General features: G+C 71.9%; 50 protein-coding genes, 2 tRNA genes, 1 pseudogene and 1 riboswitch (1 of these 54 running past the window's edge). Of the genes and pseudogenes, 28 read left to right on the top strand and 25 right to left on the bottom strand.

Features of this window, described 5'->3' with window-relative positions; all coding sequences use genetic code 11:
• Window positions 1-983 carry the 5' portion of an FAD-dependent monooxygenase gene (locus tag DN069_RS07445; protein ID WP_111500050.1) on the bottom strand. It extends 241 nt beyond the left edge of the window, so the window shows 983 of its 1,224 coding nt (coding positions 1-983); it begins with the start codon at window positions 981-983; its stop codon lies beyond the left edge, outside the window.
• A 112-nt stretch (window positions 984-1,095) separates the two neighbouring features.
• Window positions 1,096-2,697 carry a Na+/H+ antiporter gene (locus DN069_RS07440; RefSeq protein ID WP_111500079.1) on the bottom strand — a complete coding sequence of 534 codons (1,602 nt, stop codon included), beginning with the start codon at window positions 2,695-2,697 and terminating at the stop codon, window positions 1,096-1,098.
• Window positions 2,698-2,752: 55 nt separating this feature from the next.
• On the opposite strand from DN069_RS07440, the gene DN069_RS07435 reads away from it, so the two are divergent.
• The 4 genes from DN069_RS07435 (at window position 2,753) to DN069_RS07420 (ending at window position 5,273) form a co-directional block, all read left to right on the top strand.
• The gene (locus DN069_RS07435; RefSeq protein ID WP_111500049.1) at window positions 2,753-3,022 is read left to right on the top strand and encodes a UBP-type zinc finger domain-containing protein; all 270 of its coding nucleotides are present in this window, start codon (window positions 2,753-2,755) and stop codon (window positions 3,020-3,022) included.
• A 30-nt stretch (window positions 3,023-3,052) separates the two neighbouring features.
• Window positions 3,053-3,523, top strand: coding sequence for a GNAT family N-acetyltransferase (locus DN069_RS07430; RefSeq protein ID WP_111500048.1), 471 nt, complete (start codon window positions 3,053-3,055; stop codon window positions 3,521-3,523).
• A 234-nt stretch (window positions 3,524-3,757) separates the two neighbouring features.
• On the top strand, window positions 3,758-4,171 hold the full coding sequence (locus DN069_RS07425) for an ATP-binding protein (RefSeq protein ID WP_111500047.1): 414 nt from the start codon (window positions 3,758-3,760) through the stop codon (window positions 4,169-4,171).
• A gap of 28 nt (window positions 4,172-4,199) precedes the next feature.
• The gene (locus DN069_RS07420) at window positions 4,200-5,273 is read left to right on the top strand and encodes an RNA polymerase sigma factor SigF (protein ID WP_424556261.1); all 1,074 of its coding nucleotides are present in this window, start codon (window positions 4,200-4,202) and stop codon (window positions 5,271-5,273) included.
• Window positions 5,274-5,298: 25 nt separating this feature from the next.
• Here the strand turns inward: DN069_RS07420 and DN069_RS07415 are convergent, their stop codons facing one another.
• Complete coding sequence (locus tag DN069_RS07415) at window positions 5,299-5,724, bottom strand: hypothetical protein (RefSeq protein WP_111500045.1); 426 nt, start codon at window positions 5,722-5,724, stop codon at window positions 5,299-5,301.
• A gap of 108 nt (window positions 5,725-5,832) precedes the next feature.
• Between DN069_RS07415 and DN069_RS07410 the strand changes: the two genes are divergently transcribed.
• Window positions 5,833-6,789 (top strand): diacylglycerol/lipid kinase family protein, encoded by a 957-nt coding sequence (locus tag DN069_RS07410; RefSeq protein WP_111500044.1) that lies wholly within the window; start codon window positions 5,833-5,835, stop codon window positions 6,787-6,789.
• Between the two features lie 335 nt (window positions 6,790-7,124).
• Complete coding sequence (locus DN069_RS07405) at window positions 7,125-7,376, top strand: WhiB family transcriptional regulator (RefSeq protein ID WP_030257455.1); 252 nt, start codon at window positions 7,125-7,127, stop codon at window positions 7,374-7,376.
• A 353-nt stretch (window positions 7,377-7,729) separates the two neighbouring features.
• Here DN069_RS07405 and DN069_RS07400 read toward each other — a convergent pair whose 3' ends face one another.
• The 3 genes from DN069_RS07400 to DN069_RS07390 form a co-directional block, all read right to left on the bottom strand.
• Entirely contained in the window at window positions 7,730-11,620 is a 3,891-nt protein-coding gene (locus DN069_RS07400) for a Pls/PosA family non-ribosomal peptide synthetase (protein WP_111500078.1), read from the bottom strand.
• Between the two features lie 187 nt (window positions 11,621-11,807).
• Window positions 11,808-13,268, bottom strand: a complete 1,461-nt coding sequence (locus DN069_RS07395; RefSeq protein ID WP_111500043.1) for a sensor histidine kinase — start codon at window positions 13,266-13,268, stop codon at window positions 11,808-11,810.
• 349 nt (window positions 13,269-13,617) lie between these two features.
• Window positions 13,618-14,904 (bottom strand): extracellular solute-binding protein, encoded by a 1,287-nt coding sequence (locus tag DN069_RS07390; protein WP_111500042.1) that lies wholly within the window; start codon window positions 14,902-14,904, stop codon window positions 13,618-13,620.
• A gap of 435 nt (window positions 14,905-15,339) precedes the next feature.
• Between DN069_RS07390 and DN069_RS07385 the strand changes: the two genes are divergently transcribed.
• From DN069_RS07385 to DN069_RS07350, 8 genes are all read left to right on the top strand, one after another.
• Window positions 15,340-16,665, top strand: a complete 1,326-nt coding sequence (locus DN069_RS07385; RefSeq protein WP_111500041.1) for an extracellular solute-binding protein — start codon at window positions 15,340-15,342, stop codon at window positions 16,663-16,665.
• 128 nt (window positions 16,666-16,793) lie between these two features.
• Window positions 16,794-17,777 carry a carbohydrate ABC transporter permease gene (locus tag DN069_RS07380; RefSeq protein WP_207892076.1) on the top strand — a complete coding sequence of 328 codons (984 nt, stop codon included), beginning with the start codon at window positions 16,794-16,796 and terminating at the stop codon, window positions 17,775-17,777.
• Entirely contained in the window at window positions 17,777-18,667 is an 891-nt protein-coding gene (locus DN069_RS07375; protein ID WP_111500040.1) for a carbohydrate ABC transporter permease, read from the top strand. The genes DN069_RS07380 and DN069_RS07375 overlap by 1 nt, the downstream gene beginning before the upstream one ends.
• Before the next feature lie 86 nt (window positions 18,668-18,753).
• Entirely contained in the window at window positions 18,754-20,331 is a 1,578-nt protein-coding gene (locus tag DN069_RS07370) for a glycoside hydrolase family 3 protein (RefSeq protein WP_111500039.1), read from the top strand.
• Window positions 20,332-20,471: 140 nt separating this feature from the next.
• Window positions 20,472-21,242, top strand: a complete 771-nt coding sequence (locus DN069_RS07365; protein ID WP_111500038.1) for a GntR family transcriptional regulator — start codon at window positions 20,472-20,474, stop codon at window positions 21,240-21,242.
• A 102-nt stretch (window positions 21,243-21,344) separates the two neighbouring features.
• Window positions 21,345-21,617 carry a DUF3311 domain-containing protein gene (locus DN069_RS07360; protein ID WP_111500076.1) on the top strand — a complete coding sequence of 91 codons (273 nt, stop codon included), beginning with the start codon at window positions 21,345-21,347 and terminating at the stop codon, window positions 21,615-21,617.
• The gene (mctP, locus tag DN069_RS07355; RefSeq protein WP_111500037.1) at window positions 21,614-23,254 is read left to right on the top strand and encodes a monocarboxylate uptake permease MctP; all 1,641 of its coding nucleotides are present in this window, start codon (window positions 21,614-21,616) and stop codon (window positions 23,252-23,254) included. The genes DN069_RS07360 and mctP overlap by 4 nt, the downstream gene beginning before the upstream one ends.
• A 93-nt stretch (window positions 23,255-23,347) precedes the next feature.
• The gene (locus DN069_RS07350) at window positions 23,348-24,133 is read left to right on the top strand and encodes a histidine phosphatase family protein (RefSeq protein ID WP_111500036.1); all 786 of its coding nucleotides are present in this window, start codon (window positions 23,348-23,350) and stop codon (window positions 24,131-24,133) included.
• A 24-nt stretch (window positions 24,134-24,157) separates the two neighbouring features.
• On the opposite strand, the gene DN069_RS07345 is transcribed toward DN069_RS07350, so the two are convergent.
• Together DN069_RS07345 and DN069_RS07340 are read right to left on the bottom strand one after the other, a co-directional pair.
• A complete protein-coding gene (locus DN069_RS07345) occupies window positions 24,158-25,585 on the bottom strand; it encodes an alkaline phosphatase family protein (RefSeq protein ID WP_111500035.1) in 1,428 nt (475 codons plus the stop codon).
• Window positions 25,586-25,646: 61 nt separating this feature from the next.
• Entirely contained in the window at window positions 25,647-26,243 is a 597-nt protein-coding gene (locus tag DN069_RS07340) for a hypothetical protein (RefSeq protein WP_133259841.1), read from the bottom strand.
• Window positions 26,244-26,394: 151 nt separating this feature from the next.
• Between DN069_RS07340 and DN069_RS07335 the strand changes: the two genes are divergently transcribed.
• From DN069_RS07335 to DN069_RS07325, 3 genes are all read left to right on the top strand, one after another.
• On the top strand, window positions 26,395-26,910 hold the full coding sequence (locus DN069_RS07335; RefSeq protein WP_111500075.1) for a GNAT family N-acetyltransferase: 516 nt from the start codon (window positions 26,395-26,397) through the stop codon (window positions 26,908-26,910).
• A gap of 96 nt (window positions 26,911-27,006) precedes the next feature.
• Window positions 27,007-27,142: riboswitch (cobalamin riboswitch) on the top strand.
• 143 nt (window positions 27,143-27,285) lie between these two features.
• Complete coding sequence (locus DN069_RS07330) at window positions 27,286-29,661, top strand: ribonucleoside-diphosphate reductase subunit alpha (RefSeq protein WP_111500033.1); 2,376 nt, start codon at window positions 27,286-27,288, stop codon at window positions 29,659-29,661.
• Complete coding sequence (locus DN069_RS07325; protein ID WP_111500032.1) at window positions 29,661-30,689, top strand: ribonucleotide-diphosphate reductase subunit beta; 1,029 nt, start codon at window positions 29,661-29,663, stop codon at window positions 30,687-30,689. Before DN069_RS07330 ends, DN069_RS07325 begins: the two co-directional genes overlap by 1 nt.
• Window positions 30,690-30,743: 54 nt before the next feature.
• Here DN069_RS07325 and def read toward each other — a convergent pair whose 3' ends face one another.
• The 7 genes from def to DN069_RS07290 form a co-directional block, all read right to left on the bottom strand.
• Entirely contained in the window at window positions 30,744-31,343 is a 600-nt protein-coding gene (gene def, locus DN069_RS07320; protein WP_111500031.1) for a peptide deformylase, read from the bottom strand.
• Between the two features lie 63 nt (window positions 31,344-31,406).
• On the bottom strand, window positions 31,407-32,369 hold the full coding sequence (locus tag DN069_RS07315) for a tetratricopeptide repeat protein (RefSeq protein WP_111500030.1): 963 nt from the start codon (window positions 32,367-32,369) through the stop codon (window positions 31,407-31,409).
• Window positions 32,370-32,517: 148 nt separating this feature from the next.
• Window positions 32,518-33,690, bottom strand: coding sequence for an HD-GYP domain-containing protein (locus DN069_RS07310; protein ID WP_341538451.1), 1,173 nt, complete (start codon window positions 33,688-33,690; stop codon window positions 32,518-32,520).
• 335 nt (window positions 33,691-34,025) lie between these two features.
• A complete protein-coding gene (locus DN069_RS07305) occupies window positions 34,026-35,381 on the bottom strand; it encodes an HD-GYP domain-containing protein (RefSeq protein ID WP_111500074.1) in 1,356 nt (451 codons plus the stop codon).
• 321 nt (window positions 35,382-35,702) lie between these two features.
• Complete coding sequence (gene rsrA, locus DN069_RS07300; RefSeq protein WP_111500028.1) at window positions 35,703-36,014, bottom strand: mycothiol system anti-sigma-R factor; 312 nt, start codon at window positions 36,012-36,014, stop codon at window positions 35,703-35,705.
• A complete protein-coding gene (locus DN069_RS07295) occupies window positions 36,011-36,784 on the bottom strand; it encodes a sigma-70 family RNA polymerase sigma factor (RefSeq protein ID WP_111500027.1) in 774 nt (257 codons plus the stop codon). The genes rsrA and DN069_RS07295 overlap by 4 nt, the downstream gene beginning before the upstream one ends.
• A 75-nt stretch (window positions 36,785-36,859) precedes the next feature.
• Window positions 36,860-37,624, bottom strand: coding sequence for an SOS response-associated peptidase (locus DN069_RS07290; RefSeq protein ID WP_111500026.1), 765 nt, complete (start codon window positions 37,622-37,624; stop codon window positions 36,860-36,862).
• A 172-nt stretch (window positions 37,625-37,796) separates the two neighbouring features.
• Here DN069_RS07290 and DN069_RS07285 point away from each other — a divergent pair, with 172 nt between their 5' ends.
• The 4 genes from DN069_RS07285 (at window position 37,797) to DN069_RS07270 (ending at window position 41,524) form a co-directional block, all read left to right on the top strand.
• Window positions 37,797-38,507, top strand: coding sequence for a M50 family metallopeptidase (locus DN069_RS07285; protein ID WP_111500025.1), 711 nt, complete (start codon window positions 37,797-37,799; stop codon window positions 38,505-38,507).
• Between the two features lie 152 nt (window positions 38,508-38,659).
• Complete coding sequence (gene aroA / locus DN069_RS07280; RefSeq protein WP_111500024.1) at window positions 38,660-40,039, top strand: 3-phosphoshikimate 1-carboxyvinyltransferase; 1,380 nt, start codon at window positions 38,660-38,662, stop codon at window positions 40,037-40,039.
• A gap of 10 nt (window positions 40,040-40,049) precedes the next feature.
• Window positions 40,050-41,081 carry a ribosome small subunit-dependent GTPase A gene (gene rsgA, locus DN069_RS07275; RefSeq protein ID WP_111500023.1) on the top strand — a complete coding sequence of 344 codons (1,032 nt, stop codon included), beginning with the start codon at window positions 40,050-40,052 and terminating at the stop codon, window positions 41,079-41,081.
• A gap of 119 nt (window positions 41,082-41,200) precedes the next feature.
• Window positions 41,201-41,524 (top strand): DMT family transporter, encoded by a 324-nt coding sequence (locus tag DN069_RS07270; protein WP_111500022.1) that lies wholly within the window; start codon window positions 41,201-41,203, stop codon window positions 41,522-41,524.
• Between the two features lie 36 nt (window positions 41,525-41,560).
• Here DN069_RS07270 and DN069_RS07265 read toward each other — a convergent pair whose 3' ends face one another.
• On the bottom strand, window positions 41,561-43,168 hold the full coding sequence (locus tag DN069_RS07265; protein WP_133259840.1) for a right-handed parallel beta-helix repeat-containing protein: 1,608 nt from the start codon (window positions 43,166-43,168) through the stop codon (window positions 41,561-41,563).
• A gap of 167 nt (window positions 43,169-43,335) precedes the next feature.
• Between DN069_RS07265 and hisN the strand changes: the two genes are divergently transcribed.
• The 3 genes from hisN (at window position 43,336) to DN069_RS07250 (ending at window position 45,385) form a co-directional block, all read left to right on the top strand.
• The gene (hisN, locus tag DN069_RS07260) at window positions 43,336-44,130 is read left to right on the top strand and encodes a histidinol-phosphatase (RefSeq protein WP_111500020.1); all 795 of its coding nucleotides are present in this window, start codon (window positions 43,336-43,338) and stop codon (window positions 44,128-44,130) included.
• Between the two features lie 136 nt (window positions 44,131-44,266).
• Entirely contained in the window at window positions 44,267-44,953 is a 687-nt protein-coding gene (locus tag DN069_RS07255; RefSeq protein WP_111500019.1) for a DedA family protein, read from the top strand.
• Window positions 44,954-44,968: 15 nt separating this feature from the next.
• Window positions 44,969-45,385, top strand: coding sequence for a Fur family transcriptional regulator (locus DN069_RS07250; RefSeq protein ID WP_111500018.1), 417 nt, complete (start codon window positions 44,969-44,971; stop codon window positions 45,383-45,385).
• Between the two features lie 2 nt (window positions 45,386-45,387).
• Here DN069_RS07250 and DN069_RS07245 read toward each other — a convergent pair whose 3' ends face one another.
• The 4 genes from DN069_RS07245 to DN069_RS07230 all read right to left on the bottom strand — a co-directional run bounded on the left by DN069_RS07245 (window position 45,388) and on the right by DN069_RS07230 (window position 49,004).
• Window positions 45,388-47,460 carry a tetratricopeptide repeat protein gene (locus tag DN069_RS07245; protein ID WP_111500017.1) on the bottom strand — a complete coding sequence of 691 codons (2,073 nt, stop codon included), beginning with the start codon at window positions 47,458-47,460 and terminating at the stop codon, window positions 45,388-45,390.
• Between the two features lie 384 nt (window positions 47,461-47,844).
• Window positions 47,845-47,918, bottom strand: a tRNA-Met gene (locus DN069_RS07240).
• 108 nt (window positions 47,919-48,026) lie between these two features.
• Window positions 48,027-48,100 (bottom strand) — tRNA-Met (locus DN069_RS07235).
• A gap of 40 nt (window positions 48,101-48,140) precedes the next feature.
• Window positions 48,141-49,004 (bottom strand): UPF0182 family protein, encoded by an 864-nt coding sequence (locus DN069_RS07230; protein ID WP_133259839.1) that lies wholly within the window; start codon window positions 49,002-49,004, stop codon window positions 48,141-48,143.
• A gap of 124 nt (window positions 49,005-49,128) precedes the next feature.
• Between DN069_RS07230 and DN069_RS07225 the strand changes: the two genes are divergently transcribed.
• A complete protein-coding gene (locus DN069_RS07225) occupies window positions 49,129-49,668 on the top strand; it encodes a PPA1309 family protein (RefSeq protein ID WP_111500015.1) in 540 nt (179 codons plus the stop codon).
• Window positions 49,669-49,784: 116 nt separating this feature from the next.
• Here DN069_RS07225 and DN069_RS07220 read toward each other — a convergent pair whose 3' ends face one another.
• The 4 genes from DN069_RS07220 to DN069_RS07205 all read right to left on the bottom strand — a co-directional run bounded on the left by DN069_RS07220 (window position 49,785) and on the right by DN069_RS07205 (window position 52,840).
• The gene (locus tag DN069_RS07220) at window positions 49,785-50,876 is read right to left on the bottom strand and encodes a YlbL family protein (protein ID WP_111500014.1); all 1,092 of its coding nucleotides are present in this window, start codon (window positions 50,874-50,876) and stop codon (window positions 49,785-49,787) included.
• A 42-nt stretch (window positions 50,877-50,918) separates the two neighbouring features.
• Window positions 50,919-51,104 (bottom strand): hypothetical protein, encoded by a 186-nt coding sequence (locus DN069_RS07215; RefSeq protein WP_111500013.1) that lies wholly within the window; start codon window positions 51,102-51,104, stop codon window positions 50,919-50,921.
• 142 nt (window positions 51,105-51,246) lie between these two features.
• Window positions 51,247-51,690 (bottom strand): molybdenum cofactor biosynthesis protein MoaE, encoded by a 444-nt coding sequence (locus DN069_RS07210; protein WP_243638975.1) that lies wholly within the window; start codon window positions 51,688-51,690, stop codon window positions 51,247-51,249.
• A gap of 70 nt (window positions 51,691-51,760) precedes the next feature.
• Window positions 51,761-52,840 (bottom strand): NAD-dependent epimerase/dehydratase family protein, encoded by a 1,080-nt coding sequence (locus tag DN069_RS07205; protein WP_279387880.1) that lies wholly within the window; start codon window positions 52,838-52,840, stop codon window positions 51,761-51,763.
• 212 nt (window positions 52,841-53,052) lie between these two features.
• Here DN069_RS07205 and DN069_RS07200 point away from each other — a divergent pair, with 212 nt between their 5' ends.
• A complete protein-coding gene (locus tag DN069_RS07200; RefSeq protein WP_111500010.1) occupies window positions 53,053-54,684 on the top strand; it encodes a zinc-dependent metalloprotease in 1,632 nt (543 codons plus the stop codon).
• Window positions 54,685-54,707: 23 nt separating this feature from the next.
• A complete protein-coding gene (locus DN069_RS07195; protein WP_111500073.1) occupies window positions 54,708-55,265 on the top strand; it encodes an NUDIX hydrolase in 558 nt (185 codons plus the stop codon).
• A 24-nt stretch (window positions 55,266-55,289) separates the two neighbouring features.
• Here the strand turns inward: DN069_RS07195 and DN069_RS07190 are convergent, their stop codons facing one another.
• Window positions 55,290-55,877, bottom strand: coding sequence for a M48 metallopeptidase family protein (locus tag DN069_RS07190; protein ID WP_111500009.1), 588 nt, complete (start codon window positions 55,875-55,877; stop codon window positions 55,290-55,292).
• A 249-nt stretch (window positions 55,878-56,126) separates the two neighbouring features.
• Here DN069_RS07190 and DN069_RS07185 point away from each other — a divergent pair.
• A pseudogene (locus DN069_RS07185) lies at window positions 56,127-56,564 on the top strand (ThiF family adenylyltransferase); the annotation flags it as partial.

The raw sequence follows: 56,564 nt of genomic DNA, 5'->3' as shown, positions 1-56,564 counted from the left end.
TCCTCGTAGCGGGCGAACGCGGTCGCGTGGTCCGGGGCCGTCGCCAGCTCCCCCGCCAGAACGTAGGCGCCGACGACCGCCAGCCCGTTGCCCATCCCGCCCGGCGCGGGCGCCCAGGCCGCGTCGCCCAGCAGCACCACCCGGCCACGGGACCAGCGGTCCATGACGATCTGGCTGATCGAGTCGAAGTAGAAGTCCGACGCGGTCGCCGCCGAGGGCAGCACCGAGGGCACCTCCCAGCCGGCGTCCGCGTAGTGCTCGCGGACGATCGCCCGCTGACGGGCCGTGTCGCGGTGGTCGAACTCCAGGCCCGGCGCGTGGAAGACCAGCATCGCGCCGTCCTCGCCCAGCAGGTTGGACAGCCCGACCATCCGGCCCGGGTCGTTCCACATCACCCCGCTGTTGCGCAGCCCCAGGTGGGCCGGCGCGGTGGTGGAGAACGTCGCCACGCACCAGCCGGTGTCCCGGCGGAACCGCTCCTCCGGCCCGAAGGCCAGCCTCCGGGTCGTGGAGTGGATCCCGTCCGCGCCGACGACCAGGTCGAACTCCTGGGTCGGGCCGTGCTCGAACTCGACGACGACACCGTCGGCGTGCTCGGTCAGCGTCCGGACCGAGTCGCCGAAGACGTAGCGGGCGACCGGCAGGCTCGCCTCGTACAGGGTCCGGGCCAGGTCGCCGCGGGTCACCTCCAGCTCGCCGCTCATGAACGAGGCCGGGAGCCGCAGGAGTTCGCGGCCGCTCTCGTCGAGCAGGGCCTGCTCGCCCATCCCGGTGTCCAGCCCGCGCAGCGTCTCCAGCACGCCCATCCGTTCCAGCACCGTGCGGTGCACCCGGCCCCGGTAGTCGACCGCACCCCCGCCCTCCCGGAACGCCGCGGCCCGCTCCACCACCGTGACGTCGTGACCGCACCGCCCCAGCCACAGCGCGAGCGCGGGTCCGGCGATGCTGGCACCGGAAATCAGGATCTTCTTCGTGGCGTTCATGGCAGGCTCCTCGTCCCGGGCGCCGCGGGGTCCGCCGCGCTCACAGGAACGAGACTCACCCCCACCGCTGACCGCGCCCTGACCGCGCACGCACCGGGCACTGTCCCCGAGGTCACTCCTCGGTGTGCTCCATCAGCGCCTCCTCGAAGTCCAGTCGCCGCACCAGCCTGCGCAGCAGCTCGTCGTCGACCCGGCCGGTGTCGCGCTGGGCGACCAGCGCCCGGCGCTCCGCGTCCAGGGCCTCGCGGGCCAGGCGCCGGTAGGCGGAGTCCACCGACTCCCCCGTCTCCTCGTGGACCGGCGCGCCCATGCGTTCCCACACGGCGTTGCGCCGCCGGTCCAGCAGGCGACGCAGCCGGGACTCCAGGACCTCGGGGACCCGGTTGCGCGGATCCCGCAGCAGCTCGTCCAGCCGTGCCTCGGCCGCCGTTGAGGCCTCGTACTGGGCCTGGGCCTCGCGCAGCGTCTCCGCGGCCCGGTCCCGCTCCGGGATCGGCAGCCGGCGCACCAGCGAAGGCAGCGTCAGGCCCTGTACCAGCAGCGTGCCGATGACCAACGCGAAGACCAGGAACAGCAGCAGGTCCCGCTCCGGGAACGGCGCTCCGTCGTGCGTGGTCTCGGGGATCGAGAAGGCCACGGCCAGTGAGACGACGCCGCGCATGCCGGCCCAGGCGACGACGAGGGGGCGCGTCCACGGAGGACGCCCCTCGCGTTCCCGGATACGGCGGCTGAGCATGCTGGGCAGATACGTCGCCGGCCAGCACCAGACGAAGCGGAGCCCGATCAGCGCGAGCAGCAGTACCACCGACCACAGCGTCAGCCGGCCCACCGAGTAGCCGTTCAACTGCCGGACCACGACCGGCAGTTGCAGACCGATCAGGGCGAAGACCGCGGACTCCAGGACGAACGAGACCATCCGCCAGACCGCCTCCTCCTGCAGCCGCAGCGCGAAGTCGACGCAGTTCGCGTAGTGGCCCAGGTAGAGGCCGACGACCACGACCGCGATCACGCCCGAGGCATGGAAGGCCTCCGCCGCCGCGTACGCGGCGAACGGGACGAGGAGCGAGAAGGTGTTGCTGAGCAGTGGGTCGCCGAGCCGCACCCGCAGCCACTGCAGCGGCCACATCAGCACCAGCCCGACCGCGGTCCCGCCCAGCGCGGCCAGCAGGAACTCGCCGACCGCGCTGCCGAAGGAGAAGCCCTCCCCCACCGCCGCCGCGATCGCGACCCGGTAGGCGGTGATCGCGGTCGCGTCGTTGACCAGGCTCTCGCCCTGCAGGATGGAGACCAGTTGGGCGGGCAGCCCGACCCGGCGCGCGATCGCGGTGGCCGCCACCGCGTCGGGCGGGGCGACGACCGCACCGAGCACGAACGCGACGGCGAGCGGCATCCCGGGGATCAGCGCATGGGCGATCAGACCCATCGCGACGGTGCTGAACAGCACGTAGCCGACGGAGAGCAGCACCACCGGGCGCAGGTTGGCCCGGATGCTGGTGTAGGAGGCCTCCTGGGCCGAGGTGTACAGCAGCGGCGGCAGTACCAGCGGCAGCACGACCGCCGGGTCGAGCGAGTAGTCCGGCACGCCGGGCAGCTCGGAGGCGAGCAGGCCGGCCACCACGAGGAGCAGCGGCGCGGACAACCGGTACCGGCGGGCGATCCCCGCGACGGCGGTGGAGCCCGCGACCAAGACGAAGAGGGCGCTGGGACTGCTCATGGCCATGGGGTCACAGAACCACACGTGACGGGGCACGCCCCGTACCCTGGAGGCCATGTCCCCTTCCCGCCCCTGCCCGCACCTCGCCGAGCTGCCCGACCCCGAGCCCGCGCCGGTGACGGACGGGTGCCGGCACTGCGCGGAGCTGGGCCAGCGCCCCGTCGCGCTGCGGCTCTGCCTGCACTGCGGACACGTCGGCTGCTGCGACTCCACCCCCGGGCGCTGGGCCACCGAGCACCACCGGCAGACCGGCCATGCCGTCATGCGCAGCCACGAACCGGGCGAGAGCTGGCGCTGGTGCTACGAGGACCAGCGGCTCGTCTGAACGTCGGCGCGGTCGCCTAGGCTTTCCGACATGATCCGAACCGCTGTTCCCGCCGACATCCCCGAGATCCACGCGATGGTGCGCGAGCTCGCCGAGTACGAGAAGGCGCTCGCCGAGGCCAGGGCCACCGAGCAGCAGCTGCACGACGCCCTGTTCGGCGCCCACCCGGCGGCGTTCGCGCACGTCGCCGAGGACGAGTCGGGCCGCACGGTCGGCTTCGCGCTCTGGTTCCGCAACTTCTCCACCTGGACCGGCACGCACGGCATCTACCTGGAGGACCTCTACGTCCGCCCGGACTCCCGCGGCGGCGGCCACGGCAAGGCGCTGCTGACGGAGCTCGCGCGGATCTGCGTCGAGCGCGGCTACGGCCGCCTGGAGTGGTCGGTGCTGGACTGGAACGAGCCGTCGCTCGCCTTCTACCGCTCGCTGGGCGCGGTGGCCATGGACGAGTGGACGGTCCACCGGCTCAGCGGGGATTCTCTGGCGGCGCTGGGGCGTTGAGATGTCAGGGGGAGCACCCGCAGCCGGGCGGACCTGGTCCGGCGGGCAAGTGTTTTCTCCTGATTTCGCCACCACCATTGCCACGGTGCGTATATGGGGACCTACTATGAGTCACCGGAAGGCCCGGGGTCGCCGGATGGGCGACATGGCGCTCGCGATCGCGGTAGCGTCACCGGTCACGGCGGCATTCAGCCACACACGCACAGCACGGCACGGAACAGCTCGGAGGTGAGGGTGTCCCAGATCGACGGCGAGCCCGACGCGCAGGACTTCGTCGAGGTCCGACTTCCCGCGGCGGGCGCCTACCTCTCGGTTCTGCGAACCGCGACGGCCGGACTCGCGGCGCGGCTCGACTTCACACTTGACGAAATCGAGGACCTGCGCATCGCAGTGGACGAGGCCTGCGCGATCCTGCTCCAGCAGGCCGTGCCCGGCTCCGTGCTCAGCTGCATGTTCATGCTGGTCGGCGACTCGCTCAAGGTGACCGTCTCGGCCCCGACCACGGACGGGCGGGCGCCCGAGCGTGACACCTTCGCCTGGACGGTGCTCTCAGCGCTGGCCGGCGAGGTCGAGTCGACCGTCGAGCCGGACAAGACGGTGACCATCAGCCTGCACAAGAAGCGCGGGGCCGGCCCCGGCCAGCCGTGACGCGAGGATACGGGAGCGGGGGATCGTCGTGAGAGACCTCAACCACCGGCCCGGCGCGAGCCGGGCCCACGTGCCCGCACAGGCCGATGCCGGCAACCAGAAGCAGACGGAGGCAAGGGTGTTCGCGGACGACCCCGAGCGCGCCGACGCCCGCCCGGCCCCCGAGGCCGAGCAGGCACGGCCCGCCGGCGACGGGCCGGCCGGCTTCGAGCTCGACACCGACGACGCGCCGGAGCTGCACGAGGCCGACGCCGTGGGCGGGGCCGACGCCGAGGGCGAGCCCGAGAAGCCGGCCGAGCCGTGGGGTCCCGGCGGTGCGCGCACGGTCGCGCCGCAGCGCCACAGCGCGCCCGACCGCGAGGCCGCCCGCGCGCTCTTCGTGCGGCTCGCACAGCTGTCCGAGGGCTCCCCGGAGCGGGTGGAACTGCGCAACCAGCTGGTGCGCATGCACATCCCGCTGGTCGAGCACCTGGCCCGCCGGTTCCGCAACCGCGGCGAACCACTGGACGACCTGACCCAGGTCGCCACCATCGGCCTGATCAAGTCGGTGGACCGGTTCGACCCGGAGCGTGGTGTCGAGTTCTCCACCTACGCGACCCCGACCATCGTCGGCGAGATCAAGCGCCACTTCCGCGACAAGGGCTGGGCGGTCCGCGTGCCGCGCCGCCTGCAGGAGCTGCGCCTGTCGCTGACGACGGCCACCAGCGAGCTCTCCCAGCGCCACGGCCGCTCGCCGACCGTGCACGAGCTGGCGGAGCACCTGGGCATCTCCGAGGAGGAGGTGCTCGAAGGTCTGGAGTCCGCCAACGCCTACAGCACGCTCTCGCTCGACGTCCCGGACACCGACGACGAGTCCCCCGCCGTCGCCGACACCCTCGGCGCGGAGGACGACGCCCTGGAGGGCGTCGAGTACCGCGAGTCGCTCAAGCCGCTGCTGGCCCAGCTGCCGCAGCGCGAGCAGCGGATCCTGGTGCTGCGCTTCTTCCGGAACATGACGCAGTCCCAGATCGCGGCCGAGGTCGGCATCTCGCAGATGCACGTCTCCCGGCTGCTCGCCCGGACGCTGGCTCAGCTGCGGGAGAAGCTCCTCATCGAGGAGTGAGTCCCCGGCCGGTCACCGAGGCCGGTCACTGACCCGAGGGCCACAGCGCTGCGGTGGTCCTCGGGTGCAGCAGCAGGACGATCCCGGCGATCCCGGCCAGCCCCACGGCGACGCCGAGCGCGATGAAGGCGCCGCCGTTCTGGAACGTGAAGTAGGCGACCGCCAGGCACAACGTGTCGACCATGACGGCCGGGCTGCGTCCCCACTTCTTCAGCTGCAGCAGCGCGCGTCCCGCAGCGAGCGGGAGCAGGCCCATGAGCAGCAGCAGCCCGCCGGCGAACTCGGTCATCCCGATGCCGGTCTTGGTGGTGCTGGTGAGCGGGGCCACCATCACGTACACGCCGTAGGCGGCGATCACGACGCCCTGGGCGATGGAGAACCAGGCCCCGGCGGTCAGCGTCCTCGGACGCAGGGGCGCGGTGGCGGCGGGCAGAGCGGCATCGGCAGTCACGCCTCCAGGCTAGCTCGTGCCCTGCGGCCCACGGCCCGGGGGCGCGGGCCACCACGCGACCCGCCCCGAGGAGGTTCGGGGCGGGCGCCCGTAGGTACGCTTACCACCATGCGTGCGCTCCTGGTCGTCAATCCCAAAGCGACCACCACCAGTGGACGGACCAGAGACGTCCTCGCGCACGCGCTCGCCAACGACCTGAAGTTGGACGTCGTCGCCACCGGGTACCGGGGCCACGCGCGGGACCTCGCGCGGGAGGCCGCGCGGGAGCAGACGCACGACGTCGTGGTCGCGCTCGGCGGCGACGGCACGGTGAACGAGGTCGTCAACGGCCTGCTTCACGACGGCCCCGGCGAACACCTGCCCGCGCTCGCGGTGGTGCCGGGCGGCAGCACCAACGTCTTCGCCCGCGCGCTCGGTCTGCCGAACGATCCGGTCGAGGCCACCGGCGTGCTGCTGGACGCGCTGAGCCGGCCGGAGAGTCCGCGGCAGCGCTCCATCTCGCTGGGCCGCTCCGGCGGACAGGGGCTCCCCGACCGGTGGTTCACCTTCACCGCCGGCTTCGGCTTCGACGCCGGCGTGGTGGGCCGGGTCGAGCAGGCGCGGCGGGACGGGCGGCGCTCGACGCACGCCCTCTATGTCGGCCAGGCCTGGCGGCAGTTCTTCGAGGAGGGCCGCAACCGGCGCAACGGGCCGATCACGTTCAGTAGCGACGGGATGGACCCGGTTCCGGGCCTGGCGGTGTCGATAGTCTCCAACACCTCGCCGTGGACGTATCTGGGGAACCGGCCGGTGTACGCCTCCCCGGAGGCCGGTTTCGACACGAGCCTGGACCTCTTCGGCATGACCCGGATGTCACTCGTTCAGACCCTGCGCACGATCCCGCAGCTGCTCGACTCGACCGGCGCGGGCCCGCACGGCAAACACGTGGTCGCTTACCACGATCTCGCCGAATTCACCTTGCATTCGCAGGAACCGCTGCCGTTCCAGGTCGATGGGGACCACCTTGGAGAGCGGAACACCATCAGCTTCACAGGCGTATCTCGGGCACTGCGTGTGATTGTGTGAACGCGAGGGCCGTTTGGCCTTGTTCTCGAACGCACGCACCGCTTCACTCCATCGAAGTACAGGGTGTGACCCAAGCGACACCGACGATTCAAAATTTCCTACCCGAAGGGGGTTGTATCCCGGGTCGAGGTTTGCGAACCTTTACATGGCGATCGGGACGGTCCGTAACGGAGACCGCCTGAGTCGCCCGAATCCACCCCGCAACGCCGCGAGCATCCGTGCGCCGACTCACGTGTCGGCCCTGTGCCTGCCATCGGGTTCGTGAAAGCGTTCACATTCACAAGCTGCCATTGACGCTGGTGGGACACCCCCGCCGTTTAGAGGAGTTGGACAAGATGGACTGGCGCCACCGCGCTGTCTGCCGGGAAGAGGACCCCGAGCTTTTCTTCCCCATCGGCAACACCGGGCCCGCGCTGCTCCAGATCGAGGAGGCGAAGGCCGTCTGCCGTCGCTGCCCGGTCATGGAGAGCTGCCTCCAGTGGGCGCTGGAGACGGGCCAGGACGCCGGTGTCTGGGGCGGCATGAGCGAGGACGAGCGTCGTGCGATGAAGCGCCGCGCCGCCCGCAACCGTGCCCGCACCGCCTGACACGAAGAGTCACCGCACCACCGTTCCACCTTCTGATCAGCCCTTGATCAAGTGCCCGCCGTGAGCGCAGGGTGAGCACTTTCCAAAGCAATGCACACCTGTGCATTGCTCAACGGCCCCGAGGATTTGATACCGTCGGAGCCGAGGGCAGTCGCCCGTGCCGTGCACGGAGCGCCACTGTCATCACAGAGCCCCTGCTCCGGCCGACTCCCCCCGACGGCCGGAGCAGGTTCAGAGGCCCTGCCGAACCTCCCCCCCGTTCGGCAGGGCCTCGCTTCGTTCTCAGGGACATCTCGGGGACAAGCAGGAGGGCCCCCGTCCGCACCGCGGACGGGGGCCCTCCTGCTTGTCCCCTACGCCCAGCGGCGCACCGGGTTGCCCAGCCAGCGGCTGCCCGCCGGCACCGACTCGCCGCGCATCACCAGCGAGGACGGGCCCACCACGGACCCCTCCCCCAGTGTCGAGCCCAGCAGCACGATGGAGTGCGGGCCGATGGTCGCGCCCGCCTCGATCTCGATCGTGTCCATCCGCATCAGCCGGTCGTGGAAGAGGTGAGTCTGCACCACCACACCGCGGTTGACGGTGGCTCCGTCGCCGATGCTGATCAGGTCGGTCTCGGGGAACCAGTGCGACTCGCACCACACTCCGCGGCCGATCCGGGTGCCGAGGCTGCGCAGCCACAGGGTGAAGAAGGGCGTGCCGACCAGCGTGCTGCCCAGCCACGGCATGGCCAGCTCCTCGACGAAGGTGTCGAAGAGTTCGTTGCGCCACACGAACGCGCTCCACAGCGGCTTCTGGCCCTCGCGGAAGCGGCCCATCAGCAACCACTTGGCCAGCGTGGTCATCAGACACGCCGTCACCCCGAGGGCGAGCAGCATCACACCGGCGAGGACGGCACACATCGTCAGCCCGTCCCAGTCGAAGAGCGCCTGCAGGCCGGTGGCGGCCAGGTCGCCGAGGAGCACCGTCAGCAGCACCGGGATGACCCGGCACAGCTCCACCAGCCCTCGTGCCCATACCAGTCGGCGCGGCGGGTCGTAGGTGCGGGCGGTGTCCTCGCCGCCCTCCACGACGCGCTGCACCCGCATGCCGGGGCGGCCCAGCCAGGAGCTGCCCGGCTCGGCGTCCGGCGGGGCGTCGGAGAGCACGCCCACGAGCGAGTCGTCCGGCAGCGCGCGCCCGGGGGCGACGATGCCGGAGTTGCCGACGAAGGAGCGCTTGCCCACCGAGGAGACCCCGAGCCGCAGCCAGCCACCGCCGAGGGCGAAGGAGCCGACCATGGTGTCGTCCGCGAGGAAGGCGTGGTCGTCGACCCGCATCATTCCGGGCAGGCCGATCGCCGTCGAGGCCTCGACCCGGCGGCCGATCCGGGCGCCCAGCAGCCGCAGCCAGACCGGGGTCATCAGGCTGGCGTAGAACGGGAACAGGGTGACCCGCGAGGAGGCCATCAGGTTGTGCACGGCCCAGACGCAGAACCCGACCCTGCCGTGGGCCGGGTGCAGCCCCGGCTTGATCGGGACCGACAGCAGCCGGACCGCGACCACCACGGCCAGCGCGTAGAGGGCCGTCGTGACCAGGGCCAGGGGCACCGAGGCGGTCAGGATCCGGTCGAAGATGCTGGAGTAGGAGGGGTCCTTCCCTATCAGCAGCCAGAGCACCGCGACGGCCGGCAGCGCCGAGAGCAGCGGCAGCAGCTGGAAGCCGGGCAGGGCCAGCGCGAAGGCCAGGCTCCAGGCGCGCGAACGACGGTGCGCGGGCGCGGGCCAGAGCTCGTTCTCCGGGACCGGGCGCTCGTCCGGCACGGCGGGGCTGCCGTGGACGCGGGCGCGCGCCGGGACGCGGCCCAGCACGCAACTGCCGGGCAGCACCTCGGCCTCGTAGCCGATCTCGGCGCCGGGCATCAGCATGGTGCGGGTACCGACGCGCGCGTTCTTGCCGATCCGGATGGTGCCCAGGTGCAGCACGTCGCCGTCGAGCCACCAGCCGGCCGTGTCGACCTCGGTCTCCACCGCGCAGCCGTCGCCGTAGACGGCCATGCCGGTGACCGGCGGCATGCTGTGCAGCTCGACGTCGCGGCCGACGCGGCAGCCGAGCAGCTTGGCGTAGCGACGCGCGAGCGGGGTGCCGATCACGGCGGCCACGTTGAACATGGCGACCAGCCGCTCGGCGGTCCACAGCCGCAGGTGGGCCGCGCCGCCGCGGCGGTACGTGCCCGGCTTCAGACCCGCTGTCAGCAGCCGGGACCCGATCGCGCCGATCAGGCAGCGGCCGAAGGCGCTGGAGAGCAGCAGCCAACCACCGACCACCAGCACCCAGGAGGTGTGCGGAGCCCAGGGCAGCGGCCCTATGAGGTTGTCCACCGCGGCCAGCGCCAGCACCCAGCGCAGCCCGGTCACGGCGTAGAGGACGGCGAGCACCAGCCCCTGGTAGAGGCCGACGTAGGCCGGCACCGGCCGGACCTCGCGGACCTCCACGGATTCGTCCGCGCCGCCGTCGAGGTGGTTCGCGAGCGTCTGCAGCACCGGCTGCTGGTAGAGGTCGGCGACGGAGGCGCCGGGGAAGCGCTGCCGCAGCAGCGAGACCAGCTTGGCCGCGGCGAGGCTGGTGCCGCCGAGCGCGAAGAAGTCGCTCTCGGCTCCGACCGGCACGCCGAGGACGGCCTGCCACTGCTCCCCCAGCCACGCGGCGGTGCCGTGCAGCGGCCCGCCGGAGGCCGCGGCCTCGGCGCCGACGCCGGGCAGCGGCCAGGGCAGCGCCTTGCGGTCGACCTTGCCCGAGGTACGGGTGGGCAGTTCGGACACGACGGCCAGCACCGGCACCAGCGCCTGCGGAAGCTTGTCCAGCAGGAGCGTGCGCAGCGCCGCGAGGTCGGGCTCGCCGGAGCCGTCGGGGACGAGGTAGCCGACCAGCACCTGGCCGCCGGCCGGGGTCTCCTTGACCGCCGCGGCGGCGGCCCGGATGCCGGGCAGCGCCTGCAGCGCGGCGTCGACCTCGCCGAGTTCGATGCGCCGGCCACCGAGCTTGACCTGCTCGTCGGCGCGGCCCATGAAGATCAGGCCCCGCGGGTCGGCGCGGACCAGGTCGCCGCTGCGGTAGACGCGTTCGGGGCGCCCGTGCCAGGGCTGCGCGCCGAACTTCTCGGTGTCCTTGGCCGGGTCGAGGTAGCGGGCGGTGCCGACGCCGCCGATCACCAGCTCGCCGACCTCGCCCCAGGGGACGGGCCGGTTGTCGGGGCCGACGACGGCCAGCTCCCAGCCGTCCAGCGGCGCGCCGATGCGGACCGGCTCGCCCGCGCGCATCAGCGAGGCGCAGGCGACGACGGTGGCCTCGGTGGGGCCGTAGGTGTTCCAGAACTCGCGGCCGGAGACGGCCAGGCGCTCCACCAGCTCGGGCGGGCAGGCCTCGCCGCCGACGATCAGCAGCCGCACCCGGTCCAGTGCCTGCTCGGGCCAGAGGGCGACCAGGGTCGGCACGGTGGAGACGACGGTGATGCCGCGTTCGACCAGCCACGGGCCGAGGTCGGTGCCGGCCTTGACCAGCGAGCGGGGCGCGGGCACCAGGCAGGCGCCGTGGCGCCAGGCCAGCCACATCTCCTCGCAGGAGGCGTCGAAGGCGACGGACAGGCCGGCCAGCACCCGGTCGCCAGGGCCGAGCGGGGCCTGCCGCAGGAACAGCCGGGCCTCGGCGTCGACGAAGGCGGCGGCGCTGCGGTGGGTGACGGCGACGCCCTTGGGGCGGCCGGTGGTGCCGGAGGTGAAGATGATCCACGCGTCGTCGGTGATCCGGGCCGCGCCCGGCTCGCCGCCGGTGGGGCTGGGGCCGGCCATGACGGACAGTCCCGCGCCGATGATGGCGCAGACGCCGGCGTCGGTCCAGATCATCTCGGCGCGCTCGTCGGGGTCGTCCACGTCGACGGGCACGTAGGCCGCGCCGGCGCGGAGCACGCCGAGGATCGCCAGGTAGAGCTCCGGGGTGCCGCTGGGCACGCGCACGCCGACGCGGTCGCCGGGCCCGATGCCGTAGCCCGCCAGCTCGGCCGCGAGGGTGCCGACGGCGTTCAGCAGCTGCCGGTAGGAGAGGACGGCGCTGCCGGTGTCGAGGGCCGGGGCGTCCGGGTGGCGCCAGGCCGTCTCGTCGAGGACGTCCAGCAGCGTCCGTGCCGGGGCCGGGTCGGCCGTCGGCCACACCGCTCCCGGCCAGGTCGTGGCCTGCTGCTGCCAGCTGGGTGCCATGACGGTGCCCATGCCGGAGGCGGTGGGGTGAGGCGGCGCGATGTTGTTCTGTTGATCCACGTAGTTTCTCGTCCGGCGTCTGGGTGGGTCGTGCTGCGCGGCGCCGCCCGACTTCTGGGGCGCCTGCGACTGTAGACGAATCAGCATCCCCTGCGGTTGTCGTCACCAGGGTGAGTAACTGGTAAAAGGGCCCTGTCCGTCAGTCGAACGGGATGGCGAGCAGCACCTGTGTCCCGCCCTTCGGCGCCGGGCGCATATCGAACTTTCCGCCCAACTCACCCGCCGCCAGCGTACGGACGATCTGCAGGCCGAGGTTGCCGGCCGTCTGCGGGTCGAATCCCTCGGGCAGGCCTGAGCCGTCGTCAGTGACGGTGATGTGCAGCACACCCTCCTCGCGCCGGGCCGAGACCTCCACCACACCGCCGGTCTTGGGGCCGTACGCGTGCTCGAGCGCGTTCTGCAGGACCTCGGTGAGGATCATCGACAGGGGGGTGGCCACCTCGGCGGACAGGATGCCGAAGCTGCCGTCACGGCGGGCGGTGACCCGGCCCTCCTGGGAGAGCTCCATCACCATGGCCAGCACCCGGTCGGCGATCTCGTCGAAGGCGACCGTCTCGTCCAGGGCCATGGAGAGCGTCTCGTGCACGATGGCGATCGAGCCGACCCGGCGGACCGCCTCGTCCAGTGCGGCGCGGGCGGGCGCGGAGTCCATCCGGCGGGACTGCAGCCGCAGCAGCGCGGCGACGGTCTGCAGGTTGTTCTTGACCCGGTGGTGGATCTCCCGGATGGTCGCGTCCTTGGTCATCAGCTCGCGCTCGCGGCGGCGCAGCTCGGTGACGTCGCGCAGCAGCACCAGTGAGCCGACGGTCTCGCCCTTGGGCTTGAGCGGGATGGTGCGCAGCTGGACGACGGCCTCGGGATGCTCGATCTCGGTCTGCCGCGGCGCCCAGCCGCTGGCGAGCTTGACCAGGGCCTCGTCGACGGGGCCGCGGGTGGGCGGGATCAGGTCGGCGGTGGTCCGGCCGAGGTTCAGCCCGACCAGGTCGGCGGAGAGGCCGAGGCGATGGTAGGCGGAGAGCGCGTTGGGGCTGGCGTAGGTGACGACGCCGTCGGCGTCGAGCCGGATCAGTCCGTCGCCGGCGCGCGGCGAGGCGTCCATGTCGCTCTGCTCGCCGGGGAACGGGAAGGTGCCGTTGGCGATCATCTGGGCCAGGTCGGAGGCGCTCTGCAGATAGGTGAGCTCCAGCCGGCTCGGCGTGCGCACGGTCAGCAGGTTGGTGTTGCGGGCGATCACCCCGAGGATGCGCCCCTCGCGCCGCACCGGGATCGACTCCACCCGAACGGGTACGTCCTCGCGCCACTCCGGATCACCCTCGCGGACGATCCGGCCCTCGTCGAGCGCCATGTCCAGCAGCGGCCTGCGGCCGCGCGGCACCAGGTGGCCGACCATGTCGTCCTGGTAGGAGGTGGGTCCGGTGTTGGGCCGCATCTGGGCCAGGGAGACGTAGCGGGTGCCGTCCCGGGTCGGAACCCAGAGCACGAGGTCGGCGAAGGAGAGGTCCGAGAGCAGCTGCCATTCGGAGATCAGCAGGTGGATCCACTCCACGTCGGCGGGCTCCAGCGCGGTGTGGTGGCGCACCAGCTCGTTCAGGGAAGGCATGAGGCGAGGGTAGCCGTCCGGCGGCGGGCGGGCCGACCGGCGCCCCACGGCCGGAACCGGCCGTGGCCCCCTGGCGAATACCTCCGCCATTGGTCTGGACAACGCTGAATGGTCTAGTCCACAATCGAATCAGCACCAAGGAGCGACCGCCTCGCGCATCTGCCCTGACCGCGCGGCCGCCGCTCCCCCACCGTCGGTCGATCCGTCGCCGCGTCCCGGGCCCGCACACCCGCCACGCCGCGCACGGTCTCCTCCTCCGACGAGGCCGAAGGCCGCGGTGCCGGCGCGGGTTGAGGGTCCCGCCCCCGGCATTCGCGGCCTTTCGCCGTCTCCGTCCACTCCTTGGAACTCAGTTCCAGCCCAGTCGCCGGGTCAGCTCCGCGTCCGCCGCCTGCGCCGCCACGACCGGGTCCTTGCCCTTCAGATACGGCGTGAGGAAGAGGGTGATCACCGGGTTCGGCGTCGTCTCGACATTGCCCCAGCCGGGCAGCAGCGGCGTGTAGCCGGCATAGGGGACGGACTTGGCCGCCGCCTGCGCGTACGCGTTGCCGGCCAGCGCGGGATACAGGCTCGCCCGGTTCGGCAGGAAGCCGGAGGAGCGGGCCATCAGGGCCTCGTTCGCGTCGTCGAGCGCGACCTTCAGGAAGCCCACCGCCAGTTCCTTGTTCGCGGTGTTCTGCGAGATCGTCAGGTCCGAGCCGCCGAGGAAGGTCTTGGCCGGCTGCCCGGCCTTGGCCCCGGGGATCGGGAACCAGCCGATCTGGTTGTTCAGACCCGGGTTGGCCGCGGTCACCTGCGCACCCTCGTACCCCATGGCGATCATGCAGCCGACGTCGCCCTTGGCGAAGACCGTCGCCTGACCGGCCTCGGTGCCGTCCGTCGGGGCGTGGCCGTAGGCCTGCAGCTTCTTGAAGACCGCCGCGGCCCGCAGCCCGGCGGGGCTCTCCAGGTCGCCCGCCCAGGCGCCGTCGACCCGCTGGACGATCGGCGCGCCCTGGTCCTGCAGGAAGCCGTCGAAGGCGTACCAGTTCTGACCCGGCAGCCACAGCGCGGAGGAGACCCCGGCCGTGTTCTGCAGCCGGGCCAGGTCGTCCTCCCACTCCTGCAGGGTCTGCGGGGCGGCGCCGAGGCCGGCCTTCTTCCAGAGCAGCTTGTTGTACATCACCACGCGGTTGCCCGCGTACCACGGCGCCGCGTACTGCTTGCCCTGGAAGACCGCCGAGGCGTTCATGGACTTCGTCCAGCCGCTCGCGCCGAGTTCGGCCAGGTACGGGGTGAGCTGCAGCAGGCCGCCGTTGGCCGCGTAGAACGGGGTCTGCGTGTTGCCGATGTCGATGACGTCGGGCGGGTTCAGCTGGGCCAACGCGTCGGTGACCTTCTGCTCGATCCCGTTCCAGTCCTGGACCTCGAAGTCGACCTTGGCGCCCGGGTAGGCGCGGCCGAACTCGCTGCGCACGGCGGTCATCCAGGCCTGCTGGTCGTCGCCCTTCATCAGCCAGACCACCAGCGTCCGGCCGCCCCAACTGGTCGGCGAGGCACTCCCCTGCCCCGACCCCCCGTGAACCAGCCCGCAGGCGCTCAGTCCGAGCGCGGCGACGGCCGAACAGACCCCGACAGCGACAGCTCTTCGTCTCATGCTCGCACCACTCTCCCCAATGGTCTCGACCAATTGCGGGAGTGTCACGGGGGCCGGAAGCAGCCGTCAAGAGTCGCGGCGCGTTCTCCCAGGAGCCGTTATGAGACCGTCATGCGGCAGCCAATTCGCCCGCATGAAGCCGGGTTCGGGGGATTTTCCCCAGGGGAATGGTCCAGTCCTGACATGACCCCGTGGAGCCGGACCCACCCCATGTCAAGCATTGATAACGGCTTGGACTGCTCCACCGAGAGGCCTTGACGGTCCTCATTGGTCCATGCCAATCTCCGATCACTGGTCTACACCAATCAGGTGGCTGCGTCGGAGCGTTGGGCGCTGGCGCCTCCCATTGAGCACCCCCACTTCCGGCACGGTCAAGCATCGGAACGCCTCCGAGAACAGCCGGTGCCACCCACGCTTCTCCCTCAGGAGGAAGTTTTGAAGCGCAAGATCGCTGCAGCCGCCGCGCTGGCGACCGTACTGTCCGTGGCTGCCTGCTCCTCTTCGTCGACCTCCGGCTCGTCCTCCCAGGGCACGCTCTCCACGGACGGCAAGGGCAAGACCATCACCGTCTGGATCATGCAGGACGCCCAGAAGGGCTGGCCCGGTGTGGTCAACGCGGCGGTCAAGCAGTTCCAGGACGAGACCGGCGCCAAGGTCAACATCGAGTGGCAGAACTGGCCGAACTACAGCACCAAGCTGGACACGGCCCTGCTCTCCGGCAACGCCCCCGACGCGCTGGAGCTGGGCAACACCCAGACCGCCAAGTACATCGCGGCCGGCTCCTTCGTCGACCTGACCTCGGTCAAGGACAAGTTCGACAACTCCTCGTCCTGGCTCGACTCCCTCGCCGCCTCCGGCGAGAACGGCGACGGCACCAAGACCTACGCGATCCCCTACTACGCGGGCTCCCGCGTGCTGATCTACCGCAAGGACCTCTTCGCCGCCGCCGGTGTCACCACCCCGCCGACCACCCTGGACGAGCTGAAGGCCGACCTGGACAAGGTCAAGGCGAAGAACGCCTCCAACCCGAACTTCTCGGCGCTCTACCTGCCGGGCATGGACTGGTACACCGCGCTCTCCTTCGGAGCCGGCGACTACGGCACCTCCGGCATCATCGCCAAGAGCTCCGGCGGCAAGTGGAGCGGCACGCTGACCGACCCGAACTTCATCAAGGGCGTCCAGACCTGGGCCGACCTGCAGAAGAACTACTCGGTCGGCGGGCAGACGGTCAACGAGAACAACCAGGACGCCCTGATGGCCAAGGGCAACATCGCGGCCATCGTCGGCAACGGCTGGGAGGCCGGCACCGTCGGCGGCCCGGCGGCCACCGGCGGCAACCCGGCGCTGGCCAACGTCCTCGGCGAGGTCCCGGTCCCGGGCACCGCGGCCGGCACCCCGACCCCGGCCTTCCTCGGCGGCTCCGACCTGGCGGTCCCGAGCCACGCCGCCAACCCGGGCCTCGGCGCCGAGTTCCTGCGCATCTTCACCAACACCGCGCAGCAGACCGCGCTCGCCAAGTTCGCCATCCCGAACAACAAGACCCTGGTCCCCGCCTACGAGGCGGCCGCCCCGGCCAACAAGGCCACCGGTGACGCCGCCCTCGGCAAGACCTGGTTCATCCCGAACAGCCCGTACTGGAGCCAGGCCTCCGACGAGGTCGCGCTGCAGAACGCGCTGAGCGCCATCGCCACCGGCAAGGACGCCACGGCCTCGCTCACCACGGCGCAGACCACCATCCTGGCCGACCTGAACGCGGGCTGACCGACCCTGTCGACCGACGAGCGGGCAGCCGGCGGAGCCGTCCCCGGCTGCCCGCTCTCGTCGGTACCAGATCCGCCAGGACGAGAGACCACCTGCGGCCGGAACGCAGGCGCCGGGGAAGGACCCTGATGAGTGTGATGGAAAGCGACCCGATGCCGGTCGCGGCAAACGGTCGGCCGAAGGCCCCGAAGGCGGCGCGCAAGGGCGTGCGTGTGCGCGGGAGCTTCGTCCCCTACGTGTTGATCGCCCCCGCCGTGGTGATCCTGCTGACCGTGCTGGCCTACCCGCTGGTGGACCTGTTCGTCCTGGCCTTCCAGAACGTCAACGACTACCTCCACCTGTCGGCGCCCGACCTGGTGAAGTTCATCGGCTTCGACGGGTTCAGCAAGGTCCTCGGCAGCGGCGACTTCTGGCAGTCGGTGCAGCGGACCGTGCTGTTCACCCTCGAGGTCGTGGCGGCCTCCATCCTGATCTCCCTGCTGGTGGCCCTGCTGCTGCAGCGGATCTCCAAGTGGGCCAAGGTCACCGTGGTGACGGCGCTCATGTTCGTCTGGGCCGTCCCGCAGATCGTCACCGGCACGCTGTTCAAGTGGCTCTTCGCCAACACCGGCGGCGTCGTCGACTACTGGTTCTACCTGGCGACCGGCGACCAGGGCTGGCGCACCCACGACTGGTTCGCCGACCCGAACCAGGGCCTCTACATCGTGGTGGCGATCGCCGTGGTCTGGGGCGCGCTGCCGTTCCTGGTCATCGGCATCAACGCCGCGCTGACCCAGGTGCCCAAGGAGCTCGTCGAGGCGTCCAAGCTGGACGGCGCCAACGGCTGGGAGAGCTTCCGGCACGTGGTGCTGCCCGTCATCAAGCCCTTCCTGGTGCTCGGCACCGCCCTCAGCTTCATCTGGGACTTCCAGGTCTTCGGCCAGATCTGGGCGCTGCGCGACAACGCCCCCGAGCCGGGCTACCGCGTCCTCGGCGTCTACCTCTACCAGGAGGGCCTGGGCAGCTCCCACTACAGCACCAGCGCAGTGGTCTCGATCCTGATGATCCTGCTCATGCTGGCGGTCCTCGTCTTCTACATCCGCCAGGTCATCAAGATGGGAGACCAGGACTGATGGCAACCGACACCGCCCCCACCGTGCTCCGGCGCAGCCGCGAGGACGACGCCGTCGGCCGCAAGCGCTGGGCCACCCCGCTGTGGAACACCGTCGCGCTGCTCTTCGCGCTCGTCATGTTCTTCCCGATCTACTGGATGGTCCTGACGACCGTCAAGACCGGCAAGGACCTGCTCAGCGTCGACCCGACCTTCTGGCCGACGGGCATCTCCACCGCCAGCTTCCAGACCGTCTTCGACGACCCCAACTTCCTGACCGACATGCGCAACGTCGCCGTCATCACCGTCGGCGCGGTGATCCTGGGTCTGGCGGTGGGTTTCCTCGGCGCCGTCTCGGTGGCCCGGTTCCGCTTCACCGGCCGGAACTTCTTCATCGCGTCCATGCTCGTGGTGCAGATGGTGCCGCTGATCTCGCTGGTCATCCCGATGTTCTTCATCCTGAAGAACATCGGCCTCTACGACCAGGCCTTCGGCGTCATCCTCGCCTACCTGGTCTTCACCATCCCCTACGTGGTGTGGACGCTGCGCTCCTTCATCGTCAACATCCCGAAGGAGCTCGACGAGGCGGCCCTGGTCGACGGCTGCACCCGCTGGGGCGCCTTCATGCGGATCATCCTGCCGCTGACGGTCCCCGGCCTGATCACCACCGGCGTCTTCTGCTGGATCCAGGCGTGGAACGAGTTCGTCATCGCCAACATCCTGCTCTCCAGCAACAACCAGCAGACCGCGATGGTGTGGCTGACCGGCTTCTCCTCGTCGCCGACCCACGGCGCGGACTACGGCTCCCAGATGGCCGGCGCGCTGATGGTCTCGCTGCCCGTGATCGTCCTGTTCGTCATCTTCCAGCGTCGCGTCACCTCCGGCCTCACGGCCGGCGCGGTCAAGGGCTGACCGCCCGGGTGCGGCGCGGGCCCCCCAGCGCGCGCCGCCTCCCCGACTGCCCCTGGACGCCTCGATACCCCGTGAGGGAAGGAACCATGACCAACCCCGGCCCGGACACCGTCCAACTGCTCGCGGACGCCGGTGCGGTGCTCCAGCCAGGCTTCTCCGGTCTGACGGCTCCCGAGTGGGTGCGCCGGCACCTGGACTCGGGCGAGTTGGGCGGCGTGGCGCTCTTCGGGCGCAACATCGCCGACCCGGCCCAGGTCGCCGCGCTCACCTCCTCGCTGTACGCGCTCAACCCCGACGTGCTGATCGCGACGGACGAGGAGGGCGGCGACGTCACCCGGCTGGAGGCCGTCAGCGGCTCCTCCTACCCCGGCAACCTGGCGCTCGGCGCGGTGGACGACGTCGCGCTCACCGAGGAGGTCGCCCGGTCCATCGGCTTCGACCTCGCCGCCGCCGGCATCAACCTCAACTACGCGCCGGACGCCGACGTCAACACCAACCCGGACAACCCCGTCATCGGGGTCCGCTCCTTCGGCGGCGACGGCGAGCTGGCCGCCCGGCACACCGCCGCCTACGTCCGCGGCGTGCAGTCGGCGGGCGTGGCGGCCTGCGCCAAGCACTTCCCCGGCCACGGCGACACCGCGGCCGACTCGCACCTGGGCCTGCCCCGGATCGACCTGGCCGCCGAGGGCTTCAGCGAGCACCTGGTCCCGTTCAAGGCCGCGGTCGCCGCGGACGTGAAGGGGATCATGACGGCCCACATCCTCTTCCCCGCCTACGACCCCGACCTGCCGGCCACCATGTCCCGGGCGATCCTGCACGACCTGCTCCGCAACGAGCTGGGCTACCAGGGCCTGATCGTCACCGACGGCATCGAGATGGGCGCCATCTCCGGCACCCACGGCATCGCCGAGGGCACGGTCAAGGCCATCGCGGTGGGCGCCGACACGATCTGCGTCGGCGGCGGGCTGGAGGACGAGGCCACCTTCCGCTACCTGCGCGACGCGTTGCTGTGGGCGGTCCGCGAGGGGCGGCTGCCGGAGGATCGGCTGCACGAGGCCGCGGAGCGCAACCGCGCCGTCGCCCGCTGGTCGGCGAAGCTGCGCCGGGAGAACACCGCGACCGCGGTGCCCGGCATCGGGCTGGCCGCGGCCCGGCGCGCGCTGCGGGTGCACGGGGCGCTCACCCCGCTGCACGGGGTGCCGCACGTCGTCGAGTTCTCCCCGGCCGCCAACTTCGCCGTCGGCTCGGAGACACCGTGGGGCGTCGCCGGACCGCTCAGCGAGTTCCTGCCCGGCACCACCACGGCCCGGGTCGGCGCCCCGGTCGCGCGGCTGGAGACGGCCGGACTGATCCACACCGCGGTCGACGCGGGCGACGGGCAGGTCGACACCAAGCCGCTGCTGGGCGCCGCGGTCGGGCGTCCGCTGGTGATCGTGGTGCGCGACCTGCACCGGCACCCGTGGATGCAGCGGGCGACGCTGGAACTGACCGCCTCCCGCCCGGACGCCGTGGTCGTGGAGATCGGCACCGCCTACGGCGTGGACTCGGTCCTGGCCGACCGCGGCGTCACCACGCTGACCACCTACGGCGGCGCCCGGGTCTGCGGCGTCGCCGCGGCGGAGGCGCTGGCCGGCCCGGGCGCCCAGGTCGCCCGGATCGCCTGAACCGTGGACGACCCAACCGCCACTGGCCTCGCATGGCATGCCGGGTTGCGTCGACGTGCCACCATTGGTCCCGCAGCAGCGTGCCGGAGACGGCCCTGGCTCTCGGGCGAGGACCCCACCGAAAGGAACGAGAACCCACGATGACGACGGATGGGGGCTTGGGCGTGGAAACGCCCCAGACGCAGGAGAACGGCGGCACGGCCCGCGTCCCTAAGTACTACCGCCTCAAGCGCCACCTGCTGCAGATCACCCAGACGCAGGCGCCCGGCACTCCCGTGCCGCCGGAGCGCACGCTCGCGCTCGAGTTCGAGACCTCGCGCACCACGGTGCGGCAGGCGCTGCAGGAGCTCGTGGTCGAGGGACGGCTGGAGCGGATCCAGGGCAAGGGCACGTTCGTCGCCAAGCCCAAGGTGTCCCAGGCGCTGCAGCTCACCTCCTACACCGAGGACATGCGCGCGCAGGGCCTGGAGCCCACCTCCCGGCTGCTGGAGGTCGGCTACATCACCGCCGACGACCGGCTCGCCGAGCTGCTGGACATCCGCCCCGGCGGCCGGGTGCTGCGGGTCGAGCGACTGCGCCTGGCCAACGGCGACCCGATGGCCATCGAGACGGCGCACCTGAGCGCCAAGCGCTTCCCGGCGCTGCGCCGCAACCTGGTCAAGTACAACTCGCTGTACACGGCGCTCTCCGAGGTCTACGGCGTGCACGTGGCCGAGGCCGAGGAGACCATCGAGACCTCGCTGGCCACCCCGCGCGAGGCCGGCGTGCTCGGCACCGACGTCGGCCTGCCGATGCTGCTGCTGTCGCGTCACTCCTTCGACGCCGGCGGCGAACCGGTGGAGTGGGTGCGCTCGGTCTACCGCGGCGACCGCTACAAGTTCACCGCCCGCCTGCGCCGTCCCGAGGCCTGATACATCTGCACGACCCCGTGACGTGAGCGCGGCAAGGGTCTAGATTCCCCTGTGACCTGTTGATCAACAAACCGTCAACGACTCATGGGGGAGCCGCGGTTCATGTCGCAATCGTCACCAGTCAAACTGCCGTTGGTCACACCCGTCAGAGTGGTCTGCGCGGTGCTGCTCGTCGCACCCTTCGTGGCACTGCTCTGGGTCAACTCCTACGCCACACTGACCCCGGCGTTCATCGGGATCCCCTTCTTCTACTGGTACCAGTTGCTGTGGGTGGTGCTGTCCGCGCTCATGACGGGCCTCGCCTACGTGCTGTTCACCCGTGAGGAGAGGCAGCGCAAGGCACAGCGCGTCGCTCGTGGGGGTGAGCAGGCATGAAGACCGACTGGACCGCGCTCACCGTCTTCATCCTCTTCTTCGCCCTGGTCACCGTGCTCGGCTTCATGGCCGCGCGCTGGCGCCGCGGCGGCGACGCCGAGCACCTCGACGAGTGGGGCCTCGGCGGCCGCTCGTTCGGCACCGTCATCAGCTGGTTCCTGCTCGGCGGCGACCTCTACACCGCGTACACCTTCATCGCCGTCCCGGCGCTGATCTACGGCGTGGGCGCGCAGGGCTTCTACGCCGTGCCGTACACGATCATCGCCTGGCCGCTGGTCTTCCTCTTCCTGCCCCGGCTCTGGTCGGTCGCCCGCAGCAAGGGCTACGTCACCCTCGCCGACTTCGCCCGCGGCCGCTACGGCAGCAAGAGTGTGGCGGTGGCCGTCGCGCTCACCGGCATCCTCGCCACCATGCCCTACATCGCGCTGCAACTCGTGGGCATCCAGGCGGTGCTGGACACCCTGCACGTGGGCGGCAGCAGCAGCTTCGGCAAGGACCTGCCGCTGCTGATCGCGTTCGCCGTGCTCGCGGCCTACACCTACAGCTCCGGCCTGCGCGCGCCGGCGCTGATCGCCTTCGTCAAGGACACCCTGGTCTACGTCGTCGTCATCGTCGCGATCATCTACATCCCGATCCGGCTCGGCGGCTACGGCCACATCTTCCACGACGCGGCCGCCGCGATGGCCAAGACCAACCCGGCCACGGGCAAGCCGCGCGGCGCGATGATCCCGGGCGCGCAGGCGCAGTGGGCCTACGCCACCCTGGCGCTGGGCTCCGCGATGGCGCTGTTCATGTACCCGCACTCGGCCACCGGCGTGATGGCGGCGAAGAACCGGCTCACGGTCCGCCGCAACCTGGCGATCATGCCCGCCTACTCGCTGATGCTGGGCCTGCTCTCGCTGCTGGGCTTCATGGCCGTCTCGGCGGGCGTCGGCAAGGGCGTCAAGGGCTACAACTCGCAGCTGGCCGTCCCGCAGCTGTTCGAGCAGATGTTCCCGAGCTGGTTCGCCGGCGTCGCCTTCGCCGCGATCGGCATCGGCGCCCTCGTCCCCGCCGCGATCATGTCGATCGCCGCGGCCAACCTGTTCACCCGCAACATCTACAAGGACCTGATCAAGCCGGACGCCACCCCGGCGCAGGAGACCAAGGTGGCCAAGCTGGTCTCCCTCGTGGTCAAGCTCGGTGCGCTGGGCTTCGTGCTCGGCATCGACAAGCAGTTCTCGATCAACCTGCAGCTGCTCGGCGGCATCTGGATCCTGCAGACCTTCCCGGCGATCGTGACCGGCCTGTTCGTGCGCTGGTTCCACCGCTGGGCGCTGCTGGTGGGCTGGGCGGCCGGCATGGCCTACGGCACCTACGAGGCCTACGGTGTCGCCGCGCCCGGCAAGCCCGGCTCGCACTTCGGCGGCAGCTCGGCCAACATCCCGGCGATCGGCCAGATCGGTTACATCGGCGTCACCGCGCTGGTGCTCAACATCGTCGTGGCGGTGGTGCTCACGTTGGTGCTGAAGGCGCTCAAGGCGCCCGAGGGCGTCGACGAGACGACCGCCGCCGACTACACCGCCGACGCCGACGAAACGCCGGTCAGCGGCGACCCGGAGCACGGATCGGACGTGATCGCCCCCGTCACCACCTGATGCGCCCTTAGAACGGGCCGCACGCTCCCGCACACTGGAGCGGCGGCCCGTTTCGCACTCCCGCGGCGGGCCAGTCGATCCCCAGGGGGCGACGTGGCACTGACCGACCAGAACCCGAAGGCGCTGCGCACAGTGCCCAGGCGGCTCTTTCCCGCGCTGCCCGGCCCGCTGTCGCTGACCGCCGTCCGGCACGGCCAGAGCACCGCCAACGCGGCCTTCCACGCGGCGGAGGCGGTGGGCGCGCTCGACGTCGGCATCACCTGCCGTGACGCGGACCTCTCGCTCACCCCGCTCGGCCGCGAGGAGGCCGGCGCGCTCGGCCGCTGGATCGCGTCCCGCAGCGCCGAGGGCCTGCCGCACAGCCTCTGGGTCTCCCCCTACCTGCGCACCCAGGAGACCGCGGAGCTGATCGTCGAGGAACTGGACCGCGCGGGCCTGCCGCTGCCCGAGCTGTGCACGGACGAGCGGCTGCGCGACCGCGAACTCGGGCTGCTGGAGATGCTCACCTCCGCGGCGATCGAGCTGCGCCACCCCGAGGAGGCCGCCCGCAGGCGGCTCCTCGGCGAGCTTCGCTGGCGTCCCCCGGGCGGCGAGTCCTACGCCGACGTGGCCCAGCGCCTGCGCAGCGCGCTGCGCGACCTCTACGAGACGGAGCCCGACCGCCGCGTGCTGCTGGTCGCGCACGACGCGGTGGTGATGCTGCTGCGGCACGTCATCGACGACCTCCAGGAGGGCGAACTCGTCGACCTCGCCCGTGCCGGCGCCGTCGCCAACACCTCCGTCACCCGCTGGGTCCGCGACGTGAAGGGGGCGCTGACCCTGGACTGCTGGAACATCCGCCCGCACCTGGCACCCGAATCGGAGCTCTCGGCCCCGTGACCGGACGGGCGGCCGCCCGGGGAGTCAGTGCGGGGCCACGAGATCGGTCCGCGGATCGACGGGCAGCAGCAGCGGCGCCCGCGGCTTCTGGGTGAAGTCGAAGTCGGAGCTCAGGTCGCCCAGCTGGGAGGCGTTCTCGCGGACGTCGGGGCGCGGGTCGGGGCGGCCGTCGGTGGCCGGGTCGAGGCGCTCACCGTGCAGGAAGTCGTCCTCGATGAACTTGTCGAAGGCGTCGAAGGAGAGGGTCTGGTGGTCGATGTACCCCTGCTTCGCGTAGGGGCTGATCACCAGGCCCGGCACCCGCAGCCCGTAGCCGTTGGCGTCCACCGACCGCGGGGTGAGGTGGTCGTAGAAGCCGCCCCAGTCGTCCCAGGTCAGGAAGATGGCGGTGGAGTCCCAGTCGGGACCCTTCATGATCGTGTCGATCAGGTTGGTGGTGTAGGACTGGCCCGCGCTGACCAGGCCCGGCGGGTGCTCGCTGACCTGGCCCGCCGGGGAGATCCAGGAGACCGCGGGCAGCGTGCCGGACCTGGCCGCGCTGTAGAAGGCGTCCAGGGACTGGATGTTCCCCTCCTGGTGGTCCGCCTTGACGGTGTCGAAGTACGGCAGCGGGTTCCAGATGCCCGGGGTCTTCGCGTTCTGCCGGACCGGGGAGCAGGTCAGCGCGGTGGCGTCCTCGCAGTCGGGCTCGGAGCCCGTCATCACGTAGTAGCCCCAGGGGACCTGGTCCTTGTGCAGCAGGTAGGTGAGGTCGGTCCAGGCGTAGATCGGCGGCCCGGCCGGCTGCACGGCCTTCTTCCGCCCGGACCTGAAGTCTGGCGGAAGACCCGGATTCTGCAGCGCGTTGGTGCAGCTGGACGGGTTGTCGTGCTGCGTGCAGTACGCGGACCACTCGGAGACCAGGAAGAGGTGCGCCGGCAGCGACCAGGACGCGTTCGGCTCGAACATGTGGTCCTGCAGCACGTAGTTCTTGGCGTAGGCCCAGTAGTTGGGGAGGTCCGAGCCGTCGTGGTAGCCCATGACGTCGGTCGTCGCCGTGCCGGTGCTGCAGGCCGGGTTGTTCGGGTCGGTGCAGCCCTTCCGGCCGCCCTCGGCCTGTGCGACGAAGCCGCTCATCGCCCCGCCGTTCACGTCGGCGGTCGCGTTCGTCGCGCCGTGCGGGCCGCCGGTGTTCCGGTCGTTGCTGTCGTGGAACGGCTTGACGCACCCGCCGTGCGCCGGGTCGGGCACGCAGACCCCGGCCGGGATCCCGTCCGCGCCGGGATAGGTGCCGAAGTAGGAGTCGAAGGAGCGGTTCTCCTGCATGATCACGACGACGTGCTTGATCGCGTGGATGCCCGCCGCCGCCGGGGCGGCGGACGCGGTGGGAGCGCCGGGGCTGCCGCCGCTGGTACAGGCGGCGGTGAGCGCCGCCGCCGCTGTGAACACGCCGAACTTCCGGATGCCTCGCATGCCGTGCCTCCGCGCTCGCCCGTCGGGACGTCTCGCACGGTAGGCAGCGGCTTTGTGGAAACTATGTGGCCCGCGCCGCGCCCCGGCCGCCGACCACCCGGAAGTACGCCGGATTGGTCACCCCGACCGGCCAGGTCACCGTGGTGCCCTTGCTCTGCAGCGGCGCGTAGGCCACCGCGAGCGAGAGCCACTCACCGCGCGGCGCGCCGGCGGCCAGCCGCATCCGGACCGTGAGCATGACGGTCCGGCCCGGAGCCAGCCGCAGGCCGTTCGTCGGCCCGACCGTGCCGGCCAGCTCGCCGAGCGCCGCGTTCAGCGTGACGGACCGCCAGTGCCCGCCGATCCGCGTCTGCAGCCGCACAGCGTCCGGGCGCAGCGTGCGGTTGCGCGCGCCGTAGACGAGGACGGGCCGCAGCTGCCCGCAGACCGCGCGGGTGCCGTTGTGCAGGCTGAGCCGCAGCGTCGACCAACGCCCGCCCGCCGCGTACGCGGAGCGGACCCCGCGCAGGGTCACCGCCACCGGGTTGGACCTGGTCGCGCCCGGACAGGCCTTCGGCGGCTGCGCGGCGGGGGCGGCCGCCTGTCTTGCCGCCGTGCGCGTCCGATGGGCCGGGCTCGCCGCGGACGCGGCGGTCGGCAGCGCGATCGATCCGGCCACTGCGATCGCCGCGCATATCGCCGCGGCCGCCGGCCCGGTGCTCCTGATGTGTCGCCAGTTCATCACTCAACGACCATGGCACGTGACGCTCGGTCGCGCCTTCCGGCGACCCCCGCACGGACCCCGGACGGGGATCGTGCAGACTTCAAGGATGAGCATCGTCGTCCGCCCCGCCCTTCCCTCCGAGTACGACGCCGCAGGTCACCTCGTGGCCGAGGCCTTCATCGCGGACGGCCACATCGGCCGCGAGGCCGACTACGCCAAGCTGCTGCGCGACCCGGCGGACCGGGCCGAGAAGGCGGAGCTGCTTGTCGCCGTCGACGAGGAGACGGGGGCGGTGCTCGGCTCGGTCACCTTCGCCGCGCCCGGTTCCCCCTACGCCGACATCGCCGAGGGGCACGAGGGCGAGTTCCGGATGCTCGCCGTCGCGCCCGACCCGGCGGCGCGCGGACGCGGCATCGGGGAGCTGATGGTCCGTGCGGTCATCGCCCGCGCCGCCGAGCTCGGGCTCACCCGGATCGTCATGTCCACCCAGCCGGGCATGACCCACGCTCACCGGATCTACGAGCGCCTGGGCTTCGTCCGCACCCCCGATCGCGACTGGTCGCCCGTCCCCGGCATCGACCTCGTCACCTACGCGCTGGAGCTCCGGAGCGCCGTCGGCTGACGCCCCGTCGGCTGCGCGCGTGATCGAACGGTCACTCGAACGAGTCGATCCGCGACACAACATCTGGTGCTGCACGACGCACTCGCCACTAGATGTATGCTCATGCTCGCTGTCGACGCAGGGGAAGCCGGTGTGAATCCGGAACTGCCCCGCAACGGTGAGCGGCTGCCACGGCCAAGACCACAGGTGGCCTGCCGCAAGTCCGAGGACCTGCCGTCAGCGCGCCCCGGCCTGCCCGGCCGTGGCGCCGCAACGCCGGGCCTCGTGGGTGGGCCGACGGGTTGGCCTCGTGCTGCCCTGTTCCCGCCTGCCTTCTCACGCGATCCGGCTGAGCGACCCTCAGCCACCGGCCGCCAACGAGGAGCGTGCGCGTACATGACGGACACCGCCGTCCCCACCCTGCCCCAGCCTGTTCGGGAATCCGACCGGGGATCCGACGCCGGCAGGGACGCCCCCGGCACCGCGCTGCTGGTCACCCTGACCGAGCGCTCCGCCGACCTGCCCGCCGTCGACCCGGGCCGCGTGGCCGCCGCCGCGCTGCGCGGACGCAGCGCCAAGGCCGACTACGCGGAGCTGCGGGGCCTGGCCATGGAGTCCGCCGCCGCGCTCATCGCCGAGGACCCGCAGTACTCGCGCCTCGCGGCCCGCCTGCTGGCCGAGGAGATCCGCGAGGAGGCCGCCGGCCAGGGCGCGACCTGCTTCGCCGCCTCCGTGGCGGTCGGCCACCGCGAGGGCCTGATCGGCGACACCACCGCCGCCTTCGTCGCCGCCCACGCCGACACCCTCGACGCCGTCGTCGACCCGCACGGCGACGACCGCTTCGAGTACTTCGGCCTGCGGACGGTGTACTCCCGCTACCTCCTGCGCCACCCGATCACCCGTCAGGTCATCGAGACCCCGCAGCAGTTCATGCTGCGCGTGGCGTGTGGGCTCGAGGTTGGCGGGGACGCGAAGTCCGTGGCCGAGGTCGCCGAGCTGTACCGGCTGATGAGCCGGCTGGAGTACCTGCCCAGCTCGCCGACGCTGTTCAACTCCGGCACCCGGCACCCGCAGATGTCCTCCTGCTACCTGCTGGACTCGCCGCTCGACGAACTGGACTCGATCTACAGCCGCTACGCGCAGATCGCCCGCCTGTCCAAGCACGCCGGCGGCATCGGCCTGTCCTACTCCCGGGTCCGCTCCCGCGGTTCGCTGATCCGCGGCACCAACGGCCAGTCCAACGGCATCGTCCCGTTCCTGCGCACGCTGGACGCGTCGGTGGCGGCGGTCAACCAGGGCGGCCGGCGCAAGGGCGCGGCCTGCGTCTACCTGGAGACCTGGCACGCGGACATCGAGGAGTTCCTCGAACTGCGCGACAACACCGGCGAGGAGGCGCGCCGCACGCACAACCTGAACCTGGCGCACTGGATCCCGGACGAGTTCATGCGCCGCGTCGACGCCGACACCGAGTGGTCGCTCTTCTCCCCCGGCGACGTCCCCGAGCTGGTCGACCTGTGGGGCGCCGAGTTCGACGCCGCGTACGTCAAGGCGGAGCAGGCCGGCAAGGCCGTCCGCACCATCCCGGCCCGTACCCTCTACGCCCGGATGATGCGCACCCTCGCGCAGACCGGCAACGGCTGGATGACCTTCAAGGACGCCTCCAACCGCGCCGCCAACCAGACCGCGCTGCCCGGCCGCACGGTCCACTCCTCCAACCTGTGCACCGAGATCCTCGAGGTCACCGACGACTCCGAGACGGCCGTCTGCAACCTCGGCTCGGTCAACCTCGGCGCGTTCGTGGACGGACACGGCGAGATCGACTGGGAGCGCCTCGACGCGACCGTCCGCACCGCGGTGACCTTCCTCGACCGGGTCATCGACATCAACTTCTACCCGACCCCCGAGGCCGGGACGTCCAACTCCCGCTGGCGCCCGGTGGGCCTGGGCATGATGGGCCTGCAGGACGTCTTCTTCAAGCTCCGCCTGGAGTTCGACTCCGCCGAGGCGAAGGCGGTGTCCACGAAGATCTCCGAGCGGATCATGCTGGCCGCCTACGAGACCAGCTGCGAGCTGGCCGAGCGCCTCGGCCGCCACGAGGCCTACGCGGAGACCCGCGCCGCCCGCGGCCAGCTCCACATCGACCACTTCGCCGTGACGACCGAGTGGCCCGAGCGCTGGGAGGCGCTGCGCGCCCGCGTCGCGGAGACCGGCCTGCGCAACGCGCTGCTGCTCGCCGTCGCCCCGACCGCGACCATCGCGTCCATCGCCGGCGTCTACGAGTGCATCGAGCCGCAGGTCTCCAACCTCTTCAAGCGCGAGACGCTCTCGGGCGAGTTCCTCCAGGTCAACCCGTACCTGGTGGCGGACCTGAAGAAGCTCGGCCTGTGGAACGCGATCACCCGGGAGGAGCTGCGCGAGGGCAACGGCTCCGCCCAGGAGATCACCGACCTGCCGGAGGAGTACAAGCGCCTCTACCGCACCGCCTGGGAGCTCCCGCAGCGCGCGCTGATCGACCTGGCCGCGGCCCGCATGCCGTACCTGGACCAGAGCCAGTCGCTGAACCTCTTCATGGCCGCGCCCACCATCGGCAAGCTCAGCTCGATGTACGCGTACGCCTGGAAGGTCGGCCTGAAGACCACCTACTACCTGCGCTCGCGCCCGGCGACCCGGATCGCCCGCGCGGCCACCACCGCCACCGCCCAGGTCGTGACGGAGGCGGACGCCGTCGCCTGCTCCCTGGAGAACCCCGAGTCCTGCGAGGCCTGCCAGTAATGACCGCCACCGACAGCACCGCCAAGAAGAAGAACATCCTGGACCCGGGCTTCGAGCTGACGCTCCGTCCGATGCGCTACCCGGACTTCTACGAGCACTACCGCAACGCCATCAAGAACACCTGGACCGTGGAGGAGGTCGACCTCCACTCCGACGTCGCGGACCTGGCCAAGCTCAGCGAGGGCGAGCGCCACATGATCGGCCGCCTGGTCGCGTTCTTCGCGACCGGCGACTCGATCGTCTCCAACAACCTGGTGCTGACCCTCTACAAGCACATCAACTCCCCGGAGGCGCGCCTGTACCTGTCGCGCCAGCTCTTCGAGGAGGCCGTGCACGTCCAGTTCTACCTGACGCTGCTGGACACCTACCTGCCCGACCCGGAGGACCGCGCGGCCGCGTTCGACGCGGTGGAGAGCATCCCCTCCATCCGCGAGAAGGCCCAGTTCTGCTTCCGCTGGATGGACAGCGTCGAGAAGATCGACGCGCTGGAGTCCAAGGAGGACCGCCGGCGCTTCCTGCTCAACCTGATCTGCTTCGCTGCGTGCATCGAGGGCCTGTTCTTCTACGGCGCCTTCGCCTACGTGTACTGGTTCCGCTCGCGCGGCCTGCTGCACGGCCTGGCGACCGGCACCAACTGGGTCTTCCGCGACGAGTCCATGCACATGGACTTCGCCTTCCGCGTCGTCGACACCGTCCGCGCCGAGGAGCCCGACCTGTTCGACGAGGAGCTGGGCAAGCGGGTGACCGCCATGCTGGAGGAGGCCGTCGAGGCCGAGCTCCAGTTCGCCCGCGACCTGTGCGGCGAGGGCCTGCCCGGCATGAACACCGAGTCGATGCGGCAGTACCTGGAGTGCGTCGCCGACCAGCGCCTGGCCCGCCTCGGGCTGCCGATCCGCTACGGCTCGGAGAACCCGTTCGCCTTCATGGAGCTGCAGAACGTCCAGGAGCTGACGAACTTCTTCGAGCGCCGGGTCTCGGCCTACCAGATCGCCGTCGAGGGCTCCGTCTCCTTCGACGACGACTTCTAAGAACGCAGAAGAGGCGCGTTCACCCGTGCGGGTGGACGCGCCTCTTCGGTTGACTCACTCGTTCGGCACGACCTGGTACCGCGGCGACTTCTCCTCCATCTGACGCAGCGCGTCCTTGCGGTCACGCTTGGAGAGGCGGTCGATGTACAGGTAGCCGTTCAGGTGGTCCGTCTCGTGCTGCAGGCAGCGGGCGAAGAAGCCGGTGCCCTCGACCACGACGTCCTTGCCGTCCTTGTCCTGGCCGCGCACGACGGCGACGTCCGGCCGCGGCAGCTCGGCGTAGGCGCCCGGCACGGACAGGCAGCCCTCGTTTCCGTCGTCCAGGTTCCGCTGGGACGGCTCCAGGTCGTCCAGCACCGGGTTCACCACGACACCGATGTGGCGCACGTTGTCGTCGTCCGGGCAGTCGTAGACGAAGACCCGCTGCCCGACCCCGATCTGGTTCGCGGCCAGCCCCACGCCCTCGGCGGCGTACATGCTGACGAACATGTCGTCGATCAGCGCGTGCAGCTCGGGGCCGAACTCGGTCACCTGGGCACACGGGTGGTGCAGGACCGGGTTCCCGACCACCGTGATCGGCCGCACCGTACCGCGCGAGGTGTCCGGCTCCTCACCGATCACCTGCTGCGGCGCTTCCAACTGCTCTTCCGACATGCTCTCGCCTTCAACGAATCCCGAGCTGGTCGCTCAGTCCTGCGTCAAAGGGTACGTGGCACGTCAGCAGACTTCCTCAAGGTCCCGATAGGCCCGGCGCCCGGGTGACAGGGCGACCCAGCGGTCCAGCAGCTGCTGGACCAGCCCGGCCGGCGCGGCCAGGCCGCACTCGCGCTCGGGGACCCACAGCTCCCCCTGCGCGTGGTGACTGAGCCGCCCCAGCGGGCCGTCGTCGTGGGGGTCGTGCGCACCGCTGTGGCCGTCGTCGGCCGTCATCCGGCTCTCCGAGCAGGCGCGGCACAGCAGCCGCACCGAGGACGTCCAGTCCTCCGCCGCGTAGCCGGCCTCGGAGACCAGGCGCTCCAGCTCGTCCCGGTCCGCCTCCGTGGCCGCCTGCAGCAGCACCACGTGCGTCGGAACGGGCGACGGCGCCCACAGCTCGATCTCGTCGAAGACGGGAAAGGGCACCCCGTCCGCGACCCGTTCACCGTGCGGGGAGCCGTCGTGCAGGACCACCTCGCCCCAGCGCCGCCCGGAGGACGGCAGCGGGATGCTCAGCACCTCGACCCGCGCCGGGTCCAGTCTTCGGCCCCACACGACCTCGGACTCGCCCTCCGGCGAGAGCCGCACCGGCGTGGTGCCCAGATCCAGGGCGACCGGGCCGTCCCCGGCCGGGACGCGCAGGCCGTAGGCCTGCCAGGCGCGGCGCGCCAGCGCCCAGTCCTGCAGGGCCGTCGCGGCGATGCCGAGGTTCCACCAGTCGGGTGCGCCGACACCGCTGCCGCGGTCCAACAGCGCGACCGCGCGCAGCCCCGCCGCGCGCGCCTGGTCCCAGTCCCGGCGGAACTTGTGCAGCAACGCCAGGTTGAACCACGAGTCGGAGAGCCAGGGCTCCAGGTCCGTCGCACGGACCAGCAGTGCGCCGGCGTCGTCCAACCGACCGTCCCCGATGAGGGTGAAGGCGCGGTCGGTGGTCTGCCGCCAGCTGGCGGACGGCCTCTGCCGTGCTCGATTGAAGATCTTCACCTCAGCCTGCCGCTTGTCGGTCCCAGCACCCGGCGTACCCGCTACGCCAGGGGCGTGCACACGTTGCGTTGCCACATCCACAGGTCGACGCATGGACCCGCAAGGCCCTGCCTCTGCATCCAACCACGTGCACCCCCCTGCCCGCTGCCTACCCGGAGATCCGTTGACAGACACGGGCCAGCGCCTCCACCACAACAGGCTCGTAGTCACGCTCGGTTCCCGCCCGCAACTGTGTCAGCACCTCCTCGCGCCGGGCTGGGCCCGGGTCGTCGCAGGCAAGGTCGTCGTAGGCGTTGACCACCCGGACGATCCGCGCCGCGACCGGCAGGTCCAGGACGACCCGCCCGTCCGCACGGCGGTACGGCTCCGCCGCGCGCACCACGATCTCGGCCACCTGCGGCGGCACCCCCGTCCTGCGGATCACCTCGCTGCCGAGCCGACCGATCCGGCGCTGCTCGGCGTCCTCCAGCAGCGCGGTCGCCCCGCCCGGGATCGGATCGACCAGCGAGAGCTGGCCGATGTCGTGCATCAGCGCCGCGTACTCCAGCAGCAGCAACTCCTGGTCGGGCAGCCCCAGTTCGCGGCCGACCCGACAGGCCAGCTCGGCGACCCGGCGGGCGTGGCCCGGCAGCGTGTACCCCGCCACCTCGGTCGCCCGCGCCAGGCTCGCGATCGTCTGCCGCTGCGTCGCCCGGATCGCCGCGTAGCGGCGGAACCCGGCAAAGGTCAGCAGCAGCGGCACCGAGAAGAGCGGCAGCGCCCACAGCCCGATCTCCCCCGCCGCGATGGCGATCACCACCCCGGTGGCCGCGACCGCCGAACCGATCCGCAGCAGCGCCGTCGCCTCGTCCCGCAGCGCGCGCCGCAGTGGCGCGTCCGAGAGCAGCGCCGCCAGCGACACGTCCACGACGGCCGACAGCAGCGCGCACACCGCCACGTACGCGGCGGAGCCGGGCCCGTGCTCCAGGCCGCAGCGCAGCAGCGCGCCGCTGTTGTAGAGCGGCTGGAACAGCAGCGCCGCGAAGCCCACGCTCAGGGTCCGCCGCGACACCGACCCCCAGTTCGCCCGTCGGCGCCGGACCAGGCAGGGAACGGCGCCGATCAGTGCTCCCAGGGTGCAGACCAGCACCACCTGCGCCACGCCGTGGTGTGTCCGCGCCCCGGCGAGACTGCCGAGCAGCGCGTACGCCAGCGCCCCGGCCGCCCCGAGCGGCGCCTGCTCCCGCTCCCCGGGCAACGGCGTCCGCGCCAGCTCCCCGACGGCGACGAACAACCCGAACGCGAACGCGATCCACGGCTCGACGAACCCGAACACACTCACCCACGCGAGTGAACCCACCACCAGCAACGTGGCCCCGACGTGCACCACGCCACCCCGCCACCGCCCGCCCGGGGCTTCCCGGGGCTGACCCGCCAAGGTGGTGGTGGACCCGGCGCCGGGCCTCGGCCCCGGCAGGTGCCGCTCGCGAGGGCGCGGCGCGGGCTCACGCCGGCCGGAGGGCCCAGCCGTCGCCTCCGCGGGAGCTGCGCTCGCGGGCTCCCCCTGCGCGGGCACAGGCGGCTGGTCCGTCTCGGGTTGCGGCCGCTGCTGGGGCGGCAGCGGTGGTTGGGCCGACTGGGGGGTGGTGGCCCGGCAGCCGGCGGAGTCCTCCGGGGTCATCCCACGACGCCCGCGCGGCTCGGCTCGCGGATGCCCAGCGGGAGGTCCGGCGCGGCCTCGTCGCCCGGGCGGGGCTGGGCGGGGCGCCAGCCGTGGCGCCGTACCGCGCGGATCAGGGCGGCGACCATGGTCGGGTCGAACTGGCTGCCCGCGCAGCGCTCCAGTTCCGTCACCGCCTCCTCGACCGGCCGGCCGCGCCGGTAGGAGCGGGTGGAGGTCATCGAGTCGAAGGCGTCCGCGACCGCGATCACCCGGGCGAACTCCGGGATCTGATCGCCCGCCAGCCCGGACGGGTAGCCGCGGCCGTCCAGCCGTTCGTGGTGGTGCAGGATGCCCTGCCGGGCCTCCCCGAGGAAGCCGATGCCGCGCACCATCTCGTGCCCGAACGTCGGGTGCAGTTGCACCGCCTCGTGCTCGTCGTCCGTAAGCGGACCGTTTTTTCTCAGCAGCCGCGTGGGCACGCCCAGCTTGCCGATGTCGTGCAGCACGCCCGCGATCCGCAGCGAGGCGACGCGCTCCTCCGCCATCCGCAGCTCCCGCGCGATCAGCACCGACGCGCGGCTGACCCGTTCGCTGTGACCCCGGGTGTACTCGTCCTTGATCTCCACCGCCTGCACCAGCGCGCTGACCGTCGCCTGATGCGCGGCCTCCTCCCGCTGGAACTGCGCGAAGACCCACGAGGAGACCGTCAGCGGCAGCAGCACCAGCACGGCCGAGAACACGCCGTACCGGCCCTGCCACAGCACCGCCATCATCAACCCGATCAGCCCGTAGCCGAGGCACGGCACCAGCGAGCGCAGCAGCACGCCGTGCCACACCGTGCGCGGGTCCGCCCGCTCCGCGGTGATCCTGATCCCGGCCGCCAGCACCCCGGAGACCACGCAGAAGACCAGCGCCGCCACCACCGTCGGGCCCAGCACCGCCGGGAACTGATGCCGGGCCAGCTGCGCCGGCCCGTCCAGCCCGTGGAAGACCGCCGACGCCGCGAACGTCCCGAGCGCGAGCTGCGCCGCGTTCCAGGCCCGGCGCAGCGCCCGCGGCGGCGCGGCGGGCGCGAGCACCGCGCCAAGCACCGGCACGAGCGCGGCCGACCCCGGCCGCAGCAGCGTCGCCGCCGCGAGCAGCACCGGAAAGAACGCCGCCCAGCGCGCGCTCGCCTCTCCGGCGGCGACGGCCCCGGCGGCCGCCGCCCCCACCCGCGTCTGACGCCGCACCAGCCAATCGCAGCCGAGGTGCAACGCCGCTAATACCGCGACCCGGCTCCAGGGCCCCGCACCGACCCCGCCGGCCACGACACACACCAACGCCCCGACAATCACCGCCCCCGCGTAAACGCGCCCCCCACGCGCCAGGAGCTGTCCGCCCGCCTCCGCCACCGACTCTGCTCCGCTTTCGCCATGGTCCCCAGGCCCAGCCTCAGTTCATCGCACAGCGACCGCACAGCAGCGGCCGTTCGGCGAAAAACTCCACGATCGGGTGACTGCCTACCCAGGCCCACCGGCTTGATGCGGACACAGCAGCACGTTTTCTTCACACCGGCCGCTCATGGTGAACGCGAGGGGCGCGGGGCACTCTCGCCCCGCGCCCCTGAAGGTCACGTACCCGGTGGCGGCGGCTCAGTGTCGCGAACGGTGCCGAACGCCGCCGTCGAACGCCGGCCGACGCCGCAGCCGCTACTCCGTCACCGGCGCGGACGCGGGCTCGGAGAGGACGTCGCCCTCGACGGGCAGCCCGGCCCGGATGCGCTCGATGCGGGCCAGCACCTTGCCGCGCAGGTCGACCGGCGCGGTGTCACAACCGCAGCTGCGCTTCACCAGGGCCTTGATCGCCTGCTCCAGCCCGTACTTCTCCAGGCAGGGACTGCACTCGTCGAGGTGCTCGCGCAGCTTCGCGCACTCCGCTGCGCCCATCTCGTTGTCGAGGTACTCGTACAGGTGGTCGAGCACGTCCTCGCACGGAGTGTCGTGGTGATTGCCGCAGCTCATGAGTCCGCGCCTTTCCGGTCATCCCCCGTGCCAGTTCCGGCCGGGACCAGCCCGCGGTCACGGGCGTAGTCCTCCAGCAGGGACCCCAGCTGGCGGCGCCCGCGGTGCAGTCGGGACATCACCGTACCGATGGGTGTCCCCATGATGTCGGCAATCTCCTTGTACGCGAAGCCCTCGACGTCCGCGAGATACACGGCGATCCGGAACTCCTCCGGGATCGCCTGCAGCGCTTCCTTCACGTCACTGTCCGGGAGGTGGTCCAGCGCCTGCGCCTCGGCCGACCGCAGACCGGTCGACATGTGCGACTCGGCCCGCGCGAGCTGCCAGTCCTCGATCTCGTCCGCACCGGTGCGCTGCGGCTCGCGCTGCTTCTTCCGGTAGGAGTTGATGAAGGTGTTCGTCAGGATGCGGTAGAGCCAGGCCTTCAGATTCGTGCCCTCACGGAACTGGTGGAACGAGGCGAACGCCTTGACGAAGGTCTCCTGGAGCAGGTCCTCGGCGTCGGCCGGGTTGCGGGTCATCCGCAGCGCGGCGGAGTACAGCTGGTCCAGGTAGCCCAGAGCGTCCCGCTCGAAGCGCTGTGCACGCTCCGCCTCGGTCTCCACGCTTTCGTTCTCGGCGACCGGACCCACCTCCTCAGCGATGCCGTTCGTGCTCGCCAAGGAGACTATCGGGCTCGGCGCGGAATCGCCCGCCGCAGGCCACTCGGCCCACGCAAGGAGCGTCTGGGCGTTCTCCTCCGGACGGGCGGGGCATGCTGCTGCGACCATGAGCTGCCTTCCACTGACGTGTGCAATCGATCGTGTCAGTGGCGACAACCAGGACGCCGCGCCGAACATTCCCGTTCAGAAGAGCGTCTCCACACTCTCCTCGGGCTCGACGCGTTCCAGCAGCTCGGGCCCGTTGTTGCGGAAGTTGCCGACCGCCGGCCCGATCGGCCGCAGCTCCATCAGGCCCGGCGCGGGCGGAACCAACAGCGCCTGGAGCTCGTCGGCGTCGGTGAGCGAGCGGTCCAGCCAGTCGTCCCAGCGCTCGCGCGGCAGGACCAGCGGCATCCGCGGGTGCACGCGCGCCAGCTCGGGCTCGGCCTCCGTGGTGATGACCGTGCAGGTCGTGAGCCAGGCCGCCGGGTCGTCCTCGGGCACGTTCCGGTCCCGCCAGAACTCGTACAGCCCCGCGAAGGCCATCTCCGCGCCGTCCTTGGGTGACACGAAGTACGGCTGCTTCTTCGGCGCCTTCTTCTGACCGGGCTCCTTTTCGGGGGTGTGCCACTCGAAGTAGCCGTCGGCGGGGAGCAGGCAGCGCCGGGTGGTGAACGCGCGACGGTAGGCTGGCTTCTCGTGGATGGTCTCGGCCCGCGCGTTGAACATCTTCACGCCCACGCCCGGGTCGTTCGCCCAGGACGGGACCAGGCCCCAGCGCAGCACCCGCAGCTGCCGCACCGGTTCCGGCCCGAGCTCCCGGACCGGGCGCTCCAGCACCGCGAACACGTCCTTGGTCGGCGCGACGTTGTAGTCGGCCACGAGGGTCTCCTGCGCGTTCCAGCTCTTCACCTCGAAGAGCTCGACCAGGTCCTCGGGCTTCCGACTCGACGCATACCGTCCGCACATGAGTTCCACCTTGCCAGGTCGCGGCTCCGATCGGAGTGACAACCCCCACTCCCGCACCGCGGCTGAACCACGGCCTGGCCCCACGGCGTCCACGTGTGCGAGGCTGCACGCTTGCTCGCCTCGTTGATCGACCGCAGGCCCGCAGGCACCGGAAAGCAGGGGACACAACGACATGCAGGCGCACAGCATCAGCCAGGTCTGGGACCAGGTGACCGGCACGCAGGCCGCGCCGGGCTCCGCCGTGGTCTGGGCGATGGCCGCCGTCGCGCTCCTCGCGGTCGGGTGGCGGGCCGTCTGGCAGCTCAGCCGCAACGTGGTGACCATCGCGCACGAGGGCGGCCACGCCCTGGTCGCGCTGCTGATGCGCCGCCGCCTGCACGGCATCCGGCTCCACTCGGACACCAGCGGACTGACCGTCTCCTCCGGCAAGCCCTACGGCCCCGGCATGGTGTTCACCGCCGCCGCGGGCTACCTCACCCCCTCCCTGCTGGGCCTGGTCGGCGCCTGGCTGCTCTCCGCCGGTCACACCACCGCGCTGCTGTGGGCGGTGGTGGCGCTGCTCCTCGGCGTACTGATCGAGGTCCGCAACGCCTTCGGCGTGCTGACCGTGCTCGTCACCGGCGGCCTCTGCTTCGCCGTCTCCTGGTTCGGCGGGGCGCAGTTGCAGGGCGCGTTCGCCTACCTGAGCGTCTTCTTCCTGCTGCTCGGCGGCGTCCGGCCGGTGGTCGAGCTGCAGACCAAGCGCGCCCGCGGCCAGGCCAGGGACTCCGACGCGGACCAGCTGGCCCGCCTCACCCGGCTGCCCGGCATCCTGTGGGTGAGCCTCTTCCTGGTCGTCTCGCTCGGCTCCCTCGCCCTCGGCGCGCGCTGGCTGCTCCCCTGACCACTCAAGGTGACCACTCCGGCTGATCACTCCGCGTGATCAGTCCGGGTGATCAGTCCGGCTGACGACCCCGGCGTGATGCGACCCGGCTTCGACCCAGCCCCGATCGCCGTTCCGAACCCGGACCGGTTCGGGGCCTAAGCTGTGTGCTCATGACCGAGCTGCACTGGCCCGCCCCGACCGCGACCGATCCCGTGGACGCGGTGGTCACCGTGCCCGGCTCCAAGTCCGCGACCAACCGCGCGCTGGTGCTGGCGGCGCTGGCCGCCCAGCCCGGCTACGTCCGACGCCCGCTGCGCAGCCGCGACAGCCTGCTCATGGCCGAGGGTCTGCGCGCCCTCGGCGTCGGCGTCGAGGACACCCTCAACTCCAGCAGCGGCGTGGGCGGCGGCGGCGAGGCCTGGCGGGTGCTGCCCGCACCGCTCGGCGGACCGGCCACCGTGGACGTCGGCAACGCCGGCACCGTGATGCGGTTCCTGCCGCCGGTCGCGGCCCTGGCCGACGGCCCCGTCCACTTCGACGGCGATCCGCGCTCCCACGAGCGCCCGCTCGGCGGTGTCATCCAGGCGCTGCGGGCCCTCGGCGCCCGCATCGAGGACGGCGGCCGCGGCGCCCTGCCGATGACCGTGCACGGCACCGGCGGCCTGGTCGGCGGCACGGTCACCGTCGACGCGTCCAGCTCCTCCCAGTTCGTCAGCGCGCTGCTGCTCTCCGGCTCCCGCTTCCAGCACGGCGTCGAGGTGCGGCACGTCGGCGAGCCAGTGCCTTCGCTTCCCCACATCCGGATGACGGTGGAGATGCTGCGCGCCGCCGGCGCCCAGGTCGACGCCCCGGAGGACGGCGGCGAGCCGGACGTGTGGCGGGTCACGCCCGGAGCCCTGCTCGGCCGCGACGTGGTGGTCGAGCCCGACCTCTCCAACGCCGCGCCGTTCCTGGCCGCCGCTCTGATCACCGGCGGCACCGTGACCGTCCGGGACTGGCCCGAGCGGACCAGCCAGCCGGGTGACGAGCTGCGGGACCTGTTCACACGGATGGGCGGTGCCTGCGAGTTCACCCCCGACGGCCTGCGCTTCACCGGCACCGGCACCGTCCACGGCATCGACGCGGACCTGCACGCCGTCGGCGAGCTGACCCCCGTCGTCGCCGCCGTCGCCCTGCTCGCCGACTCCCCCTCCACGCTGCGCGGCATCGCGCACCTGCGGCTGCACGAGACGGACCGGCTGGCCGCGCTCGCCCGCGAGTTCAACGCGCTGGGCGGCGACGTCACCGAGACCGAGGACGGCCTGCGCATCGTCCCGCGCCCGCTGCACGGCGGCGTCTTCCACACCTACGAGGACCACCGCCTGGCCACCGCGGCCGCCGTGATCGGGCTGGCCGTCCCGGGCGTCCAGGTCGAGAACATCGCCACCACCGCCAAGACGCTGCCCGACTTCCCCGAGCTCTGGGCCGGGCTGCTGGGCACCGACGCGACGGGCGGGACGGCGAAGGGCGCATCGACGGCGACGGGCTCGTCGGCGGGCGGAAAGGGCTAGGGGTACCGCCATGCGCCGCTACGGCAAGGACGCCGACGAGGACGACATCCGCCAACGCCCGTCGCGTCGCGGCTCGCGTCCGCGCACGCGGATCCGGCCGACGCACGAGGACGCCGCCGAGGGCATGGTCCTCACCGTCGACCGCGGCCGGTTCACCTGCCTGGTCGACGACGGCACCAAGCGCGAGCGCGAGATCGCCGCGATGAAGGCACGCGAGCTGGGCCGCAAGGGCGTCGTGGTGGGCGACCGGGTCGGCCTGGTCGGCGACGTCTCCGGCGAGGCCGGCTCCCTCGCCCGCATCGTCCGCGTCGAGGAGCGCGAGTCCGTGCTGCGCCGCACCGCGGACGACGACGACCCCTACGAGCGCATCGTCGTCGCCAACGCCGACCAGCTCGCCATCGTCACCGCCCTGGCCGACCCCGAGCCCCGCCCCCGCCTGATCGACCGCTGCCTGGTCGCCGCGTACGACGCGGGCATGGAGCCGCTGCTCGTGCTGACCAAGGCGGACCTCGCGGACGCCGGACCGCTGCTGGAGACCTACGCGCCGCTGGGCGTCCGCCACGTCGTCACCAGCCGCGACACCCTCGCCGCCGAGGGCGCCGAGGCCGTGCGCGAGCTGCTGCGCGGCCTGTCCACCGTCTTCATCGGCCACAGCGGCGTCGGCAAGACGACGCTGGTCAACGCGCTCGTCCCGGACCACCAGCGGCAGACCGGCGACGTCAACGCCGTCACCGGCCGCGGCCGCCACACCACGACCTCCGCGCTGGCGCTGCGCCTGCCGGCGGCGAAGGGCCAGGAGTCCGGCTGGGTCATCGACACCCCCGGCTTCCGCAGCTTCGGCCTCTCCCACATCGAGCCGTCCCGGGTCATCCACGCCTTCCCGGATCTTGAACCCGGCACCGCCGACTGCCCGCGCGCCTGCTCCCACGACGAACCCGACTGCGCCCTCGACGCCTGGGTCGCCGACGGCCACGCCGACCCGGCCCGCCTCTACTCCCTGCGTCGTCTCCTCTCCACCCGCGAAGCCCGCGAGGGCGACTGACGGCGACTGACGTCCCGGCACCTGCCCGCAGTACGTGCTCGCGGCACTTCTTCGAGATGCCGACGGCCGGCCCCGCATCGATCATGGTGGGACGTGGCCGTCGGACTCCGGAGGGTGCTGTGGCCTGGCTGCTGGTGGTCGTCGCGGGGATCCTGGAGACGGGCTTCGCCGTCTGTCTCAAGCTCAGCGACGGATTCTCCCGGGTCTGGCCCACCGTCGGCTTCGCCTGCTTCGCCCTCGGCAGCTTCGGCCTGCTGACGCTCTCGCTGAAGACCCTCGACGTCGGCCCCGCCTATGCCGTCTGGACGGGGATCGGCGCCGCCGGAACCGCGACCGTGGGCATGATCTGGCTCGGCGACGCCGTCTCCGTGCTCAAGCTCGTCTCGATCTCACTGGTCCTGGTGGGCGTGATCGGCCTCCAGCTCAGCGGCGGCGGTCACTGAGCCTCATCATTCACTGAAGCCAAGTCCTGGCACCCGTCACCGACAGAACGCGTTCTCCGGCACGTCCCGGCACGGCTGCGGCATCGTCTGCTGCGGCCGGATCGGCGCCAGGTCCAGCCCCGTCCGCTGCGGGTAGGCGGCGCCCGGCACCGGGCAGGTCCCGAAGCCCGCCGCGCAGACCAGCTCGCCGAAGAGCAGCCCGCTGTCGCCCACGCCCGCGCCCGCACCGCACGGCGTGCCGTCCACCGCGCCGCTCTGGATGGCCGCGGGATCGCTGGTCAGCGCGCCCCCGCCGATCACGCGGTTGCCGGTGAAGCAGTTGCGGGGCGCCGTCGCCGACTCGTTCGCCACGTCCGCGTTGGTCGGGTTGCCGAACCAGCCGACGTGGCTGAACGCGTTGTCCGCCACCACGTTGCCGTAGGCGAGGAAGAGGCACAGCCCCGGCTGCTGCACGCCACCCTGGCAGTCGCTCCCCGGCGGCGGCGTCTCGCTGTCCGGGAAGTCGTGCAGCACCACGCCCCAACTGCCCTGCCGCTCGATCCGGTTGTCCCGCACCGTGTCGCCGTGCCCGCCGGAGATCTCCACGCCCACGCCGATCACCGGCGCCAGACCGGAGACGGGCGCGTTCGGGTTGTTGTTGTCGTGGATGAAGTTGTGCTCGATGAACGTGCACGACGCCTGCGGCGCGTTCACGCAGCTGCCGTCCTGCGGGGGCGGCGCGTCGTCGTTGTTCAGGGAGTTCGGCGCGATGCCGGTGCGGTTGTGGTCGAACTCGGAGTTGCGGATGACGTAGCCGCCGGAGTTCGTGCCCGAGAAGCCGAGCGCCGAGTTCTGCCCGTGCGCGTCCGTCAGCACGACCCCGCAGACGTTCCGGCACGCGCCCACGTAGTAGTCGGAGTCACCCATGTTGGAGGCGTAGGTGTGCGCGACGACGGCCGGCCCGGTGGCGTTGGACGCGAAGATCCCGTACTGCGCCATCGACGCGCTCGCGTCGGCCGAGCCGTAACCGGACGTCGCCGTGAGGTAGGCGCCGTGGTAGCCGTGCAGCCCGATCGTGCCGCTGCCGTCGCCGCCGTTCCACCAGATCTCGTTGCCGCCGCCGTATCCCTCGCCGTCCGCGCCGGAGAGGTAGTTGCAGACCGTCAGGTTCTCGACGGAGACGTCGTCGGCCTTCGAGACGACGATCCCGCTGCGCCCGGTGCGGTCCTGCAGCGCCGGATCCGCCGGACAGGGATGCGCCGCAGTGCCGTCGCTGCCGTCGATGACGACCCCGTTGCGGTCGAGCCCGCGCAGGTGGATGCCGGGCGTCGTGATCAGCACGCCCGCGCTGTCGGTGGCCTTCTCGTGATAGACACCGGGCCAGACCAGCACCCAGTCGCCGCGCCGCGCGGCGTCGACGGCGGCCTGCACGGTCCGGTAGGCGGCGGCGCCGGCTTCGCGCGGGCAGGGCGTGGTGCTGCCGTTGCAGACGAGCAGGGTGCGCGCGTGGTTGTGACGGTGGGTGGACGCGGCGCCCGCGGCGGTCGGCGTGATTCCGGCCACCGCCAGGGCGGTCGCGCCGAGCAGGGCGAGCAGGATTCTCGGGCGCCCCTGCCGTCCCGAAGCGCCTCTTCGTGCGATCTTCACGGGTCTCGCGGGTCTCACGGGCAGACCTCCCCCAAGCAAACATGAGCTGACGTCATGTCAGCTCGCCCAGACTCGGGGCGCCCACCGACGAAGTCAATCCCTCGGCGCGCGGCACGCTCCGGACACGCGCGGCACGGCGCGGACGGCGCTGGCCCATGCCCGCCGAGATCGTTACTGTTCGGGGCATGGCCGACTACTCCGACGATCTGCGCCTTGCCCACGTCCTCGCGGACCACGCCGACTCGGTGACCCTCGACCGCTTCCGCGCGCTCGACCTCGCCGTCGAGACCAAGCCGGACCTCACCCCGGTCAGCGACGCGGACAAGGCGGTCGAGGACCTGCTCCGCAGCGACCTCGCCCGCGCGCGGCCACGCGACACCGTCCTCGGTGAGGAGTACGGCACCACCACCGGCCAGGGCCCGCGCCGCTGGGTGATCGACCCGATCGACGGCACCAAGAACTTCATCCGCGGCGTCCCGGTCTGGGCGACGTTGATCGCGCTCATGGAGGCGGGCCCCGGCGGCGAGCAGCCCGTCGTCGGCCTCGTCTCCGCGCCCGCGCTCGGTCGCCGCTGGTGGGCCGCCCGCGGCACCGGCGCGTTCACCGGCCGCAGCCTGACCCGCGCCTCGCGCATCCACGTCTCCGAGGTCTCCCGCCTCGAGGACGCCTCGTTCTCGTACTCGTCGCTCGGCGGCTGGGAGGAGCGCGGCAAGCTCGACGCCTTCCTCGACCTCACCCGCGCCTGCTGGCGCACCCGCGCCTACGGCGACTTCTGGTCCTACATGATGGTCGCCGAGGGCGCCGTCGACCTCGCCGCCGAGCCCGAGCTGAGCCTGTGGGACATGGCGGCCTGCTGCGTCGTCGTCGAGGAGGCGGGCGGCCGTTTCACCGGCCTCGACGGCATCCCCGGCGTCCGCAGCGGCAACGCTGTCGCCAGCAACGGCCTGCTGCACGGAGAAGTGCTCCACCGACTCGGCTGAGCCCGCGGGACGGTGGGGGCACCGTTCCCGGCGCCCCCACCGCTGCTGAGCGCCCGGCGCTGACCGCGCGCTTACGCGGGCGGACGATAGGTTTGGGGTCTCGTCCCGTCCCGTCCCCCTGCCGTGAGGACTGCCCGTGTCCTGGATCAGCGACCACCTGCTCGCACTCAACGGCACGTTGGTGCTGATCGCCGTCTTCCTGCTGCCCGCCCTGGAGTCCTCGGTCTTCCTCGGCTTCCTCATCCCCGGCGAGACCGCGGTGGTGATCGGCGGGGTCACCGCCTACAACGGTCACACCCAGCTGTGGGCGGTGCTGCTCGTGGCGATCGTCGGCGCCGTCGTCGGCGACAGCATCGGCTACGCGGTCGGCAAGCGCTGGGGCGACACGCTGCTCTCCCGGCTGCCCAAGCGCCTGATCAAGCCGGCCAGCGTGCGCCAGAGCAAGGAGCTGATCCGGCGTCTCGGCGGAAAGGCCGTCTTCGCGGGCCGCTTCGCGGCCGCCCTGCGCGCCCTCGTCCCCGGCCTGTGCGGCGTCTCCGAGATGCCCTACCGCACCTTCGCCGTGTGGAACATGCTCGGCGGCGCGGTCTGGGCGACGGGCTTCGTCCTTCTCGGCTACTTCGCCGGAGCGGGCTGGCACACCGTCGAGCACTACGCCTCGGTGGCCAGTTGGATCGCCGTCGGCGTGGCGGCGCTCGTCGTGGCCGGCCTGGTGCTGCTGAAGCGCCGCGCCGAGAAGAAGGCCGAGGCGTGGCTGGAGCAGGAGAGCGGCGCTGCCGACGACGCCGACGCCGAGGCCCAGATCGAGGGCTCCGCCGTCTGAGATACCCTCTCCCCCATGAGTGACCTGCTGGAACGGCTCCGGAACCGCGGGTGGCGACTCACCGCGCAACGACGGGTCGTGGCCCAGGTCCTGGACGGTGACCACGTCCACTACACCGCGGACGAGATCCACGCGCGCGCCGTCGGACTGCTGCCGGAGATCAGCCGGGCGACGGTCTACAACACCCTGGGCGAACTCGTCACGCTCGGCGAAGTCCTGGAGGTCTCCACGGACGGCCGCGCCAAGCGGTACGACCCCAACGCCCACCACGCGCACCAGCACCTGGTCTGCGAGGCCTGCGGCACCATCCGCGACGTGCATCCGTCGGAGGACCCCCTGAACGCGCTCCCCGCCGCCGAGCGCTTCGGCTTCGCCATCTCCGGCGTCGAGGTCACCTACCGCGGCCTCTGCCCGGCCTGCGCCCAAGCCTGAGGCTAGGCCGACAGTTCCGCGCTCAGCGCCTCCAGCAGGCGCTCCGCCCGCTCCGTCACACCGGACGGACCGAGCTCCGCCGCCCGGACGCACCAGACGCGGGCCTCGCGCAGTTCGCCGCGGCGCGCGGCGACCAGGGCGAGCCGGAGCGCCGCGCGACCGTGGCCGGCCTCCGCGGCGATGGTGTACCAGCGCAGCGCCTCGGACTCGCCGCCCTCGCGGGCCAGGAGCAGGCCGAGGTTGAACGCGCCGCTGCGACTGCCGCCCTCGGCGGCGGCGCGGTACCAGCGCTCCGCCTCCTGAGTCTCACCCCGCTCCGCCGCGCGGACACCGATCCGCACCTGGGCGCGGCCGTGTCCGGCCTCGGCCGCTTTGCGGTACCAGCGCTCCGGGTCCTCGCCCCGGCCGCCGGTCTCGTCCTCGAACCGCTCCAGCAGCACCGCGAGGCGGAACGCGCCCTCGACCGAGGCACCGTCAGCCGCCTGCCGGTACCGCGCCGCCGCCGCGGCGAGATCGCCGCGGCGCTCCTTGGCCACCCCCAGCTGCAGCGCCGCGTCCGCGTGGCCCTCGGCCGCCGCACGGGCGTACCACTCCTGCGCGGAGTGCAGTTCGCCGCGCTCCGCGTGCAGAATGCCCAGGTTGTAGGCGGCGTCGACCGAGCCTGCCTCGGCGGCCTTGCAGAACCACGGCTCGGCGCCGGGGGTGTCGCCGCGCTGCAGCAGCATCACCGCCAGCGCGTTGCTCGCCTCGCGGTGACCGGCGTAGGCCGCCCGGCGGTACCACTGCTCCGCCATCGCCTCCTGGCCGCGCGCAGCCGCCATCAGGCCGAGGTTGAACGCCCCGTTGTGGTCCCCTGCGTCCAGCGCCGTGCGGTACCACTGCTGCGCCATCTCGGTCTCGCCCCACTCGTCGTGGAGCGCGCCGAGCGCGTTCGCGGCCGTGCCGTCGCCGGCCTCCGCGGCCTCGCGCCACCAGTCGGCGGCGCCGACCGCGTCACCCTGGTCGCGCAGCAGGAAGCCGAGCGCGCAGGCCGCGCGCGACTCGCCCGCCTGGGCCGCCTGGCGGTACCAACGGGCGGCCTCCTCGCGGTCCTTGCGCGCCTCGAGGAGATGGCCGAGCCGGAGTGAGGCGGCGGTGTGGCTCCTGGCCGCGGCCTGCCGGTACCAGGGCTCCGCCCCGGCGGCGTCCCGCGCCCCCTCGCGCAGGCGGCCGAGCCGGTACGCGGCCTCGCGGTGGCCGACCTCGGCGGCGGTGCGGAACCAGCGCTCGGCACGGGCCGTGTCACGGCGGTGCTCCAGCAGGTCGGCCAGCGCGAACGCGCCGCCGGTGTGCCCCTGCTCGGCCGCCTGAAGCAGCCAGTACTCGGCTCCGGACTCGTCGCCGCGGTCGCGCAGATGCAGGCCGAGGGCGTGCGCGGCGGGCGCGCTGCCGGCGACGGCGGCCTCGCGCCACCACAGGCCGGCCTCGTCCCGATGGCCGCGCTGGTGCAGCAGCACCCCCAAATTATTGGCGCCGGCCCGCAGTCCGGCGGCGGCCGCCCGACGCAGGTACGGCTCGGCGGCGTCGAGATCGCCCCGGCGCAGCAGCAACGCGCCGAGCAGACTGGCCGCCGCGGCGTCACCCGACTCCGCGGCGTCGCGGTAGCGCTGCTCCAGCGCCTCCCGCTCGCGCGCCGCGAGCACCTCCTCGAAGCTCTCCGCTCCGGCCGGGCTCTCGTCCCCGACCGGCGCCTCGCCCTCCGCGACGGGGTCGAGGTCGGGGCGCGGGGTGGATCTGGACGGTGTCGATCCGTGGGGGGCACCGCTGCGGTCGACGGCAGCGTCGTCGTCGGCGCCGTCGGTGTCCGCGGCATCGTCGGTGTGGGCGGCTCGGTCGGTCAGCGGGGTGTCGGCGAGCGAGGCGTCGGGCAGCGGGAAGTCGGGGGCCGAGAGGTCGAGCCTCTGGCTGTCGGGCGCGGCGGCATCAAGGGTCGGCTGTCCGAGGAGCGTGCCGTCGCGCTGGGCGTCCTGGCCGCGCTGCAACGGCAGCCGCCCCGCCTGCTCGGCCCCTGCCGGGCCTCCAGCAACTACCGACATGTCGACTCCCGCGTCCGCCGGGGATGCGGGCACCCCTGGTACGCAATCGCCCCCGTCGAGCTCATCGTCGCACCATCCGCAACCCGCGTACACCTGGTATACCGCAGCTTGTGAGGGTACTTCAGCGCTTTGTCGATATCGCGACACATCTACCGTGCAACACCTGTGCGAGCGGTCGACGACAGCGTGCCCCCGACCTCCCGCGACCCCCATCTTCCCGTGCTGGAACCCGATAAGACTGTCCGTCAGATTCCGTACCCGTTCGGCAGAGTCGCGCGCCCCACGACACGGTCCCCGGCGCGGCGGTCGACGCGCGTCGACCGTGAGCAGAGGATCTGCGGATATGCGACAGGCCCGGTGCGTGTGCACCGGGCCTGTCTTCAGTAGCGGGGACAGGATTTGAACCTGCGACCTCTGGGTTATGAGCCCAGCGAGCTACCGAGCTGCTCCACCCCGCGTCGTTGTGTCTCTACTCTACGACGCCCTGGCCGATCAGAGCAAATCGATATAACCGGGGGCCGGAACGACGAAGGCCCGGTGCGTGTGCACCGGGCCTTCGTCCTGAGTAGCGGGGACAGGATTTGAACCTGCGACCTCTGGGTTATGAGCCCAGCGAGCTACCGAGCTGCTCCACCCCGCGTCGTTGTGCCCCAACACTAGCACGTGCCCGGAGCGGTTCCTCAACCGAGATAGGCGACCAGCGCCGGGTACACCCCGCCGATCAGGCCCGAGCAGAACAGCAGCAGCACCAGCCCCGTGAGAGCCGGCATCCAGCGGTGCCGGACCGGGACCGACAGGAACAGCACGGCGCAGATCAGCGCGATGCTGCACAGCAGCGACTTCGCCTGCAGCCAGGCGGCCAGCTCGCGCGGACCCAGCTCGCCCGCGCGGCCCACGATCTCGAAGCGGTCCAACCAGTACGCCGCCGCCTTCAACGCCAGCAGCACCGCGCACAGCAGCGAGAGCTGCGTCCGGGCGGCGGCCGTGCTGCGTCTGCGTCGGTCCTGCAACTGCAGGCCGCCGTAGAGGTAGTGGACCGCCCCGGCCGCGGCCAAGGAGGCGACCATCGCCGCGAAGCCGAAGTCGACCAGGAACCGGTACCAGGGGACGGTGGTCAGGTAGAAGCCCGAGGGCCGGTGCAGGATCGGGTCCCGCACTCCCCACTCGGCGCCGCGCACCGTCTCCTGCCACAGGTCGGCGTGGGTGGCCGCGGCCGCACCGGCCAGCACCCCCGGGACACCGGCGACCGCAGCGAGCAGCACCGGTTTTCGTCCGGCGACCAGCTGGCGGCACGGATCCAGGCTCACCTGTTCGGACGACATCACGCTCAGCGGCTGACGCAGCCGGTGCGCGAGCCAGCAGTTGCCGCCGACCAGCAGCGCCATGACGGAGCCGAAGACCAGGAAGAGGATGACCTGAGCCCAGCTCGGCGCGACCAGCACCACCAGGGCGCCCAGCATCAGGCCCGCGGAGATGGCCGATGCCAACGGCAGCACGCGCGGGCGACGCCGCGTCGGGCCGGTCGTCGGCATCTGGAATACCAAGGCGGGTCCTCGGGCTGGTCGGTGGCGGGCGGACGGCCCTGCCCCGGCCGGGGGTCCAGGGGCCGCCTAGTCCAACTCCGACGACGATTATTTGAGTTCCCGCCGACATGTGAGGATATGGAACATGTCCGACGCCACACCCCCCGCCGCCCGCCCGCTGACCCGTGCCGCACTCGAGATCGACGAGTACGCCGCCGGCCTCGGCTGGGACCAGCCCGCCCGCCTCTTCGCCTTGGTGGACACGGCCGCGCTGCTGACCGACCAGCCCGCCCTGGCACGGGAGCTGGGCCTGGAGCCGGGCGCCCAGGGCGAGCTGACCCCGATCGAACAGGACGAGCTCCCGCGCGGCGCGAAGCTCGACGAGTTCCTCGGCACCATCGCCTGGCCCGACGCGGTCGCGGGCTGCGCCCTGGTCGTCGAGCGGCTGATCCTGCCGCCCTCCGCCGAGGAGGAGCTGCCGAAGGGCAAGAGCGAGCGGGAGCTGGCCGCCTTCGTCGCCAAGCACCCGAACCGTCAGGAGGTCCGGATGACGGTGGCGGTCCTGCGCGACGGCAGCCGCGAGACCGCGCTGCGCCTGCGCGAGAAGGACACCGCCCGCGAGGTCCTGACCGGTCCCGACCTGGTCCCCGGCCTCGCCGACGCGCTGCTGACCACCTTCAGCTGACAGCGTCCCGCCGACCGGCGGCGACCGCGCACAGCTCCGGACCCACGCTGGGCAGGCTCACCAGCCTGCCCAGAGTTCGTTCTCGGCCACCTGCCCGCCGGACTGCTTCGTGCGCCCTACTTCGTGGAGCAGGAGGGCAGCGCGGCGGTGTCGCCCGAACGGATGGCGGAGAGGGCGTCCAACGCACCCTTGAGGCTCGTCTCCTTGACGAGAGTGAGCCCCTGCGGGGTGGCGGAGGCCGCCTCCGCGCAGTTGTCGGCCGGGGTGAAGAAGTACTGGGCGCCGGCGTTGCGCGCCGCGATCAGCTTCATGCTGATGCCGCCGATCGGCCCGACGTTGCCGTTGGCGTCGATGGTGCCGGTGCCGGCGACGAACTTCCCGCCGGTCAGGTCGGTGCCGTTCAGCTTGTCCACGATGCCGAGCGCGAACATCAGCCCGGCGCTGGGGCCGCCGACGTCGCCCAGGTTGATCTGGACGTCGAACGGGAAGCTGTGCTCCACGTCGGGCTGGATGCCGACCATGGCCTTGCCGGTGTCCGGGTTCTTCGCCGTGGTGATGGTCACCCGCTGCTCGGCCGCTGCCTCCTGGGCGGCGGTCTGGGTGATGTCCGAGGTCTTCGCCTTGGGGATCACCGTGAAGACCACGTCCTGCCCCGGCTGATGCTTGGTCACCAGCGTGGACACCTGCTGCGGGTCGGTGACCTTGGTGCCGTCGACCGCCACGATGATGTCGCCGGCGTGGAGCTTGCCGATCGAGGGGCTGTTCTCGACCACCGCGGCGACCACGACCTCGGGCTGGACCGGGAATCCGAGGCTGCTGAGGGCGGCGGCCTTGGCGCTGTCCTGCGAGGCTGAGAACTCCTCGGCGTTCTGCTGCTGGGCCTGCTGCTCGGTCTGGTTGTCCGGGTAGAGCGTGCTGTGCGGGACGATCGCCATGTCGCCCTTCATCCAGCCGATCAGCGCGGAGACCAGGTTCGGCCGGTAGTCCGCGCTGCTCACCTCGACCGTGGTCATGTTCAGGTGACCGCTGGTGGGGTACGTGTGGTGACCGGTGATGACGATGACGGGCTTGCCGTTCTGGTCGCCCAGGGTGTTGTAGGTCGGCCCGGGGCTCATCTCGGCATAGGGCGTGGGCACCACGAGGGCGACGCAGAACAGCGCTATCAGCATCAACGTGGCGGCGAGCATCGTCGCGGAGCGGCGTGGCATGGCACGACAGTACGGGACGCGCTCGGACTCGCGCCCGGCGGACTACGCTTCCGGTCGCCCCGTCGTGCGCTCCATGGCGTCGCGGAAACGTTCGTAGCCCTGCACCGAGTCGCGGTCACCCGTACTGCGGGTTCGGGAGGACCAGGTCACCCAGAGCGCGGCGAGGACCCCACCCACCAACGGGATGATCCACCAGGCGAGCACACCCATGTCGTTCTCCCAGGTCATCGTGTTATCAGCAGACTAGTGGCTGATACGGACAACGATCACCGGGGCATGCCGGTCACGCACCAGATCCATACCGTGTGGGTGAATGCGCAGCTTTCCCGGGAAAGCTTTTCCGGAGCGGCCCTCCCGCAGCAGGCCTCGCTCAGCAGGCGGCGACCCACTCCTCGGTGCCGTCGGCGAAGCGCTGGTGCTTCCAGATCGGCACCTCGTGCTTGAGCGTGTCGATCAGCCGGCGGCAGGCCTCGAAGGCCTCGCCCCGGTGCGCGGTGGAGACCGCGACGATCACCGCGACGTCGTTGATCTCCAGCAGGCCGACCCGGTGCACGGCGGCCACGGCCAGGACGGGGAAGTCCGCGCAGACCTTCTCCGCGACCCGGCGCAGCTCGGCCTCCGCGGTCGGGTGGGCGCTGTACTCCAGGGCGGTGACACCCTTGCCACCGTCGTGGTCCCGGACGGTGCCGATGAAGACGTCGGTGCCGCCGGCCGCGTCGTGCTGGACCGCGGCGACGACCTCGTCGAGCGACAGCGCGGTGTCGCGCAGCGCGAGCAGGCGGATCGGGTCGTCGGCCGTCGTGTTGGAGCTCATGGCGTCCATGATGGCGGATCCCCGACGCGACTCAAGAGGCGATTCCGCATCGTGACATCCGACTTCCGCCTCACATGCGACGCCGCTTGCGGGCGCGCCGCACGAGCGCGGCCGTGCCGACCAGGGCGACCGTGGCTCCGGCCGCGCCGAGGCTGGTCGCGGCGTCCTTGCCGCTCAGGCGACGCCCGGCCACCGCGTGGTTGCCGGAGACCTGCTCCAGCAGCTCCGCCAGCGCGTCCTCGTTGCTGTGCCGCGGCCGCCAGCCCGCCTCGTGCAGCCGACTGCCGGAGACCACCCACGGATACATCGTGTAGGCCAGATCGCCGGCCGGTGCCGGGGTCAGCCCGAGCCGGTGCAGCCGGGCGGCGGTGCCCAGCGCGAGGGAGGCAGGCAGTTCCATCCGGCGGATGCCGGTGATCTGCTCGACCTCCTCCTGCTCCAGCCAGCCGTCGCAGCCGACCGTGACCTCGCCCTCGACGAAGCCGAGCGCCGCGTACTCCAGCGCCGTCGTGAGGTCGTCCACATGGCAGAACTGCCAGCAGGGACGGGAGCCGGCCACGACCAGCAGCCGCGGTGCCTCGAAGTGGCGGGTCAGCACTGTGTCGACACCCGGCCCGACCAGCACCGCCGGACGCAGCACCGTCACGGACAGCCCGGGGTGGACGTGGGGCGCGCGCCGGGCGAGGCGCTCGATCTCCAGCAGATCACCCACCAGGGTGGCCTCTTCGGTCGCGCGCAGCGGCGCGTCCTCCGCCAGCGGGACCTCGTTGTCGGCCACCGCCCCGTAGACCATGGCCGAGGTGCACAGCACCACCCGGTGCACGCCCGCGGCCGCGGCCGCCGTGATCACGGTCTGCGTCCCGCGGACGTTGTAGGCGGAGCGTGCCTTGGGGTCGGACTCCATGCCGAGGTCGAGCGCCAGGTGGACGACCACGTCCACGCCAGCCAACCGCTCGGCCACCGCCGGGTCGCGGACGTCGAGCACCCGCCACTGGACGCCCTTCGCCTCGCCACGGCGTTCGTCGATCGCCAGGACCCGGCGCACGCCCTGAGCCTCGGCCAGCCGGCGGACCAGGCGTTCGCCCATGCCGGAGGCGGCGCCGGTGACGGCGACGACCAGCGGCGTCCCGGTGTACTCGGGGCGGTCCACCTCTGCCTCCTCCGAACCCGCCGGACCCTCCAGGTCATCGGTCAGCCGAGAGCGAACGTCCGAAGGCGGGGAACTCACCGGCTATCCTCCACGGTTAGTTTTGATGCGTACGTAAGTGTCACGTACCGGTCCATCCTGCCCGAGGCCAGGGCATGGCGGTGCACCCGGCACCCGCCGTGTTCCGGCGCCGGCCTATCAGATCGAGGCGACTCGTGAGCGACATCCCCTTCGGCTTCGGCCTTCCCCCCGAGGAGCCCGAGGAGGGCAAGGAGGGGAAGCAGGGCGGCTCCGGCAGCCAGGGCGGCTCCGGCGGCCGTAACGACAAGGGCACCGGTGGCGGCGGCTCCGGCAGCGGCGACAGCGGTGGCAGTGGCGGTCCTGGCGGCGGCAACCCCTTCGGTTTCGGCTTCCCCGGTTTCCCCGGCCTGCCCGGCGGCCCGGGCGGCTCCGGCGAGTCCGGTGACAACCCCTTCGCCGCCATCTTCGGCGGCCTGAACCCCAACGACCTCGGCGCCGCGTTCCAGCAGCTGGGCCAGATGCTCTCCTTCGACGGCGGGCCGGTCAACTGGGAGCTCGCCAAGAACATCGCCCGCCAGGCGGTCGTCCAGGGCACCGACGAGGAGGGGTCCAAGGACCGCTCCGTCGGCGAGTCGGAGCGGTCCGCCGTCTCCGAGTCCATGCGCCTGGCCGAGCTCTGGCTGGACTCGGTGACGGCGCTGCCCGCCGGCGCGGCGAGCGCCGTCGCCTGGAGCCGGGCCGAGTGGATCGAGGCCACTCTGCCGACCTGGCAACAGCTGGTCGATCCGGTGGCCGAGCGCGTCGGCTCGGCCATGGGCAGCGTGGTGCCCGAGGAGATGCAGGCCATGGCCGGCCCGCTGCTCGGCGTGATGCGCAGCATGGGCGGTGCCATGTTCGGCACCCAGATCGGCCAGGCCCTCGGCGCCCTGGCGGCCGAGGTGCTCGGCTCCAGTGACGTCGGCCTGCCGCTGGGCCCGGCCGGGAAGGCCGCGCTACTGCCGCAGAACATCGAGCTGTTCGGCGAGGGCCTGTCCGTGCCCGCCGACGAGGTCCGCCTCTACCTCGCCCTGCGCGAGGCGGCGCACCAGCGGCTCTTCGCCCACGTGCCCTGGCTGCGCCAGCACCTCTTCGGCACCGTCGAGGCCTACGCGCGCGGCATCAAGGTCGACACCTCCCGCCTGGAGGACCTGGTCGGCCAGGTCGACCCGACGAACCCGGAGTCCCTCCAGGAGGCGCTGGGCGGCGGCCTGTTCCAGCCCGAGGACACCCCCGAGCAGAAGGCGGCGCTGGCTCGCCTGGAGACGGCACTGGCCCTCGTCGAGGGCTGGGTGGACGCGGTCGTCCACGCGGCCGCCGCGCCGCATCTGCCGCACGCCGCGGCCCTGCGCGAGACCCTGCGCCGCCGCCGGGCCACCGGCGGGCCGGCCGAGCAGACCTTCGCCACCCTGGTCGGCCTGGAGCTGCGCCCGCGTCGTCTGCGGGACGCCTCCCGGCTGTGGGCCTCGCTGGCCGACGCCCGGGGCACCGACGGCCGTGACGCCCTGTGGGGTCACCCCGACATGCTGCCGACGGCGGCCGATCTGGACGACCCGGACGGGTTCGTGCACGGCGCCGCCGCCCCCGACCTCGGCGAGGGGGGCATCGACTTCACCAAGCTCGACGAGCTGCTCAACGAGGCCGCCGAGCGACGCCCCGACGCAGCGGGCGGAGCCCAGGGCGGAGCGTCCGAGAGTACGTCCGGTGCGGACAAGCCGACCGACGACAAGCCGACCGACGACAAGCCGGACAAGGGCGAGGACGAGGGGAAGCCGGGTACCGAGCAGTGATCTCGAGTTCCGAGTTGACCTCCCTGTCGTCCCTCCACGCCGACGCCGTCCGGGCGCTGCGCTCCTGGCAGGCGCCCGACGCCGAGCAGGACCTGCTGCGCCAGGACTATCTGGCGCACCTGGACGCCCGCGTGGACGGGGTCTGGCGCAGCTGCCGCCCCGCCCACATCACCGCGAGCGCCCTGGTGGTGGACGCGGCGGGCGGGCGCGTGCTGCTCACCCTGCACCCGAAGGTGGGTCGCTGGCTCCAGCTGGGCGGCCACTGCGAGCCCGAGGACGCCACGCTGGCCGAGGCCGCTCTGCGCGAGGCCCGCGAGGAGTCGGGCATCACCGAGGGGCTGACCCTGATCGGGGAGGGGCCCGTCAAGCTGGACCGCCACGCGGTGCGCTGCGCCGGCAAGGACCAGCCGGAGAACACGCACCTGGACGTCCAGTACCTGGTCCTCGCCCCCACGGACGCCCTGGCCCGGATCAGCGAGGAGTCCCTGGACCTGCGCTGGTTCCCGTGGGACCGGCTGCCCGACGACACCGACGCCTCGGTGCGGCGGCTGACGGAGCTGGCCAAGCTCGCGCTGCGCTGACGCGAGCCCCTCCCCCGCCCGGCCTCAGTGGCTCTCGCGCGGGGAGGGCAGCCGGGCGGCGACCACGCCCTCCAGATAGCCCCGCGCCCGTTCGGTGCGCGGATAGGCGTCCAGCAGGGCCCAGAACCGGCTCCCGTGGTCCGGCTCCAGGAGATGGGCGAGCTCGTGCAGCAACACGTAGTCGACCACGTAGTCGGGCATGCCCTGCAGCCGGTGGGAGAGACGTATCGTCCGCTCCGACGGGGTGCAGGAGCCCCAGCGGGTGTTCTGGTTGGTGACCCAGCGGACGCTCCGGGGCTCGGCCCGGCCACCCAGGTACTTCCTGGACAGCTCGCAGGCACGTGCCGAGAGCTCCTCGTCACCGCGGACCGGCCGGCTCTCCCGGGCGTCGAGCCGGTCCAGCATCCGCTCCACCCAGCGCTTCTCCTCGGCCGCGGTCATGCGGGCGGGGATGAGCACGATGGTGCGCCCGTCCTCGCGGTAGGCGGACACCGTGCGGCTGCGTCGGGCGCTTCTGCGCACCTCGACGTTCTGCGCCGACAGCCGGCTCTGGGCTGCTGCCAGAACAGGCCTGCGCGGCGCAGCAGAACGGTGCTCCGGTCCAGCAGCCACGGCGGAGACGCTACCTGTCGGGACCGTCAAAAGTCCCCACCCATTGGCTGAATTTCTCCCTTCGGGTGGTCATCACCACAGGGGGAATAGCGTGGAATCTCGGCAAAAACGGGCCAAATCACAGGAGATTTGAGCGATCATCAGACCATATCCACAGCCCTGTGGATAACTTTGCGCACGTTTTCCGCTTCCGGTGCATGCTGAGCGCGTCAGATCCGGCAGGACCCACCGCTCGGAACGGAGACGTCGATGCGCCCCTGTCTCAAGCCCGCTCTGCACCGCGCCTGGCGCGACCGGGAGACGCTGCAGTTCGGTCTCGGACCGGGGCACGGCGGGGTGGTCACGGCCGCGCCCGACGAGGCGCGGTTCCTCGACCTGCTGGACGGCACGCGGGAGCTGGCCGCGCTGCCCGGAGAGGCTGCACGCCTGGGCATCGGCCCCCAGCGCGTGGGCGAGCTGATCGAGGAGCTGCTCGCCTGCGACGCCATCGACGACAGCGCCGCCCATCGGCCGCTGCTGGCCCTGCCGCCCGAGGAACGGGCGCGGCTGGCACCGGATCTGGCCGCGCTCTCGCTCGCCCGGCCAGGTCCGGGCGCGGCTCCCGCCGCCCTGCTCGCCCGCCGGGAAGCCCGGGTCGAGGTACGCGGGGCGGGGCGGGTGGGCGCAGCGGTCGCCTCGCTGCTCGCC

Origin of the sequence: Streptacidiphilus pinicola (assembly GCF_003258295.1) — a bacterium.
GTDB classification, from domain to species: Bacteria; Actinomycetota; Actinomycetes; order Streptomycetales; family Streptomycetaceae; genus Streptacidiphilus; species Streptacidiphilus pinicola.
Note: the sequence above shows the minus strand (reverse complement) of the source record. Positions and strands in the feature narration are given on the sequence as shown.

Coding starts and splice junctions, on each gene's coding strand:
- DN069_RS07295 (WP_111500027.1), bottom strand. CDS start 36,784: ATGGTCGCAGCAGCATGCCCCGCCCGTCCGGAGGAGAACGCCCAGACG.
- DN069_RS07220 (WP_111500014.1), bottom strand. CDS start 50,876: ATGCCACGCCGCTCCGCGACGATGCTCGCCGCCACGTTGATGCTGATA.
- rsgA (WP_111500023.1), top strand. CDS start 40,050: ATGCGCCGCTACGGCAAGGACGCCGACGAGGACGACATCCGCCAACGC.
- DN069_RS07435 (WP_111500049.1), top strand. CDS start 2,753: ATGTCCCCTTCCCGCCCCTGCCCGCACCTCGCCGAGCTGCCCGACCCC.
- rsrA (WP_111500028.1), bottom strand. CDS start 36,014: ATGAGCTGCGGCAATCACCACGACACTCCGTGCGAGGACGTGCTCGAC.
- DN069_RS07210 (WP_243638975.1), bottom strand. CDS start 51,690: ATGAGCTCCAACACGACGGCCGACGACCCGATCCGCCTGCTCGCGCTG.
- DN069_RS07365 (WP_111500038.1), top strand. CDS start 20,472: ATGACGACGGATGGGGGCTTGGGCGTGGAAACGCCCCAGACGCAGGAG.
- DN069_RS07215 (WP_111500013.1), bottom strand. CDS start 51,104: ATGACCTGGGAGAACGACATGGGTGTGCTCGCCTGGTGGATCATCCCG.
- DN069_RS07405 (WP_030257455.1), top strand. CDS start 7,125: ATGGACTGGCGCCACCGCGCTGTCTGCCGGGAAGAGGACCCCGAGCTT.
- DN069_RS07335 (WP_111500075.1), top strand. CDS start 26,395: ATGAGCATCGTCGTCCGCCCCGCCCTTCCCTCCGAGTACGACGCCGCA.
- DN069_RS07370 (WP_111500039.1), top strand. CDS start 18,754: ATGACCAACCCCGGCCCGGACACCGTCCAACTGCTCGCGGACGCCGGT.
- hisN (WP_111500020.1), top strand. CDS start 43,336: ATGGCCGACTACTCCGACGATCTGCGCCTTGCCCACGTCCTCGCGGAC.
- DN069_RS07345 (WP_111500035.1), bottom strand. CDS start 25,585: ATGCGAGGCATCCGGAAGTTCGGCGTGTTCACAGCGGCGGCGGCGCTC.
- DN069_RS07375 (WP_111500040.1), top strand. CDS start 17,777: ATGGCAACCGACACCGCCCCCACCGTGCTCCGGCGCAGCCGCGAGGAC.
- DN069_RS07285 (WP_111500025.1), top strand. CDS start 37,797: ATGCAGGCGCACAGCATCAGCCAGGTCTGGGACCAGGTGACCGGCACG.
- DN069_RS07400 (WP_111500078.1), bottom strand. CDS start 11,620: ATGGGCACCGTCATGGCACCCAGCTGGCAGCAGCAGGCCACGACCTGG.
- DN069_RS07250 (WP_111500018.1), top strand. CDS start 44,969: ATGAGTGACCTGCTGGAACGGCTCCGGAACCGCGGGTGGCGACTCACC.
- DN069_RS07395 (WP_111500043.1), bottom strand. CDS start 13,268: ATGCCTTCCCTGAACGAGCTGGTGCGCCACCACACCGCGCTGGAGCCC.
- DN069_RS07225 (WP_111500015.1), top strand. CDS start 49,129: ATGTCCGACGCCACACCCCCCGCCGCCCGCCCGCTGACCCGTGCCGCA.
- def (WP_111500031.1), bottom strand. CDS start 31,343: ATGTCGGAAGAGCAGTTGGAAGCGCCGCAGCAGGTGATCGGTGAGGAG.
- DN069_RS07360 (WP_111500076.1), top strand. CDS start 21,345: ATGTCGCAATCGTCACCAGTCAAACTGCCGTTGGTCACACCCGTCAGA.
- DN069_RS07245 (WP_111500017.1), bottom strand. CDS start 47,460: ATGTCGGTAGTTGCTGGAGGCCCGGCAGGGGCCGAGCAGGCGGGGCGG.
- DN069_RS07330 (WP_111500033.1), top strand. CDS start 27,286: ATGACGGACACCGCCGTCCCCACCCTGCCCCAGCCTGTTCGGGAATCC.
- DN069_RS07410 (WP_111500044.1), top strand. CDS start 5,833: ATGCGTGCGCTCCTGGTCGTCAATCCCAAAGCGACCACCACCAGTGGA.
- DN069_RS07390 (WP_111500042.1), bottom strand. CDS start 14,904: ATGAGACGAAGAGCTGTCGCTGTCGGGGTCTGTTCGGCCGTCGCCGCG.
- DN069_RS07440 (WP_111500079.1), bottom strand. CDS start 2,697: ATGAGCAGTCCCAGCGCCCTCTTCGTCTTGGTCGCGGGCTCCACCGCC.
- DN069_RS07290 (WP_111500026.1), bottom strand. CDS start 37,624: ATGTGCGGACGGTATGCGTCGAGTCGGAAGCCCGAGGACCTGGTCGAG.
- DN069_RS07325 (WP_111500032.1), top strand. CDS start 29,661: ATGACCGCCACCGACAGCACCGCCAAGAAGAAGAACATCCTGGACCCG.
- mctP (WP_111500037.1), top strand. CDS start 21,614: ATGAAGACCGACTGGACCGCGCTCACCGTCTTCATCCTCTTCTTCGCC.
- aroA (WP_111500024.1), top strand. CDS start 38,660: ATGACCGAGCTGCACTGGCCCGCCCCGACCGCGACCGATCCCGTGGAC.
- DN069_RS07430 (WP_111500048.1), top strand. CDS start 3,053: ATGATCCGAACCGCTGTTCCCGCCGACATCCCCGAGATCCACGCGATG.
- DN069_RS07380 (WP_207892076.1), top strand. CDS start 16,794: ATGAGTGTGATGGAAAGCGACCCGATGCCGGTCGCGGCAAACGGTCGG.